This is a genomic window from Planococcus sp. 107-1, from assembly GCF_021513255.1.
Classification (GTDB): Bacteria; Bacillota; Bacilli; order Bacillales_A; family Planococcaceae; genus Planococcus.
On record NZ_CP090977.1, the window covers coordinates 3165765 to 3219436 of the forward strand.

Below are 53672 nucleotides of genomic sequence, written 5' to 3' on the forward strand. Positions count from 1 at the left end.
AATTTGAAATTGAAGGCGTTTGTAGTATGCACCAGAAATTCTTCTTGCCGCAGCCCTGTTTTGCCGTTTCAACTTGCTTGAAGAGTGGTATGGTTAAAAATGTAATACATATTTAAAAAATGTAAAAAAATATGATGACATAAGGGGTGCACGAATGAAAAAGTTCAAAGGGGCAATGGCCTTATTGGCAGCAGCAATGCTATTAGCAGCATGCGGAGGAGAAGAAGAATCAACCCGAACATTTGAATTGGAGAATGACGGCGTTGTCACGACGATGATCTACACGACTGAAGGAGACAAAGTAACGAAACAATCGACGGAAAATCTGATTCAGTATGATGTAGCCGGCCTCGAATCGAAAGAACAGGCACAGGAAGTATTCGATCCGTTGATCGAGCAATTCCAAGGCATCGAAGGCATCACGCATAATATGGAATACGACGAAGAAAAAGCAGTGGAAACACTGGAAATTGATTACGAAGCGGTCGATTTTGATGAAATCGAGAATTTGCCGGGCATGTCCTTCAGTGATGACCCTAAAGACAATGGCGTCAGCATGGAAAAGTCCCTTGAAATCCTTGAAAGCCAAGGCTTCAAAGAAGTGGAATAACAAACTGAAATCGGCAAACAAAATAGGAAGAGTAAAAGCAGTGTTTGGGCTTTTTCTCTTCCTATTTTTCAGTTCTGTTAAATCTGTCTCCCGATACAGCCTGATCTTACTTTTCCCAAATCAAGTCAGCGCGCTTTAGAACGGACTCCCATGAATCTTCGCCTTCTGTTATATCTTCTATGTCGTAATGAGCGTAATAAATTGCATCAACTTTTTCGCTTTCGACAATGTTAAAAGTGTATCCATTTTCGTTAGACGTTTTCTCGGTGTTGATCAAGTTGCGGCTTGGTCCGTCCACCATGGTTTTCGTATAGTAGATAAAGCTGACATTTTTGCTTTCCCCGTCCACTTCAAGGAGCATTGGGTGGGTTTCATAAACTGTCGCATAGCTCTTGCCGTAGTAACGGGCAACCAATTCGCCGCCTTCGCCTTCGATTTGAACGAGATCCACCGAATACGGAATGACGCTTTCATAATACAACGCGTATGAAAATACCCCTGCTAAGAGAATGGCGGTAGTTAACACGGAAGCCAGGGAAATCATCCATTTTTTATTGCGCCATTTTCTGCGGATGGTTTGGAGCGGTGCTGCATTGTTTTCCGCTGGCAGGATCAGATCGCGCTTCATCGACTCAACGTCCTTTTGGCAGCTTGGGCAATGCTGCAAATGCTCTTCCACCATTTCTTTTGTATCCGGGCTGATTACCTCATCGACATAGAGAGGCAGTATATCTTGGATGATTGTGCATTTAACTTCTTTCATGGTCCATCTCCTCCATGTATTTTCTAATTTGTTTTCGGGCTCTGTGAAAAGTTACGCGCGCCCAGCCTGCACTTTTCCCAAATAGAATTCCGATTTTCTCAAATGGCAGTTCGCCGAACGTCCGCAAGGAAAACACTTCTTTGTACGGCTCTTCCATCGTGTGAAGAAACTGATGGACGATAAACGCATCGTCCTTATCCATTAAGTGCTTCACTATGTGAATTCCTGTGCTTGGTTCTTCGACCCCTTCTAAGCCGGTTTGCCTTTTCTGGTTTTTGTAATGCGAAAAGTATGTATTTTTAGCAATAGCAAAAAGCCATGCCCGAATATCCTGGGATCCATCAAACCGTTCAATAGCCTTTAGGGCCTTAAAAAAAGTCTCTTGCGTCATTTCTTCCGCCACTTTTTCATTGCGGCTGAATGATCGGATGTACAAAAAAACTTCTTTAAAATAGCGGCGATAGATTTCCTCAAAGTCCATCCCATTTTCACCCCCTCGTTTATACAACTCCCGAATCCGAATTTCGTTACAACTTTTTTATCTTTTTTTGAATCGCTTCATTTCGGTGGAATAAAAGAATCCGCAAAAAAAGAGTCGGCCCTTATGAGCGACTCCTTTCTTCTTTGCGTTTTTTCCTATGTACATACCGCCAACCGTAATAGATCACCCAACCAAGCAAAACAATTACCGGACCGAAATATTGGTAGCGGTAGTCCGTATACCAGACGACCAAAAGAGCTGCAATGGTACAAGGCAGCATAATATAGCACCATGCCCGAAATTCGATGTTCCGGAAACTCATTTCAAATCGTTCACCCATTTTGTTCACCCCGCTTTGATGAAAAACGCCTAACCATCGAAACAGTTAGGCGTTTTGTTTATTTATCCTGATTTGCTTCTTCGGTATCCCGGACGTTCTTCTGAACCGTGACCACTGCAAACAAGCTCAAGACGAACGAAATGCCGTAAAAGCCTTTTTCGCTCAAAATGATGCTTCCGCGTTGAACAAGCCGATGGCCATAAGGGCAATTGCGGCAATCAGCGCGAACCAGCTGATGCCGTAATACAAGTTCGTAACCCGGATGCCTTCATCGCGGTCCCTAACAGCTTTCTGCAGCGAAACTGCCGAATAGAGCCCGAGAATCAATAACGCAATGTAATAACCTTTTTCATTCAGTTCCATAGAGGCGTTATATAATCCGATCAAATACGATGACGCACCGATCAGTAGCGCTCCCCACGCAGCCCCTTTGAATGCGCCTGTCGGTTCCCCGAGCCTGCGCGGCGTTCTTGGCTTTTCCGCAAACACTTCTTCGTCTTTATCCCCTAACATATACTTGACCCCTTTCCTTTAAAGCTTATGCACTTAGAAAAATCCACCAATTTATTTTCTCTTCTTCCATTTTCTCCCCTGTGAATGGTTCTATTTTATCACAGTTAGACAATTCAAATAACTACCCGGCCGAGAATATTTTCAGCAACGCCGGATCATTCTTTCTCGCGCGTTTCTGTTTTCAAATCTTGATACAGCAAACCCAGCAGATTGAGTGCAAACACCGGAATTAAGAAATCTCTATCGCTTGCGAAACTTGGGCTCAAATAATGGTCGAATACAATTGTCCCGGTCAACACCAAAAGGAAGAGCGCGCTTAGGATCATGAAAACAGACTTGCTTATCGATATGTAATTTTTTCGCAGCTGGACAATCAGGTATACGGCCGCGAAAGCCACTAACAGCAAGCGTGTCGCTACTAAAAATTCGTAGCCCCAGTAAAATGTAAGGAGCAAAAACCCTAGAAGCAAGATATCCAATATAATCGAAACTGCGTTTTGTATCATGGGAATCTCCTTTTCCTGCCTTTTCTTTCATTATAGAGCATTTTACAGAATTCTCCTTTTTTATTTTTTTGATTCCACATCAATAAAAAAAGGAAAGCCAGGCTTTCCTCCTCGAATCTGCATACATTGAACTTAAGTCGTCTTATCCAATTCTTTCGCTTTTTTGTGGTATTTCGAATACACCACCATAAAAGCGATTCCCCAGACCAGGAGCAGCCAAGGCATGCCGAATCTCATTAAGGCAAAAGGAGTTTCAAAAAGAAAGGCAAACAGAAAGTCGCTTCCTTCTTTCTCCCATAATCCCGGTGTGAGGTAGGCGCCTTTTAAACTTTTCGAATAAGAGCCGTTGCCCATGACCGAAAAAGCGATGATCAAGAAAACAAATCCAAACGAGCCGTAATACTCGAGCAGCCGGCGAAGATAAGCTTTTTGCGACGCCTGGTCTGAAAACAGTTCGTCTCTTCCATCAGCTGGTTTAAGCCAATAATGCAGCCAGTTTCCGCCGAGGTGCTGCCAGCCGTAATCCTCATACAATTCGATATAGCGCTTTTTTGCATCTCTAGTCCGAAAAGTCGGGTAGTCGATGCGGATGACCTGCTCCACAGAAGCTGTTTTTTCGAAATCGTAGATTCCCCAGGCGCTAACGTGTTTGCATAACCAGCCTTTTTTCGCCATACTGTTCAGCCAGTCTTCTTCTTTTTGGATATCCATAAATAATTTAAACTTTTTCATGATCCGGTCTCCCTTCATAAAGAGAAAGAATATGCTGCAGCCGTTCTTGTTCAATCGTCAAAATCCCTACGCCTTCATCCGTAATCCGGTAGACTTTCCGTCTGGAATCTTCTGCGGGCAAAAGTTCGATCAATTGGTATTTCAGCAGGTTTTCAATCGCTCCATATAACGTGCCTGCCGCGATCCGGACTTGTCCGTTGCTCATCTCTTCCACTTTTTGCATGATGGCATACCCGTGCAAGGGCTCTTTCAAAGCCAATAAAATATAATGCATCGTTTCCGTTAACGGAAGCAGTTTATGCCTTTTCATTTTCTCATCCCCTATACAGTTCAACTATATAGTTCTAGTATATACAGTCAAACTATATAGGTCAACTGTATAAAAGAAAGAAAATGATTCCATTAAAAAAGACTCTCAAAATGAGAGTCTCACGTAAGCAAAAAGCTTTTATTTTTCCCTTGGCAAACTGAAAAATCCATGCATTTCGCTGTATTGATGCGCGATACGGCCGAGCGGCTTCAATTTGTCGAGATCGACTTTGTAGTTGCCGAGGTAGTATTCGTCCTTGATGTGATAATGGACGACTCTTCCAAGAATGAGATGGTCACTGCCCAGTTCGATGATGCGGTCGAGTTCAAGCTCGAACGAAATCGGCGCTTCCCCGACGCGCGGAACGGATACCGAAGTGCTCGCAACCGGCGTCACGCCAGCCGCCGCAAATTCATCCACCTCCTTCGGAAAGTTTTTGGCGCTTTCATGCATTTCATTGGCAAGATCCGTATTGACGATATTGATGACATATTGCTTGTGCTGCCGGATATTCTCAAGCGTATCTTTGACCGTGCCAAGCCGTTCGCCGACTCCCGGTCCAATAGAGATGCACAACATTGGCGGATTTCTTGACGCCACTGTGAAGAAACTGAACGGCGCGAGGTTCAGCTCCCCTTCCGTATCCATACTTGAGACCCAGGCAATCGGCCGCGGAACGACCGAACCTGACATCAATTTATAAGCTTGCTGCGTATCAATTTTTCGTAAGTCGACATCCATTTCCATCACTCCAGACAAGTCATTTCTGTAACTAAAGGCTTGCCTTTAAGCTACCATTCCTTTAAGGGTGGTGGCAAGAAACACTGCCTGAAGCTTTCAATATTATTTATAAATATAAATCAAAAAATCTCTGGGTCCTGTAAAAGACACAGAGATTTTCATTATTGTCCATTAGATACTGCAGCAACTTCCGTGTCTTCAACCAAATGCTTTTTCAATTCTAAACGAATCGAATCTGGAATCGTTTCCGCTTTTTGCTTTTCAATATTAAAATTCACGTAAACAGCTTTAGCTTTTACACATAAAATTCCATCCTGATGGATTTCTTCATACAGTTCAAGACTGGAATTTCCGATACGATTCACCCATGTCAGTACTTCTGCATCTTTTCCAAAATAGATTTGGCTCACGTAATCGACATTCATGTTCAATATAATCATTCGCCAATTTTCAAATGAATGGTCCGGGGTGAATAAAGTGAAAATAGGATTTCGACCAGCTTCTAGCCAGACTGGAATTGTGGTGTTGTTAATATGCCCAACTCCATCCGTCTCTGAAACACGCGGCTCCACTTTTGTACGGTACATCTTTTCACTTCCTTGCTTCTTTTTCTTTTCTATATCGGTTCTACGGGTTCAATATCCTCTGGCAAGAATTCCCGTTGATGGGCAATCGTCATTCGACGCAATTCTTTTTCTGTAGGCTCTGGAGTTAATAATGTTACTCCCACAGCAAATACCAATGAAATTGGCAATGCGTAAACAATTTCTGACAGCGCTGGCAAATCAAATGCGAAGAATAAAATCATATAAGATATAGCTCCGGAAAGAGCAGCTGCTAGCGCGCCTTCTTTGTTCATCCGTTTCCACCATACTCCTAACAACAGTGGGAAGAAAAGCGTTGAAGCAAGCAGGCCCATCGCTGCGGAATACAAAAGCGACAACAAAGCAGGTGGATTAAACGCAAACAACATTGTGATGATACCGAAAACAACAATACTGATTGGCACTAATTTTCTTTTCTTTTCTTCTGGATAATCAGGTTTGACTGTTCCAATCAGATCGTATGCAAATGCCGCTCCAAGAGCCAGAAGCATTGCACTTACGGAAGACATAACTGCTGCGAAAATTGCAGCAAATGCGATTCCTTCGATCCAGCTTGGGGTCAATTCTTCTAAGAAAACTAAGAAAGCAGTATCTGCATCCGGTAAAGCGATTCCTCCTGTTACTACCATTGTAGATCCTACCACGAGGATTAACGTCACTACGCATGTTACGATATATAGCCCTAACCCAAGCGTAAGAGATGCTCGGCCAGTTTTTTCATCTTTCGCTGCGAAAATCCTCATAACTGTATGAGGTAAAACGGTCACTGCTGTAGCCCATACGATAAATGCCCCTAAATAGGCTATATAAGGATAGGTTTCAGATGTTGTCCAACTTGGTTTGATAGCCTGAGCTGCGGAATACAGATCAATCGGTCCACTTCCATACATCAACGCAATGATTCCTGTCACAATAACAACACCAATCATTAATAAACCTTGGAAAAAATCAGTCAAAGTAACCGCTTTCATGCCACCGTAAGCCGTATAGAAAATATAAACGATGCCGATAATTACAACTGACCATGTATAAGGAATGCCAAGAAGCCTTTCGCCGATTAAGCCGCCAATTTTCATCTGTGCCACTACATAGGCTCCAAGAGTTAAAATTAGGACAATCGGTATAACTATATTTAAAAGCTTGCTATTAAATCGAACTTTTATAAACTCTGGAACGGTCGAAACGCTCATATTGCGGAAGATTTTTGCTAAGTAGAATACCGTAATGACGTAGCCTACAGCCACCCCACCATTATAGGCCATAATGTATCCCCAGCCGCCAGCGTAGGATACTCCCATATTCCCCATCATCGTTCCGCCAGTTGCAAAAGCGGCGAAAATCGCAAATCCATTGACCCAAAATCCAACGCCGCCTCCTCCAGTTAAGTATTCGTGACTCGTTCCACTTTTCTCTAATCTCTTAGCATAAATACCGATTCCGATACACAGCAGCAAATATAAAACTGTTATGGATGTAGGTAAAATTTGAATGTTCATTTCATCTCCCCCTCTTTCTCAATCTGTGTAAAGGGAACTTCACGTTTGAATTCTTTTGTTTTACTTGTTTCGTTAACTGCAGCAGGATCTTTAACTTCTACTTTCAGCAAATCATAAAGGATAATTACAAAGCTCAATGCCATTATTCCAAGCAGCATCCAGTTAATTAACGCTGTTCCTTTGAATTCGAGTTGGTAAGAGTATGGATTCATTGTAACGAGTATGGCCACTATAATCACAATGCTCCAAACCAATCGATGACGTGCCAATGGATAAAACCCTGTTGCTTTTTTAGTTTTCATTTGAATTCACCCCTATTTCTTTTTTTGTTAGAGCACTTCAAAAAATTTATCGATTGTTGAATTCCGGTTTTCGCTTTTCAATGAAAGCAGTTATTCCTTCTCTTGCATCTTCTGAAAAGAAGACTCGCTCAAAGTAATCCACTTCTTTTCTTAAAGCTTCTTCCTGCGGGATTTCACTTCCTCGATTAACTAACTCTTTAATTAATGTAATAGCGATTGCAGGTTTAACGACTAATTTTCCGGCCAATTGATTGGCACATTCCATTAATTTATCAGGAGGGGCAATTTCATCAATCAACCCAATTTTTTCCGCTTCTTGTGCCGAAATGGTTTCTCCAAGGAACATCATTCTCTTTGCTTTTGCTGTGCCGATTAAACGCGGCAGCCTCTGAGTCCCGCCACCTCCTGGTAACAGCCCCAAATTAATTTCTGGCAATCCTAGCTTGCTTGTGTCAGCTGCAATTCGAAAATCACAAGCTAAAGCTAACTCGCATCCCCCTCCAAGAGCTAGACCATTAATAACAGCAATTATTGGTTTTGGAAAGTGATCGATTTTGTTTAAAACTTCATGGGTCTTCCCAGCAAATCCCGCTACTTCTCCAACTTTTTTATTTTTCAAAAACTGAGGAAACTCTTTGATATCTGCTCCTGCTACAAAAGCTTTCTCTCCCTTTCCTGTTATCAGCACCACTTTTAATTCATCATCTTTTTCAATCTCTTGCAAATGGCTAAGTAATTGGCTAACAATCGCACTGTTTAATGCATTCACAGGTTTATTATCGATAGTTAGGGTTGCTATTGGACCGGCGACTAACATTTCTACAATACTCACTAGCACACCCTCCTTTCCTTAAAATTCAGTCTTATTAAACTAAAATATTTTTTCTGCTTCTGCTCGAGAAAGTCAGGCTAATTATTAGGTATCGCCAAGAGTTCGGCTGCATTCTTATATAACCAACGTTCTTTTGTTTCATCGCTCAAATCGAGTGCTAAGATTTCCTGAATAATAGATTCTTGAGAGATAGCCATAAGTTGCCAAGCGGAACCGAATAAGACTTTGTTTCGAATCACAGTTTGACCATAATTCAAAAGAGGTTCCCACCCACTGCCTGACTTCTCCATATACTTAGGCCGATGTGCAGAAATATCAATATAGATATTTTCATAATTCCAAGCGAGCATTACCATTTCATGGAGCCATGGCCAACCTCCATGGCCTGCTACAATTTTTAATTTCGGATATTCCATTGCCACTTTTTCAATATTTTTTGGATGCCCCAAGTAGTTAGAGCTATTAGGCTTCCGATTTGCAGAACAATGAATCCATATAGGAAGCCCCGTGTTTCGCAAACCTCATATATTGCCGAATAGCGTCCATCATCTGGTGGGATTCCTGAAACGAAAGGTGTTAGACAAAGTCCTGCTACCTCATCATTCTCGATCGCATCTAAAGCTATTGCTACTCCTTCACTATTTAACGGATCTAGAGCTAAAAATGGAATGATGAATGAATCAAACTTACTTAGTAATCGAGCTTCTTCGGGCGTAGTGCAAAAAACCACACTATGCTGAACCCCTATTTCTTTTTGCTTTCGCACTGATTCTTCCGCTGACAGTCTGTATTTCAATTGATTTTTTAGCTGATCGAACCTTTCTAGTTTATCTTTGCTTGTTGATAAGTCGTCTAATAGAGCAGCATCCAGATGCAGGTTTTTCGCCAGACCCGAACCAAATGTTTCAGGATAGCCTTCCTGTTGAATAACAGATTCCATTATGAAGCTAGCCGCTGCTTCATGCGGCACATATCCAAAAAAATCAATAATGGGCAAAGGAAATACACTTCCCTTCCAAAACAAGTATTTTTATTATTTTGGAGCCATGCGAACTGCCCCATCTAAGCGAATGGTTTCACCATTTAGCATAGGATTTTCAATGATTGACTTGGCCAAATAAGCATATTCTTTTGGCTGCCCGAGTCGCGATGGGAAAGGAACTGATTTTCCAAGAGATGCACGCGCTTCTTCAGAAAGTTCGTTGAATAATGGTGTTTCGAAGAGCCCAGGCGCAATGGTCATTACCCGGATTCCCATCTTAGATAGATCTCTAGCAATAGGCAATGTCATACCAACGATGCCGCCTTTCGAAGCACTGTATGATGCTTGCCCTATTTGTCCGTCATAGGCAGCAACGGAAGCTGTATTGATCATTACACCTCTTTCGCCTTCCTCATTCGGCGTATTTTCTGCCATCTTTTCTGCAGTTAAACGGATTACATTAAAAGTGCCAATCAAGTTTACTTGAACGACTTTTGTAAAATCTGCCAAACTATGAGCTCCGGTTCTCCCAAGAGTTCTTTGTGGATTTCCGATGCCGGCACAATTAACTAGAATTCCAATATCTCCGAATGATTCCACCACTTCATTGAGTGCTTGTTTAACAGATACCTCATCCGTAACGTTTACTTTGTAGTAACTAACGTCACCATCAAATTCTTCCGCTAAAGAACGTCCTTTTTCTTCATTCAAATCAAAGATGGCTGCTTTTCCACCTTCTGAAACTATTCTTCTCACTGTAGCTTCCCCTAAGCCTGAAGCTCCACCTGTCACTACCGCTACTGAATCTTTAATCTCCATTTCATTTCCTCCTTAAATCTGATATTTATAAACCATTTGTTTTCCAATCATATTTTTTAATACTTCACGAGTCCCGCCCCCGATCGCCACACTCTTGCTGTCCCTGAAAATGCGTTCGACTTCGTTTTCCATCAAGTATCCATTTCCGCCCATTAGATCGACTGCTTTTGAAGCAATTTTCTCTGCCAGGCGTGTGGCTTCTAATTTTCCTACCGCAAGTGACGTGATGTTAACTCTGTCGGCGGCAAAGTCTTTAAGTTCTGTATCTGCCAAATGATTAATAATTTTTAAATCAGCAGCCATTTCGGCAATAATAAATTGTATACCTTGGAAGTCACCAATGTTTTGGCCAAATTGCTGGCGTTCTCTTATGTAAGCTAAAGCCTTTTCAAAGGCCGATTCTGCCATCCCAAGTGCCATGATAATAGCTCCAACACGGTCAAAGTTAATAGCGGACAAAACGTCCTTTAAACTAGTAGCCAATAGGTTTTGATGATTTGCTTTAGCCGTTTTGAAAGAAACCGTTGCAAGTCCAGAACCTTTTACACCTAGAGTCTCTAGCTTCTCTCCCATAATTCCATGTTCATTTTGCTCCTTTTCCAGCAGCAAAGTATAGACATCTTGATCTTGTCGAGCAGCAACAATAAAGAGATCTGCATTCACACCATTTACGATATATTTTTTGGTTCCAGTGACTGCGTAACCATTTCCATCCTCTTCTACTACGGTATCCATCGAAGAAAGGTCCGAACCATTTCTTGGCTCTGTAAGAGCAAAAGCACATAAGGCATTTCCACTTTTAATTTGCTTTATAAGCCGTTGCTTTATATCGCTCTCTTCCATTCGCATACTGATTACCAGTGCACATAGATGATTGATGTGATACGACAAGGCAAATGAAGCGGAGACTTTCGCAATTTCTTTTAGTACAGCTGCAAAAAAATGAATTTCTTGCTTGAAATCATCTCCGATTGAATTAAAATATCCTTCATCTCCAAGGGATTTCATCAACTCTTTTGGAATGTATCCGAGGACTTCCGTCTTTTCTACTTGTTCTCTAATTTGAGCATGATAAAATCCTCTAAAATCCTCAGTTAACTGAGGATTCCATTGTTTAGAAAGAAACATCATTTTCCCCCTTCTCTTTTCTACTTGAAAGCGATCAATTTTTGGAGCTGCTCAGCTGGTAATCCCGAAGTTCACGTTTTAAAATTTTTCCGGCAGCGGTACGCGGCAGGCTTTCGACAAAAGTCACATGTTTCGGTTTCTTGTAGCCAGATACTTTCCCTTCACAATATGACTTGATATCTTCAGAAGACAAAGATTCATTGCCGCTGACGATATAAGCGGATAAAACTTCTCCCCATTTTTCATCCGGCAATCCTACTACTGCGACTTCTATTACTTCAGGATGTGACAGAATTATCTCTTCGATTTCCGTGGTGAAAATATTTACGCCGCCACTAATAACCATGTCTTTTTTTCTATCTACAATATAGAGGAAACCTTCTTCATCAAAGTAGCCCATATCACCTGAAGAAACCCAATCGCCGCGGAAGCACTCTTCTGTTGCCTGTTTATTTTTATAGTATTCTGCTCCCAGCAATAGACCTTTTTTATAAACTTCTCCTACTCCTCCCTCTTCTACAGGATTTCCATCTTCATCTAAAATCTTGAGTTCCATGCCGAAAATCGGTATGCCACATGAACGGGTTTTTCTCATTTGATCTTGCGGTTTCATAATTGTATAAAGACCATGTTCAGTTGAGCCGTAATATTCGTATAGGCCAGCATTGACGAAGTAATTGATGACCCCTTCCTTTACTTTGGTTAGTAATGCTGAACCTGCACAAATTAAAACTTTCATGGAAGAAACATCGAATTTCTCTTTGCTCTTAAAAGTAATAAGATCGTTGTACATAGTTGGCACCATCGGAGTAGCCGTAATCTTTTCATTTTCAATCAAAGAAAGGACTGTTTCCGGATGAAATTTATCCAAGATGTAAATACTTCCCCCGACATTGAGCTGTTGGAGCCCATATAAGAAGCCAAGCCCGTGATAAAAAGCTCCCGCAATTAATTCATAATCGTCATCAAGCACTCTAAATTCTTTTGTAATCACTTCCCAATTTTGAATGATTGTCTTGTGCGTAGTTAAAGCCGCTTTCGGATAACCTGTGGTTCCTCCGGTAAAGCCCATCCAAAAGTAATCATCTTCATAAACCTCTGCACTAATCGTTGAGATATCTTTTGTCCGGATTCGCTCTTCGTAATTGGCTTTCTTGCCTGAACCAATAACCAGAATTCGATCATGAGAAATATTCACCTCTTCTTGTATCTCGTAAAAAGTTTCCAATAATTCTTCGGAAATGATAATGGCTTTTGCATCAGAATGATCGATTGCATATTTCAGTTCTCTTGAGACAAAACGATAACTGATCGGTGCTACCACAATCCCCATTTTTGCTAACCCATATATAATCTCCGGGTACTCTCCACAATTAACTAAAAAAGTTAAAACCTTATCATTTTTTTGCAGACTATAATCTTCACTCATGATGCGTGCTACTTGATTACTTCGTCGATTTAATTGCTGCCAGGTAATTTCAAAGCCATTATTGGATTTCACAGCTAATTTATTTTTCGTGTGAAAACTTTCTCCAAAAAACTCAGGAATTTGACCTACTACCCGGTGATTGTGCTTCTTATACATATTTCTCACTCCTAAAATTAATTTTTATAACCGGAAATTGAATACGTAACCATTTTGAAAATAAAAAAATATGGTTCTTTTGAAACTTAGTCTTGTTAATAATTTCAGAATTAAAGTAAAGCGCTTTCATTTAAGAAATTAATGAATAGTTAATTTGGTTACGATAAACATTTAAACTAACTAGTGAATTTTCTGTGAACTTTCTTATATTTAGAAATACTAGCTTAGGTAGATAGTTCCGTCAATAGTATTCAGAAAATTAATAAAACATAAAAAAATAAATTATATTTAAAAAACATCAAAAAAAAAATTAATGGTACTATTTGTTAAAGAAATAAGAAAGAAAAACAAAAAAACCGCGTCCCTCAAGGCGCGGATTTGTAAATAGTATTATTTGAAACTAAAATTGAAAATAAAACTATATAAATTATTATTCAAGTTTTTATCAAGAAATTTCCTTGGAATTAATTTAGCTACTTCACTTGTAAGTATCTTTTAATTCTTTCATCACATTCTCCGGAATTTCCCCCGTTACGCCCGCCACTAAATTCTCGGCAGCTTTCATGACCATCGCTTCACGGGTTTTAGCTGTCGCTGAGCCGATATGTGGAAGTGCAGTGACTTGTTTCATTTTCAATAAAGGGTTATCCAGATCGACCGGTTCTTTTTCAAAGACATCGAGCGCTGCTCCTGCAATATCACCGGATGTCAGCGCTTCGATCAACGCCTGTTCATCGACTACTGCCCCTCTTGCGGCGTTGATCAGGTAGGCGGAAGCTTTCATGCGTTTGAATTGTTCCATGCCCATCATGTGACGGGTCGAATCGGTGAGCGGAACGATCAAAACGACAAAATCGGATTTCTCTAAGAGCTCATCCAGCCCGCTGTACCGCATGCCATATTTTTCGTCGAGGTCGGGCTTAGGCGTTGTTGCGTAGTAACGGACGTTCATCTCAAAACCGAAGACTGCTCTTCGTGCAATCTTTTCACCAATGCGCCCCATTCCGACAATTCCTAGATTTGCATGGTGTACATCCGCGCCGAAAAGCTCTTCCGCTTTTGTGTCTTTGCTCCAAAGCCCTTGTTTTACGTAGTTGTTCAGCTCCGGAACTCTTCTCGCCGCTGATAAAATCAATGCAAATACAAGATCAGCAACCGTTTCATCCAGAACAAACGGCGTATGGGTGCCGATGACGCCAAACTCCCTCATGGCTTCCAGGTCAAACGAATCGTAGCCGACTGCAGTATTGCTAATGATTTTTAAATTCGGCAGCTGCGAGAGAAAGTCGCGCGTCACAGCTGCATTCTGCACAAGTAATCCGTCTACCTTCTTTGCTTCCTCGAGCAGAATATGGTTCGGAATCTTCTCTGGATTCTTCCAGATTTTATAGTCGCAATGCTTCGCTATGTAAGTTTCCACTTCAGGCGACACCGGCCTCGCAATAAAAACTTTTGGCTTCATCTGGATTCCTCCCTGCTTTCAAGTCATTTCTTGCTGGCTGAATGATTTTGCTGCTCTTTTAATAGCGCAATTAATTCTTGATTTTGCCGTACCTGTTCACTCAAGCTTCTCTTAATCGAAAGCATCCACCACATGATTGCCAGTAATCCGACTAAGCTGAAAAAAGATTGCAGCTCCATTCGTTTTCACTCCTATCTCAACCACTTCACCATTTCTCTTACCACAACGGTTCGTCTTTGCTTGTCAGCTCCATCTTGAATGGATAGAGCATTAACGAAATTCCAAAAAGAACAACAGCCAGCAAGATATAGACCGGGATGCTCAAATCAAACAATAAATCGCTGAAAATCAGAATGGCAAGCGGAAGAAAACTGAACACGCCTGCCTCGCCACGGCTCTTGGACGTCACGTATTGGATTTCGCCGCAATGAGGACATTCCATCCCGTGGTTGAATTTCATGTACTTCTTAAACGATTTCTTCCAACTCCATTGCTGTCCGCAGTTTTGGCATGTCGGCATGATTTTCCCCTCCTGTTTTCTCTAATTCTTCTTACTATTACTTACGATCCAAATTAAAAATAGTTTCAAATTTTTCCCTTTTTCTAGTTTTTAAAGCGGAATACCGTTTTCGCTTCAAATACTTCTCCTGCATCAAGCAATATAGCCGCCAGATTGCCAGGTGCCACCTGCGTCTCCAAACAGATGCCAAGATGACGTTCGGACTTGCGTTCTTTCAACTGGATATCGCCGTCCAGATTATTGCCGGAAAAGAAAATTACTGCCGGGCGGTCCGTTTCCACTTCCATAACCCGTCCGCTCTCCGGATCTTCGAGTTTCAATTCCGACATGCCTTCTCCGTTCAAAAGAAAGGGATGATCGTATCCGCTGCCGACCATTTCAATTTGTGGATGTTTCGATTCAATTCCTTCTCCAATGGTCCGGCCATTCCGAAAATCAAATACTGAATCCTCTACATTAAGAGCATTGCCTGTGGGGATAAGGGAAGAATCCAGTTCAACAAACTGTTCGCTTTCCATTGTCAGCGCATGTTCTAAAGCATTGCGTTTCAAATCACCGCTTAAATTGAAATACGAATGGTTCGTCAAATTGACGGCAGTCTTTTTATCAGACACTGCCCGGTAGCTGATTGCCAGTTCGTTTTGTTCATTCAAGGTGTAAACAACTTCGGTTTCAAGACGTCCAGGAAAGCCTTCTTCCCCGTCTTCGCTGATATAAGTTAAACGGACGCGAACTTCTTTGTCGTCCACTTCTGCCTGGCCATTCCACACTTTCCGGTGAAATCCTTCCGGCCCTCCGTGCAGCGTATTATTTCCGTCGTTTGCCGGCAATTTCAAAGATTCCCCGTCTATAGTAAGCACAGCTTGCTGAATGCGTCCGGCAACCCGGCCAACAACCACCCCTAAAAACGCTTGGTCGTTCACGTATTCATCCAAGGTTTCGTAGCCTAGAACCACATTTTCCACTTTACCTTCACGGTCCGGCACACGGATTTCCTGAATAGCACAGCCCCATTCAAGGAATGTCGCTTCCATGCCATTTGAATTGCTGACGGTAAATGCCTTCACCGCTTCGCCTTCCACTGTCCCAATCACTTTCTCTTCCACCTTCATCGTTCATTCCCCCTGAATTTCTATTTCCTCTATTCTTTCACTTTCCCCGCACACTGACAATGCTTTTGGCTGAAAGTTGAAATAATTGAACGGATTCGATACGATGTAAAGAAATGGGAGGTCCTTCCGATGAGTGTTGATCCACGTTCTGTCTTTATCGATGCCGATTTGGATACCGTCTGGAAAGCCCTGACGATTGAAGGGAGTTTTTCCACTTGGTACGCACCGGGTTCCTTATGGACAATTCCACTTCTGGAAGCCGGAGAAAAAGCCGTTTTCACCTTAATGCCGAATGAACACAACCAATTGGAGGAAGGCGAACATGTCGAAATGATTTTTACGATTGAAGAAGTCATTTTGAATCGCCGTTTTTCCTATTCTTCCGATATGGATGGCCTGAAGTTCGTCTTTGACCTCGTACCGGAAGAGTCCGGTACACGCGTGCATATTAATATGGACGGATTTGAGCTGAGCCTTGCCAATCTCAAAGCATTTGCGGAAGGCCGCGAATTGCCAAACCGTTAATGAAAAAAGACAGCCAGAGATGAATCTCCGGCTGTCTTTCCAGTTTCGTCTTATAAGCAAATTCTTTTCTGAAAATATTAATTATTGAAACTTTTTACAGATTTATCCGTATACTAACTATAAACCGAAATTATTGGACGTTAAATCAATGAAGGAGGAGTTGGATATGCATTGGATGATGTGGGTTTTTTGGGGATCTCTTGTAGCGATATTCTTAATTGCTTTTCTAGTCGATGTGGTGACGAAAGGAAAATATAAGCTAAGCAAACCGGCGAAGACGCAAAACCAGGATGCAGCTGAAGCAGATGCCCGGCGGCACGCGGACGAAGCGACAATCAAGGCATGTTTTAGCTGAGACACAAAATGAGCTTGGATCAATTGATCCAAGCTCATTTTGATGTCCATTTTTATTTAATCGCCATTACTTCCTTATAAAAGAACTCATTTCAGTTGGCAGGAATTCACGGTCCCACGGATACCACAACCATTGCTTGCCTTCTTTATAAATATGGAACTTTCTTGCGATATCCTCGCCATTATGTAAAACAGCTGCATAAATTTCAGGATCTGGCGGATTTCTGATCAGCTCCGGATCTTGCGGGGCGTGTTCACCTTTAAGTATCTTCAAAAACTCTTGTACATCTTGCTCATCTTCCAGCATGTTGAGCAGCTCCGGCGAACTGAAATTATCATAGAGAAACAGATCGTAAATCTCGATTTTTGCTATTTCCTCCAGTTTAAGGTCTTTGAAATGCTGCGGGTAGCCCCCGCTTTTTGCCTCATTCATGTACAGGCTATACCCGTTGATTTCTGCAGAGTCTTTCGCTGCTAAAAAATCCGGCAGCCCTTCCACGTAATAGAGTTCAGTGCCAGGCTCCCAGAAGGCCGCATCCCCGTTTTTCACTTTGTACTGGGTGGAATTGATATTGTCGCTTACCCTGAATGCTACTTCGCCTGCTTTTCCGCCAATCTTTTCCGGATCAGCCAGAACAGCAGAGTCTAACGCTATGTAATAGTTTCCATCCCATTGGATGAAATCAACCCAATCCAAGATCGCTTCCGGTCCTTCTTCCTGAATTTGCGGCTTGGCATTTACAGCATCCTCTTGCATCTCTTCTGGAGAAGCGGCTGGAGATTCGTTAGCGCCGCATGCCCCAAGACATAAGGCCAGTAAAATCAGTAAAATGATCTTTTTCATACTTCCCCTCACATTCCGCTTTACTTATTAGACGCATCAACAACAAGCCGGTTACAGTTAACTCGATTCTTTCTTCCTGGGTGACTGCACGAGCCAAATGACACCAACTCCGAATAAAGCAAACAAGACGCGCCAATACCCATTCGAAAAATCGATATCCAATAAGAACGTCAAGGCGAAATACAGGAAAAATATAATGAGGTACCGGTAAATCATCCCTTAGCTCTCCTCCTTACTGCCAAGCCATTTCAGTTACTTGAAAAACTGTCCGATAAGGCGCGGAATGAATAAGAAAAAATCAGCTAAGGAAAAAGCGGCTTCCGCCTTATCGAAAGCATCGAATTCCTGTTTGTTCTTTTCGAATGCGGCAGGATGGACCGTATCTCCTTGAATCGGTTCAATCCCACCTTTGAAGCGAATATTCAGCGAGCTGCTCTGTTCCATTTCTGGTGAATCCATCACTTGAAAGTGGATATGCGCTTCCGACGAATTCCCGGAATTGCCGCATAGCCCAAGCAGTTGGCCTTGTTCTACGGAATCCCCACTCTTCACTCGAATCGTTTCTTTCTTAAAATGCGCCAGCAAACTGTATTCGCCCTGTCCATGCTCCAGAACGATAAAATTGCCTGCAGGATCTGACTCATTCATTTCGCCAAGTGGATTGTCCCGAATTCCATCAACCACTTCGATGACTTTCCCACCCGCAGGGGCCACTACTTTTTTGCCGAAAGCGTAATAGTCTTCATTGCGCAACCCTTGGTTTCGGTAGGTCTGTCCAGCTTTCATAACGACCAAATCATAAGCGTAGCGCTGCTGCTCGTACGCGTAATGGTAATTGATGAACTCGTTTTTTCCGCCCCAAAACACAAACCAGTCATCCGCAATCGGCATGATGAATTCTGTCTTGGTAACTTGGTTGTCGCTTTTCGGATACGTTACGTAAGGCTTTGTGTACATTCCTTGAATCTCGTTGCCGTCAAAAGAAACATTGATCGCTTTTTCTTTTCGGTCATCCAGCCAGATATACTGCTTAAATCCGGGCATGGTGGTCTCAAAGGCCAAATGATAGCCTTTCACGCCTCTATTGAAGGACTTCGCCAATTCGATAAAATCCCGAAGGGCAATCGTCTCCCTAAACTCCTTGATGCACTGGCGGTAAATCGCAGTAAAATCTTCCGCTAAAAAACGTTCTCCAAATTCCTCGGGTTTGAATCCGTTCTTTCTGCCCCTGCCCATAAACACCATCCACTCCTTTCACCGAATAACTGAACTTAAACTGCCTGTTCTTTTATATACGGTTAAAGCTGCCAAAAAGTTTCCATCAATTGTAAATAAACACAAAAAAAACGATTTAATTTGAATGGAACTTCTTCTATCCAATAAAGTCTAAGGAGTAATCACCTTTTTACGAAAGGAGCATCCCGTTGAATCTTTTATTAATCGCCTTTTCTTTTATGAGTTCGATGTTTGTGTCCGGGTTGATGATTCGCAAGCAGCAGCGCAAAATAAGGATTATCGTCTCAGCACTTCTCATCAATACAGCCATTATCGGTGCCTCTGTTTCACTCATTTATAGCTTCGACCATAAAATGCAGTCGTTCGGCGTGGGCCTCGAAAAAGCCTTTATGCCATTGATGGCAATCCCTGTCCTGACATGGCTGAATGCTGTCTTACTTCCATTTGTCCCAATTAAAATTTCACCTGAAAATCGCTGAAATGATAAAACCCGCAAGCATTCCAAAAGCGAAGATGATGAGTAATTTTGTTTTTTTATTCATGTCCTTCTCCTTTCAACAATGCTTTTCTTTTATTTCGATTCGGCTTCTTCAATAACTGACGTATCGCTTTGCCGAGATTCTCCATGGCCAGGTCCAAATAAATTTAAAATCACCACTCCCGCGAGAATTAGCAGAATGCCGGCTATACTCGCCCCGTTAATCTTTTCTTTCCAGATCAATACGGAGATAATCGTGGTGGCGACCATGCCGAGACCCGACCAGATGGCGTAAGCCGCATTCAAGGGAATGACTTTCAATGCCAACGATAAAAAGAAAAATGAAGCGGCGAAAGCGAACAGCAAGCCGATGGTCGGAAAAATTTTGGTAAAGCCTTCCGACGCCTTCAACAAGGACGACCCAATCAACTCCCCGACAATCGCAAGCCCAAGAAACAGATAATGCATTTCTTCTCCTCCCTTCAGGTCGTCGTTTTCATTTTCGGTTTCCGGTTCTTTTTGCTATTGATAATGACTAATATCGAGCAAACAATGGCTGCAATTACCGTCAAGATATAGCCATTTTGGTACAAATCATATATAAAGCCTGCCATGAATAACGTCATAATTAAAAAATGATAAAAATAATATTTGCCCATTTTTTCAACTCCTTTTTGGTCCTTTTTAAACGCCTAAATGATAAAGGTACAGATTTTCTTCTTTCATTCTTTTAGTCATGTGAATCAATTTTTCCAACCACGAAAGAAGTTCCATCTTGTCGAAAACCATTCGTTCCAGTTCGGCTGACTCGCTTTTTTCAGAAGGTAAATGAAAAGAACCCGTCAACTCCACCGCTTCTGGAGCATTCGAAAACAGATGATGCCACGAAGATAAAATGTTCTCCATCTTCACAGTTGAATCACCAGTAAATAGCGTGATTCCATAATAATTCAAACCTGTCTGTTCTATAAGCTTCCTCTTCGCCGGGTTCCTGCTCGGAATCCATTGCAGCGAATCCAAAATGTACTGGATAAAATCGTCCGGCACTTCAAGCGATTCCAGTATAAGTTCCTTTTCTTTCCCTCTTCCCCATAACCGATCATGTGCAGTTTTTTTCGGCACTAAAAGAAAATCATGTGCTAAACCCATGTGGCCAACTCCTTTTGTTGATTAGTTCCGCATATAAGAACTGCCCCACCATAACCGCGGCATGCTTTTTAGCTTACGGATGCTCGGATCGCATTCGATTTTCTACAGATGGTCGATGGCATCATTGAACGGTTACTTTTCATCCACTTAGCATTCCTCTTCTAAAATAGCTTTTGCCATATAATAGGCACTGACTGTAAAAAGCTGCGTCTGAATGGATTGAGTTTGAATCATATGCCCGAATTCCTTAAAATCATAGAATTTTACATTAATGTCTTCGGTTTCATCCAACTCCTGGTCCCCTGATTTGTACGCTTCTTTCACAAGGAAGGTTTTGATTTTATTGGTTTGTGTTGCCGGATTGACCATGAATTCGCCTAAGAGAACCGGTTTTTCCAAGGAAGCATAGCCCGTTTCTTCCCGAATCTCACGGAGGATGCCTTCTTCATCGCTTTCACCCTTTTCGATTTTCCCTGCTGGAATTTCCAGATAAACACCTTGTCCTGCATATCTGTACTGTTCAACCAATAAAATCTGTTGTTCTTTCGTCACGACGACAGCGTTTACCCAGTCTGCAAATTCGTTGACGTAATAATCATCGATAATCAATCCGTTCGGCAATCGGCAACTGTCTTTCCGTAAGTTACCGAATGGTGTTTGATAAAGGTATTCCGACTTTAAAGTTTTCCACTTTTCCATGTCCGCCCTCCAACTCAGCATTTTCAGTAGAAAGCTGCTTTTGAACGAATCTCGCCTACTAAATCCTCAATCGTTCCAATGACTTTAAAAACTTCCGGCAAATGATAGAACGTGCTGGTGAGCGCCAAGTCATTCACCGTTTCATCGGGTGAATACAGAAAAACTTGCTTGCCCGTCCCTAAAGCGATGCCCATCTCCACATGGCTTCCTTTTCCGGCTGGCAGCATGATAATCACTACATCCGATTCCATCACTGCTTGTTTTTCACTTTTGCCGATCGTTTCAAGTTCCGCAATGGATATCGCAGCGCCATGGGTCCAATCATAGGTAAGGACGAATCCATTGCTTATCAGCCGCTCTGCTACCAATCTAACAGCTTCGATATTTCGAAAGCTCGACGCGATATAGAATTTCATACGGCGCTGCTCTTTTTTATTTCCCAGGAAATCATTTCACCTGTTTTCTTTGTTTGGCGCATGCCCGCTTTTTCCAGCACTCGGATGGAACCGATGTTATCCTTTTCTGTTTCGGCGAGCACTTTCTCTACTTTTCCGGTTTCAAAAGCCCACTCGATAAGACCTTTCACCGTTTCGGTCGCATAGCCTTTATTCCAATACCGTTCAAGCAGACCGTAGCCGATTTCAATTTCCTGATTGGCATTCGGCTTTCCTTTGAAGCCGGCATCGCCGATCACCTGCCCCGTCATTTTATCGATAACGAGCCAATGGCCCCAAGCCAAAAGCTCAGGATCTTCTTCCAATGCTTTCAAATACACCATAATTTCAGGACCGTTTTCATAGTATTGTTCTTCCAGCATTTGAAGGTGTTCCTTTTTGCATGGAATAATGTCAAGTCGCTGTGTTTCAATTTTCATTCTTTTAACCCCTTCTTGTTGAAAAATCAGCAGTAGCCTAAATTTCTCTTTCCTTTCTTTTATTCTAACTTGAATATGTGGAAATAAATAGAATGTTTAGATATAGTTATGGGAAAGCTTTGGTAATACGTCGGAAAGGAGGCATAAGACAGTGGAAAAATTGCGCCGAATCTCTTCAAATTAAAATTTGAGGAGGAGAAAAAATGGAAATTAGCTTCAGTGAAAAAAAACGGATGGATAAAAATGAATTAAAAGCTCTTTATGAGGATGCAGAATGGTTCGCCTATACGCAGGATTTAGTGTTATTGGAAACAGCCTTGGCCCATTCACTTTACGTATTATCCGCTTGGGACGGATCGAAACTCGCAGGCTTGGTACGAGTGGTCGGCGACGGTCTTACGATTATCTATATCCAAGACATCCTCATACTCAAAAGCCATCAGAATCGTGGAATTGCCACCGAATTGATAGCACAGGTTATGGATAGGTATAAAACGGTACGTCAAAAAGTGCTGCTAACCGAAGAAGCACCGGACGTCCGTAATTTTTATGAAAAGAACGGATTTCAGTCATGTGACAGCGGGGAGCTTGTCGCATTTGCGAAGATGAGTTGACCCCATAGAAAAAAGCTTATTCGAAAAATTCGAATAAGCTTTTTTTTGCAACAATTCTTGCTTTATTCCCTTTAAACCATACTGTCGCTTCCGAAGAAATTGCGGAACATTTGGATGGTTGTATCACGGTTCATCGATGCGATGGAAGTTGTTAAAGGGATGCCTTTAGGACAGACTTCCACACAGTTTTGTGCCATGCCGCATTCCTGTATACCGCCTGGCCCCATCAGTAAATTCAATCGCTCATCTTTATTCAAGGCACCCGTTGGATGCGCGTTCATCAAGCGTACTTGGGAGATCGGGGCTGCCCCAATATAGTCGGATTTATCGTTGACATTTGGGCACGCCTCCAAACAGACCCCGCATGTCATGCATTTGGATAATTCGTAAGCCCATTGGCGTTTGCGTTCCGGCATGCGCGGACCTTCACCAAGCTCATAGGTTCCATCAATGGGAATCCACGCCTTCAATTTTTTTAAGGTGTCGAACATCGTGTTCCGATTGACTATCAAATCACGAATGACCGGGAATTTTTTCATTGGCTGCAGCCGAATAGGTTGTTCCAGCTGATCGACTAACGCGGTACAGGATTGGCGTGCATAGCCATTGATGACCATCGAGCAGGCTCCACATACTTCCTCCAGGCAGCTCATTTCCCATGCGACTGGTGTGGTTTTTTCCCCTTCCATATTTATCGGGTTGCGCCGAATTTCCATTAAGGCAGAAATCACATTCATATTCAGGCGATACGGCAATTCGAATTTCTCCCAGTAGATTTTTCCTTTGGGTACATTTCGGCGTTCAATCTCGAATATGACTGTTTTCGCTCCTTCACCCACAACAAATCCACTCCTTCTTTGGTTTGAAGTACCTTAATCATACCATATTTATCAGAATATTTTGAAATTATGATATAATAAAGAAAGAGGTATCCGTCTGTAACTGAACGGATCTTATTACACCTTTTAGGCATAAATGACAAATCGAGGAGGAAATAAAATGAGAAAGCAACATCAAGCTGCTTTAGACCGCTTTAATGCAGTGGACCGGATGATTAATGAAGGCTTAGGCAGCGGTACAATCAATCCTGCCTATGCAAATGCTCATTTAAAGTTGAAAGAGAAACAGGAAGCGCAGCTACTTGCCGCTTTACAGCACGCTCCCTTGGAAAAGAAGGGAAAATAATAAATGAGCATGGTTCTTCGCAAGCGAAGAAGTCTGTGAAAAAGACGTCTATCCACTATCAGGCAAGGTTGGGGATAAACGTCTTTTGTTTGAGCGGTTTTAATTAACATCTTCTATTGTCAGTTCTTGTTCTGGTGAAATGCTCACGTATTCGTATATTTCTTCTCCGTCCACCACATTGCGATAACCTACTTCAGCTGTGTGGTAATTGATGGACTCGCCGTTTAGCTCTTGTTGGATTGTTTTGCTTTGCTGCAGCATTTGATCTTTCGTCAATTCGCCTTTATCAATTTCCAGCATGATAAGCATCGGCTTTGGCGTTTCGAGCTCCGGTGTCCATTTGTCGGCTCCGTCGTGATAAACTTCTACATCTGTAGATACACTTTCAACTTCTGGAACTTTTTTCTGGAGAAGCGTCAGAATGTGCTCCTCTGCCTGTGCATTTAACTTGCTTGATGCCTCTTTATCGATCTTGGAAAAATGGATGGTATCTCCCAGGATTTCGTACGGCTCCATAGCGGAAACATAGATTTTATAAGTGGTTTCAACCGCGGCGGAATCCTGCTCGACTACTGTAAAGCGGAACGTAGCATCGCTCCAGCCATAGTCTGCCGACTGCTTGATCTTATAGTCCATATCCGGATAGTTTTCTTCCAAATACGCTTCCAAGCTTTCCTTCGCCTTGTTTTTTTCGATGGGATTTCCGCTCATCTGAATGTAAGCAAAAATCACGGCGCCAATCAATAAAACCGCAATTCCGCCGTATAATAGTTTCTTTTTCATGATCAATGTTCCTCTCTTATTTTAAGGATGCAAAAGCCGATGGCGATTCCGATAAACGTAAACACGAGATGGACAGTTAAAGAAAACAGTGATAATTGCAGAGCTTCCGAAAAGCTCTCCGCATAAAATTCGCCGAACCAGTCCGTCATGTAAAGCAAGCAATTCCAAATGAAATTCGGGACGCCTGCAAGCAAAACGGCAACAAGCACCGAACGATAAAACAGGTAAGTCGCCGCTCCTAAAATGGCATAGGTCAGGATAAAAGTTTTGTTGTCATTTATGATGGTCGTGCTCATTGCAAGTATAAAGGCGATGGCCACGAAGAAAATTTGGATCGTTGTTAAACGCACGGTTATTTTCTGGATCATTTTCTTTGAAGAAGCCCCCGGTTTTACGTGTGCAGGCAGCGGAATTTGCGACTGCTCCGCAATTCGGCGGCATTCTTCACAGCTTTGCACATGCTCTTCCAGAAATTTTTTCGTTTCCTCTTGAAGCAATTCCTCTTCGTATAAAGGCAGCAAATCCTGTACGATTGCACAATCTTTGTTCATAAAGTCACCTCCATCATTTTTTGAATCCTCAATTTCAACCGGTGAAAAGTAACGCGTGCGTAGTTTTCGGATTTGCCGATCAGCACGCTAATTTCTGCAAAGCTCAATTCTCCGTATATCCGCAGAAGTAAAATTTCCCTCGCCGCATCATCGAGTTTCGAGATATGATGCAGCAGCATTTTTGCATCTTCATTGATTTCCGTTAACTCTTCGACCGAGTGGATGTCTGCTTCCGGAATCGCTGCTAGCTTTTCCATCAAATTTTGCTGATATTTGTTTTTGCGGTAAAACTTTTTCAAGAGGTTGTTCGCAATGGCGAACATCCATGTCGATAAAGTGGACTCGCCATTGAATGACGCAATATTTTTGCACGCCTCGTAAAACGTATCGTGGCAGAGATCCTGTGAGGTTGCCCGATTGCCTGTTTTGGCGTAAAAGAATGCATAGATTTTCGGTTGGATTTCTTCATACTCCTTTTCAAGCTGGTTCATGGCGGCCCTCACTTTCCCTGTTCTTAGTATTAATACCTTGGCCTTCTATTTCGTTACAATTATTTTAAAATTAATTTTCCTTCTATCATTTCAACGATTTCTCTAGAATAAAGTTTTAAAAATGTTTTGTATACCCTAGCCCAAAAAGAAAAGGAGTAATCCCAAATCACTCTTGGGATTACTCCTTTTCTCTAATTCCTTTGATGGTCCAGATCTTACATTTCTAAATCTAAGAAAGCATATGGCAATAATTCTTTTAGCTTTAATTCCAATATTTCTTTCTTCTCATTCGTTAAATAAACCGGCATTTCAGGCGAGAAAAACTCCGCCATAACCTGTCTGCAAATGCTGCAAGGCGGAAGGTAGTCTTCCGTGTTCCCCGCTACTGCAATCGCCTGGAAATCGCCTTTTTTGTATCCTTGCGCTACGGCTGTGAAAATAGCGGTTCTCTCAGCGCAATTTGTGGCGCCTAAAGACACGTTCTCCACGTTTACGCCGTTGATAACGGTTCCATCTTTCATCAATAAAGCGGCTCCTACCGGAAATTTCGAATAGGGAATGTATGCTTTTTCTTTCATCCGCGAGCGCTTTCCATCAATTGTTCTTTATTCATAATCTCCATCCTTTTCATAGAAGAATGAACTTTTCACAGTTCCCTGGACGCCAACACACAGTTGGCAGGACTATTGATTTTACAGTCTATTGGAAAAATAGTCAATTGTGTTAAAGCTTATTTGCTTTATTTTTTTGCAGCTTACTGAAGGTTAATTTCATTTAACTAAATAAAAAAGTGAAACTTCCAGATAATTCTATACGTAGTAGACAGTAGAAAGAACTTCTTCATGAGGCAGTGATTTTATATAAAAATCATACTTCTGAAAGTCTGAAAGCAATTGGATTTTTGGAAGGATCATACTGATTGATTAAAAAGATTCAAAATTCGATGCTATTACACCAATCGGTTACGTAGGAATTTTTAAAACAAGAGTAAACGCAGCGTCCAACCAAAGGAGGAATTTCAATGGCTTATGCAGTTGGTTTTATTGCGATAATAATTATCTTCGGTTTGCTGGCAGATCGGCGCTCTTCTGAACAAGCGAAATTCAGAAAAACCAAATCCTCGACTTCCAGTAGTTCGAGTGATTATCATGGAGACTACGAGGAAAAAGACAATAGATGGGGCAGTGAAGATTCGAGTCATTACGACGGCGGATCCGATGGAGGATCTGATGGTGGCGGCGGTGGCGGTGATTAATTCCACTCTTTTTGTCATAGGATAACTAAATTTTGTGAAGAGATCACTGGATCATAGCTGATTGAGGTCTGGAGAAAATCCATCCTATCATAGAAATATAAAGAACCTTTTACATTTGATCATAAAAAAGAACCGTTCGAGACAGTTCTCAAAGAAAAAGATATTCAATTATTCAAGAGATGCCACACTTTTCTCATCAAACCTTCTGCTCACTACCGATTTTTTATCCATATCTACAAATAGGACAAGATTTCCTTTGGATGGGGTTTCCGTATGGTTGTAAGTAACTTTGTAAAGAATTTTTTTCGAATAAGCGGGATCAATTACACTTTTGATGTAATCATCCACTGCCGCGATTTCCACTTCTGAATCTTTTGGGCTTATTGGAATCAACGATTCCTCCTCATCTGTTAAATCATTATAGGCAACAAGCTGAATCGGCTGTTCAGGCGGACCTAAGCCTGAGTCATACCAGCTCCAGGCACCTGCAACTAATGCAGTGAGAATGAGGATGTGGACAATCGGGTTGTTTTTCACTATGTAAGACCTCCTTTATTCCGATTAGACATTAAAACTCTGAAGAAAGTTTCAACTTAACTTTCCCACTGAAAAAAGGAAATGTTTGGTATAATGGATTTCTATCAAACTAGACGGAGGCAATCCATGGACTTTATCAACTCTTTAGACCCTTTCCTGTTTCAGCTCGTCATTCTTCCTGTTGTAGTCATTGGGTTAGGCATCGTCGTATCTCTCGTAACCGGAAAGATTTTTGTCGGTCCATTGGTCACGCTTCTATTAAATCTGGCGTTTGAAACTTGGTATTTCACTAGCTACGATTTTGACGTAGGGCTCTATTACTCTCCTTGGAACCTAATACTGCCCGCTATCTCACTGGTTTTTTGCTGGATTGTTGTATCTGTTAGAAAACAAATCATTAACGTAAGACAGGCGGACGTATAATAGCCGCCTGTCTTTATTTTTCTTCATGATTAATGAGCTTCAAGCAGTTTCGTCTGCAATCCGTCCTGATCTTCAAATTGAATCGAGCCGATCTTCCCTTCCTCTGGTACCATGGCATTCCCCGCGAAATTGAATTCTTCGGTTTCTGCTTTGTTTGTATAAGTCACCTGGAATGTGAAATCGTATAAAGTCGGCTCCTGTTCATTCTGCGTAACTTCGATAGCGGCCGGCATCAGTTGATAATCCCCTTCATAAACACTGTACATAAAAGCAGGAGCGGTATTGATGAAATTCACGTAGCCGTTATCCGTGAAATACCCCGCATAAATTTCTTCCATGTATGCCGTAAACTCTTGATATACCGGCTCTTCCATCAATGCATCAAAATTTGCAGGATCTTTGATCTGGCTTTGCGCGATCATCGTCGCCTGCCGCAGCTTCCGGTAATCATTATCCGGCGCCGTAAACTCCTTTTCAATCACCGCTTGAACCGCTTCTCTATTGCGATCTATCTCTTCTGTCGCATCCGGAACTTCCGTTTCTTTTTCTACCGCTTTCGGCGAACATCCCGCGATGAATAAACCTACCAGACTTAATAATAAGAATGTCCTGATCGTATTTTTAACAAACCCCTTTGTAAACATATCCATCCATATCCCCATCTCTCTTTTCACCTCTTTTTAATACGTAAAAATTTCTATAAAGATTCAGAAAATAAAAAAAGAAACGGTTTATCGCGGACCGTTTCTTCACTGAAATAAGTTCTAAGACCAGACAGAAATAATATATTTTAAAACCTTATGACGGAATAAAACAAAAGGCGTGATAATCGCTGCAAAACCGGCAACAAAAAAACCGATGGCGTAAAACTGAATATCACTCGTAAGGACTCGATCATTTATTTCAAAGAAAAGAAAATACACACCGATGCCTGCCCCGTCCACGTGCTTCATGCTATCGAGTAAATGGAACCCCTCTCTCATTAATAGAAATGCAAGGACAAAAAAGAAGAAAAATCCGCCTATCTTTACCAATTTGTGATGGACTATATGTGCATTCTGCATGCTAATTCCTCCAAATCTTGAGAGTGGTTTCATCTAATTGTATTTATAGGCATATTGGTATCCTTACAGGTAAATCTTTTGAGAAAAGAGCTGTGAAATCTTTACAGGCAACTTTCACATCCAATAAAAACTCTATTGTTTTAGATGAAAATGAAACTTTCTTAGATATAACCAGTATAGTAGGGTAAGGAATTATAAATTCCATTATTCAATGTATCCGGAATTTTAAAAGCTTCTGTTCTAAAATCATTAACGAATTTGGGAAGGATGAATAAAATGGATAGTCTAATGAAAAAGAGAGTAAAAGGCATTTTGATTGATACCGTATTTTCCACAGCTGTGTCTGCGGCAGTGGAGCAAGTTGTGAAGAAGAAAATAAAAAACAGCTTTGTCCAAACGGTTGCAGCACCGGCTCTTGCATTATACGGATTGGAATACGCACAGCTGCGCAGAAGCGGCCAGACCATCGGGCAAAAAGCTGCGGGCATCAAAGTTCAAAGTGAAAACGGAGGAGAACTGACGCCTGAACAGATTATAAAACGAATGGTTCACCGTGATACCATCAGTTCTCTCCTGTATTTTAAAGATCGAAAAACATACAATGCCTCAAGCGGCGCGAAATTCCCGCATGACGTGTATGCAGAAACCGTTGTAAAAGAAGTCTAAAATGGATGAATACATAGAGGTTGTCTCAAAAGTCTTGGAAATGACTTTTAGGACAGCCCTTTTTATTTTATATAAGTATTGGACACCTGATTAAAATTCCCTAGCACAAAACTGTTCCTCTACTATATAACCGCGCGCTCTCCACTTACCTCTTGGAGTCGAATTTCCTTTCGATTTCACGAAATTCACGGCTACCCGCTGCGAGAGGTTCCGGCTCATCTTTTCTCGCGATGAAATTGATCAGACCTGCACATAAAGCGAACAGGAAAGCTCCTTGCCAACTGATTGAGATCGTTTCCATGAAATGGTCAATAGCGGCAATTAACCCGAAAGTTGAAGCTGTTTGCAGCACAAACGCCAGCCACCCTCTACTCGAATGGATCATATTCAGCGACTTTAGCGCTTTTGGCACAGCATTTGCGATAAGCGAAATTGGCAACTCCAAGAACAGATAGATGACAAAGAAAAATATCAAAGCATGAATCGAATCATATTGGAAACCAAGAAGTTTTAACAAGATGTATTCAAAGAATGCAAATCCTGCTGCTATTACCAGAACAATTCCTAGGGTGATGCCAATTGGGATGAATTTTTTTATCGGTATCGCCTCCTTCTTATTCTTCAACTCGGTAGAAGTTTCCTTCTCCCATTAACAATGAGAAGTAATGGGAAACTTAAAGTGCCCCTCCTGCTGCTGATAACCGCTCATCAATTTAACATTTCCCATTCTCTTTCTCTCCGTTTCTCCTGAATTGCTTATCATTCAATCCTACATTGTTCTTCAAACGTACCAGTTTTCACTGAAAATTAATATACGAAAAAACTTCGCAGCTCTCACAAAGAGGGTGCGAAGTTTTTTCATGCCGTCAATTGCTGTTTCTCACGATATTTTTGACACCTAGGTAAGTGGCATAAAAATAGCCTCCATAAATGACTCCTACCAGCAAAGAACCGACGATGATATTTTGGTAACTAATATTTAATAATTCTCTGAATCCACTTATGCCGACGATGGTATGGATAACCGCTATGCTCAATGGCAGCATGAAATAGATAAAAGTTTGTTTCCAGATGACACTGTTGATCATGTTTTCCGTGACGCCGATTTTCTTCAGCGACTTATACCGCTCCAGGCTGTCACTCGCATCCGATAATTGCTGCAATGCCAGCACCGCTGCACAGGTGATGATGAAAATCAGTCCTAAGAACAGCCCGAGGAAAACAACGATTGCAGCAGGAGCATTCCGATTATCCAAGTATTGCTTCCATGTTTCGCCACTAGCTGAAACGGAGAAATAGCTTTTGTATTTCCCTGACTCTAAGTCTTTGAAAAAAGTCGAGAATTTCTCTTCTGATTTTCCAGAATCGGCTTTACCGTATACCACATTAAAACGCGTCGACTCTAACTGCATGTTTTCCGTAACTTCATCCGGAACAATCAGGTATAGAAAGTCGCCGACTAATGGGACTCGGAGATCCTCTTTTGCAGGGGACTCGTTTTTGATAGCAAAAGCTTTGTCTTCCAAGATAAAAGGTTTTTTATTTTCCTGGTATTCCGCCAATGCTATTTCCACCGGCTCAGAGTCCGACACTACAAAGAGCTCATTCTCCTTTAGCTCAATAGGCTGTTGCCCCATCAGCTCCCGGAGTGCATTATAATCCGAAACTTTAAGAACAGAACTCATCATGAACCCAGCTTCTAATTCCAGCTGCTCCTGTTCATTTAAATAAGCGGCCAACAATTCCTCTAGCGGCACTTCCAGTTCATAAGCGTCGTAGAAGACATGCTTCTCATCCGCTTCAAACTGGAACTCGATTGCGTTCAAGTATTCTTCCATATTACCCGCTTCACTCTCTGAAGATAGGTAGCCGGACGCATCAAAAGGCGATCTATCTGCCGACTTCTCGTCGATGCTTCCTTTTACATTAAAAGCAATAAACAGGAAAGTGACCGTCAAAAAAAGCAGCAGCGAAATAACGGTCATCGACAGGAAATTCGTATTTACTTTATTATTGATCTGCCTTAATACAAATAGGTTGATGTCTTTCAAATACACCCGTTTGCTTTTCCGCACAATCTGAATGAAAAAATTGGAAAGGCTGAAGAAATACAGCAGGGTTCCAATGCCACCCAGCACAACAATGATAAGCAGTTCAATTTTATCAGCAGCCATGCCTTTCGTCAGAAACAGATTGTAGGCGATCATTAACAGCGCCACCGATAAAAAGAAGATCAAAATAGAAGCAAACGCATTCTTTACCTTTACCTCTTCGTTTTTCTTCGCTGCATACAGCAAATCAATCAGTTTGTATTTCGAAATGGTAAATTGATTGAAAATCATGACCAAGGTATAAATGATGCCAAAATAGATCACGGTTTTGCCGATGGCCTCCATCGAGACGACGAATTTGTATCTCCCGAGATCTGCCGACAAAATATTAGCTGTAATGACTGCCATGCCTTGGGATACGATAATTCCAAGTACCAGTCCAACTAAAAGAGAGAGAACGCCGATCAATAGCGTTTCGAGAATCAAGATGCTCGAGATTTTCCCTTTTGACATGCCCAGCGTAATGTAAACGCCCATTTCTTTTTTCCGCTTTTTTATGAGAAAGTTATTCGCATAAATAATCAGCCAGCCAAGCACAAAAGACACAAACACCGACATGCCCGTCGTAAAATAATTCAAGTTCAGCATAAAATCTTTATCTTGATTCATTTCCAGCATGATATTTTGATCTTCAAGTGAATTGAAGCTGTAAAATACGCAAATGGCCAAGGTCAGCGTCAGAAAATAGATGGAATAATTCTTAAAGCTTTTTTTCACATTATTAACGGCTATTTTAGAGAACATTGCTCATATCGCCTCCAAGCAAAGTCACCACTTCAATGATTTTGTTGAAGAATTCCTTTCTTGTGTCAGTGCCGCGGACAAGTTCGTTGAACACCCGCCCGTCTTTGATAAAAAGAATCCGGTTTGCATAGCTTGCCGTAAACGAATCATGGGTAACCATGATGATTGTGGAGTGAAAATCCCGGTTCAGCTTTTCAAACGAATCCAACAGCAATTTCGAAGAATTGGAGTCCAAGGCACCCGTCGGCTCATCGGCTAAAATCAGGGAAGGCTCCGTCACCATCGCTCTTGCACAAGCTACGCGCTGCTTCTGCCCGCCAGACAATTGAAATGGATACTGGTTGAGCACTTTGGCAATATCCAGTTTTTCTGCCACGTCTTTGATCAGTTGATCGATTTCGTTTGCTTCCGCTTTTGGATTGTCAGGGCGAGCGCAATGTTTTCATACGCAGTCAATGTATCCAGGAGGTTGAAATCCTGGAAGATAAAGCCCAGTTCATCCCGTCTGAATTTTTCCAGAGCCTTTCCTTTCAGCTTCGTGATGTTTTTTTCATTGATTGTGATGTTCCCCGTAGTGATATTGTCTACAGTCGAAATGCAGTTCAGAAGCGTGGTCTTGCCGCTGCCGGAAGGGCCCATGATTCCTAAGAATTCCCCTTTTTTCACTTGGAAGCTGATATTATCAATCGCTTTCGTGACATTTCCTTTGTTGCCGTAATACTTTTCAATTTTTTCTACACTTAGTATGTTTTGCATCCTTTTTCCTCCATTAGCTTCACGTCTGGACTGGCTTTGGCCTCCTTTTATCTGTTTACAGAAGCCTTTCTTATTTGTATCTTATCAATTGCCAGTTGGAATGCGTATTTGTTTTGTTATTATTTAAGTTACATTCCTGCAAGATTCGACAGAAAAACGGATTTACAGCCGATGCTATGCATGAGCCATAAATCCGTTTTTATAAGACTTCTCTGTATTAAGTGGCGCTTCCTAAAGGAAAAACGATGCTGACGGTGGTGCCTTTTCCGAGCTCGGAACTCAAAGCGATTTCAAGGCCAAGCTGATCTGCTAACTTTTTGCATAAGTAAAGGCCGATGCCCGTAGATCCCCCGAACTTCCGTCCATTTTCTCCTGTAAATCCTTTTTCAAAAACCCGCTCTTGGTCCTTTTCAATAATCCCGATGCCGTTATCTTTTATGGAAAGGACCAGATTGGTTTTATTTCGAACCGTCTCAAACTCCACTTTTCCATTTTGTCCCTGTATGTATTTAACCGCATTTCCGATTAATTGGTTCAAGATGAATTCCAGCCATTTCGCGTCACTGTAAACGGCGCCTTCTACGGACTCGATATCAACCGCAATCCCTTTGCTGATAAAGTCCCGTGAATTCCGCTTGATCACTTTCCTGATCAAGTCAGGCAGCGCCACTTCTTTGATCAGGTAATCCTTGCTGACCTGGTTGCTCCGCGAATAATAAAGAACTTGTTCAATGTATTCTTCAATTTTTTTATTTCATCGCCAATGTTTCGTGTCGTGGGGTTTTGATTGTTTTCGATGATCAACCGTGTAGAGGCAATTGGCGTCTTGATCTCATGCACCCAGGTTTCGATATATTCCCGATACTCATTTTCCCGGTCGCGGTAACTTTTCACATGCTCGTGCATGTCTTTATTCACCTCGCCCAGCACCTCATATAAAAGCTTCCCTTCAATATGGCTGGGTTCCTCCATGATTTCAGAGAGCAGGTATTTTTTATCCGAATGGTCCAAAATGCTGGTTAACTCGTCATACAAAGTTTTCTGTTTGAAGAATTCAATGGTGATATAGGCAAGCAGGGGAAGAAACCAGATGCAGCACATCAGAAAAATGAAAGCACCTTCCATTTTAATCAAGAGCATAAGCCCGCTCACTAAAGTGAACAATATCACATTAAACAGCAGAAATGGCAGCTTATCGCTGATGTATTCTTTTAAACTCATGGCAGTATATATCCGAGGCCGCGTCTTGTTTCGATATTTTTCTGCATGCCCAGGCCTTCCAGTTTCTTTCTTAATCTGGTTACGTTTACGGATAAATTATTATCATCGACAAAAGCATCTGCGTTCCACATAAAGTCCATAAGGTCGTCCCTTGAGACAATCTTGCCTTTGCTTTTATATAAACACGAAAGAATTTTGAGTTCGTTTTTCGTCAGCTCGGCTGTTTCCCCTTTATATGAAACCGACCCGTTCGATAAATTGAGTTTCAAATCGTTGTAAACGTGGACATCCTGAATCGCTGCTCCCTGCATTCTTTTCAAGATGTTCTCAATTCTCGCTAAAAGGATTTGCGTATTATACGGTTTGGTGACAAAATCATCAGCGCCCAAATTCATGCTCATCAATTCATCCATTTCATTGTCCCGGCTCGTTACCACGATAATCGGCACATTGGATTCTTTGCGGATTTCCCGGCAAATATAATATCCGTCGAATACAGGCAAGTTAATGTCCAATAGGATGAGATCCGGTTCTTCTTTCAGCGTATCCGAAATGATCTGTTCAAAATTCGTTGGTGCTACTGCCTCGTAGCCGTATCTCAGCAAAAAAGTTTTCAGTTCTTCTCTGATTTTTTCTGTATCTTCGATAATTACTATTTTCGGCATGGGTTCACTTCCTTACGGATATTTAAATGAGTTGGTCATTGCCGAAGAGAAATTCAGCAAAATGGAATGCTCTTTTCTGGATTCTTTTACACTTATACCATGAGCCTTCATTTATAACAATATCTGCAAAATGGTCCATATTTCAATTGCATTGGATTTTACTCACAAAAAACCACCTTGCTAGTTGCAAGGTGGTTTCTCTCTTTTATAAATCCGATCCTTCATACACTTCTGCATGCGAGTAACTGTTTTTCCTATCCAAACGGTAGCTTGCGTAGGCTAGACCAGAAGCTGCCAAAGCACATAAACCGCCAACCCAAGCGAGATCGGCATAGCTGCCATTTGCCACTGTATACCCGCCCAATGTTGCCCCAAGTGCAATGCCAATATTAACCGCAACCGGGGTCAAAGAAGACGCGAAATCTTTCGCTGAAGGGAAATAGACGACAGCCAAGTTCATCAAATACAATTGAATGGTCGCATTCATCGCATAAATCATCACAGCCATCAACATCAGGCTGATCAATCCCATAAAAGTGGATTCCATCGTGAAATACAAAGAACCTAAAATTAGCGCCTGGACAAAAAAAACAAAGCGAAGTTTGCTGATGCCGTTCTGGCTGGCAATTTTTCCTGCCAATACGTTACTAAGGATGGAAAAGGCTCCGTAAGCCAGTAAGATCGCACTCACATAGCTTTTGGAAACACCCATGCCTTCTTCCAATATCGGTGTGATATACGTGTAAATCGTATATGTCCCTGCAATGGAAAATGTCGGGATAAAGAAAGCCAAAATCATCCGCGGATTAGACAGCAAAGCCAGTTGTTCTTTGGCCGATGCTTTCGCTACTTTTAGTTTTCTTGGGAGGATAAAAATACTCATCACCAAGCTGATGACTCCTAATGCTGTGGTGAACCAGAAAGTCAGCTGCCAATTTCCAAGCTGGCCGATCAAGGTCCCTAAAGGAACGCCGATGACATTTGAAATCGTAAACCCGGCAAAGATCAAAGCAATGATCGGCCCTTTTTTATTTTCCGGCATTATATCACTGGCAATGCTCATGGAAAGAGCCACTAATACGCCGCTGACCACAGCCGTAATGATTCTTGAAAAAATTAAAAGTTCATAAGATCCGGATAATGCACTGATAACATTCCCGATAATGAACAAAGAAATCAAGGTCAGCATCAATGGATACTTCGGAAACCGGCTGACAAAGGCCGTCAATAAAGGCGTCCCAATCGCATAAGCGATGGCGAATCCCGATACGAGGGTGCCTGCAGTTGCTAGGCTAATCTGCAAATCTGAAGAAACTTCTGTCAAAAGGCCGACAATCACAAATTCACTGGTGCCCATTACAAAAGTTAAAAGCGTCAGCGTGAAGGCCAATACTTTCTGTTTAGTGTTTAATCGTTCTTTTTTTACATCGGTGGTCATGAAAAATTCACTCCTAGTTGCTGATTTCCTTTATCATAAGAATGAATCTTTACATCCCCATTCAAAATAGATTACGAATATAGATATATCTAAAAATGTCGATATAAGAACTTAAAAAAAGACAAGGCGATGCGCTAAATTTCTTCTGTAATGAATTTCGCCACTTTCGCCAATGTCTCTTCATTTCGTCTGTAATAAGTCCATTGTCCGTAACGCACAGCTTCCAGCAAACCCGCTTTTTGCATAAGCGATAAGTAGTGGGAAACTGTTGATTGAGATAAATTCACTTTCTCTTGAATATCTCCTACACATACGCCGCCCTTAATACTTACCTCCTTCGGCAAATGCGCTTGCTGCACAGGAAAATTCTTCTCTGGTTCTCTTAGCCATTTCAAAATATTAAGCCGGGTTTCGTTCGACAATGCTTTAAATATATCTAACACATTTAAATTATCCATGTACCCATGGTATATCGATTTAATTCGATATGTCAATGCATTAGCTTTAAGAATTGTATTCTCCTAGTTTCTTTGACATACCTCACTTATAAAGGAACTTTACTGGTCAAAAGAGAATCTCTATTTATAAGCAAAAAAATTATGGCCAGAAAAGGATTTGAATGATGAGAAAGCCTGATTTAACAAAGAAGAGACTACATCCATTTCTAAAAGCGGCGTTGATTGCCTTCATCTTCATTTTTGCAGTCGTTGGATATGGAATCCATTGGGCCTTCTTCGATATGGGAAGGCTGCCCGACGGGGAATTTCTTACAGAGGAAACATCGCCGGATGGCCAGTATACCGTGAAAATGTATGTGGCCAATGGCGGAGCGACGACTTCTTATGCCGTTCGCGGGGAATTAGTATTCAACGAAAAGAACGGTAAATCAAAGAATATCTATTGGAACTACCGGGAAGAAACCGCCCATATCGTCTGGAAAGACAAAGATACTGTGGTGATCAATGGCAAAGAGCTCGATGTTCCAAAAGACACATTCGATTTTAGAAACCAGTAAATAAAACAGGAGGTTCAGCAAAGATGAAGGTTGTTCTCGTTTCATCCATCCTACTCATGATTTGCTTTTTGAGCGCTTGCCAAGAAGAATCTGCAAAACCCGCTTCAGAAAACAATTTGATTGAAGCAAAAACTCAAGAGATTCCGTCATCTCGTGACGGCCTGTCCCTCGAACTAGAGCAAAACGACTATCCGATTACGGAAAAAGAAATCACCGGCATCTATACGAACCATACAGAGCAAGAGCTTTCATACGGCAAGGGCTTCTCCGTTGAGAAGAATATTGAAGGCACCTGGTATTACCTTCAGTTCAATGAAGATTATGGAATTACGGATGAAGGCCACATCCTCCCGTCTGGTAAGGAGGTAAAAGAAACATACTCCCTCAACGAATTAGAGTCAGCCGTTGAACCGGGCAGGTACCGCGTCATCAAACGGTTCGGTGCTAGAGGCATCGCAGCGGAATTCAATTATTCGAGTCCGTAATGCTTTCTATGAATCCTTTTATTCTATTCATTTTTTTAGCTTCCGGTTTTCTATTCGGTATACTCAATTGGTTGTTCAAAAGGATTTGGATGCCTTCGGCTGACAGATTTAAAAAGATGCGATGAAAAGTGTGCATTTTTACAGATGTTCTTTTTCTATCACTTGGTATAGAACACTTGAGAAATGAAATGAAAACAGTAGGGTATCTATACATATTTGTAGCATTTATAGGTTTTCTAGTTGTGATTAGCGAATTGTTTTAGGAATAAGCTATTTGATTTTTTTCTTTAGTTCTGAATGTAACTTATTGTGAATTAAGTTACATTCGAAAATTGATTTTAAAACTTAGATTTAAAACATATTGAATAGAATTAATTATGTATGAGAAGAGAAAGAATACAAAAAATGGGCTTACTTCAATTGACTCAATTGCTTTATTTCAAGAGGCCAATAGCTAAAGTCTAATCCAACGTCTACTAAGGTCTTTAGATTTTCTTTTGTAATTTTAAAGGTTGTTTTACTTGGTGAAATGGGAACTGCCAATAGAACTTCACACCTGCAATTATATATTTCTTTTACATTAATAATTTGTCTTTCAGTTATGTTCATTTCAGTTAAGTACCATTTTAGTTTTTCAAATAATTTTTTAATTGCTGCATCGTGACTGTCGTTTAAGCCCTCAATTTCTTCTTTTTCCAAATAAAAAGAATGAGCCCAAAATGCATAAGAAGCTTTTCCGTATTGGCTGAAGAAGTTCGGTTCTCCTCTGTCGAAATGAAAAGTGGCTGAAGTATTCAGGAGCTCATTAATGTCTTGATGGTTGAAAACTTTGACATCTTTATCAGGTTCAGGATCTATAAAGGATTTTGGTTCAGAAAAAAAACAGAGACTTAAAATAAAATGCTGTAAATCCAAGAAATTCCTCCTATCTAACGAAGTAATGAGTAAATTCCACGATGGCTTTTGTTGTTATCCGTACGATAACAACTTGGCCCGTTTTTGTTACCTTATACAAATCAAATTTCGAGTCATATCCGTACTCGTCCTTTATACGATGCGCCGTACTTCCTGTTCGCGAAATATCAGAGGTAGTCATTCTTTTGATTCCTCCACAGGCTTGGATACTTACGTCTCCATCTTCAACTACAGTGAGTTCAATTCCTTCAACTGTTTTTTCTGAAATTGGTTCATAAATGGCTGAATCCCCTTCAGAGTGATTGTTAGATATAGAATATAAATCACAGGTAGGAAATGCTGCCGAAACTTGATTCATATTTGTGAACGAAAGAGTAACAAGCAACAAAGATAAGGTCAAAAAAACCGTTACAAATTTTTTCATAACGGACTCCTCCTAATCAGGGATTATTGAAAAAATACAAAAATATACAAAAATTCTTTTTACTACAACAACCTCCTACATTTTGTATTTTAAATATATTTTTAATAAAAGTAAAAAAGTTTTTTGAATATATAAAAAACTTAAAAATTATTATTAAAATTTAGATTTGAATGTAACATAATCCTAATTAAGTTACATTCAGAATCCTGATTCCATTGACTTCAGCAAAAAAACGAGCGAAACTGAAATTGCGAGAAAAAAGATACATTCAGATCGTTGATTCTCCTGCGTTCGCTTTTCCTTGGCGGCGCTCTTTATTTAAAAAAATCCCGATGGAAAATTTCCGTCGGTATTTTTTAAGACTTCCTATTTTTCATTTTTCTTTGCTAATTCGCGAATGGTATTTAAATTAAGCGTCCAAATCACGCTAATGATTATGTAATAAATTGCAATGACTGATAGATTATCTGTTAGGTTCATCCCAATCGGTTTTTCTGAAACGAAGTGTCCCCAAAGGATTCCAATTACCAGTAGCGATATAGGCGTGATAATATGTGCCATCGTATACATTAGTTTATCTAGTCTCAAAATTTCACCTCTTCCTGGAAGGAATTAGTATGGATCAACCGTGTTTCCATGTGCATTTACCGCCATAATAAATAAGTGTACCAGCTATTCCAACAGCATTTGTACCTACTGCGAACTTAACGAGTAGTTTTGCAGCCTCCTTATAGGCTTTCTTTTCTAAGTATGCCCATAACCCACCTTCAAGCGCAGCTGTGACAAGCGCTACACCAAAATGGTCCTTAATAGCACCTACCATACAGTCTTTCCAAGGTTGATTGGCAGCCAGTGTAATGGCTCCGGGTTGAACTTGCCAGACTTGGGCATCGACAGTTAACATTTTGATTTCATCTTTCACTTCTTTTCCAAATTCATTTTCGATCTTCTCGAAATCAAAGGTTCTTTCGCCATTTTCAATAATTAGAGCTTCTTCCATCAAAAATTCTAGTTGAGCTGCAAGTTCTTCAATTTGACGTTCTTCCTCAACAGTAAATTCTTCAGAAGAAGTGGCTACTTGGGCGTTGGCCTGAATTTGCAACGGTGAAATGGATGCTAGAAAAACAGAGAAAATTAGTGTGTACAATCCAACTGATTTTACTGTCTTGTTCTTTAAAAACATTTGAAAAATCCCTTTTTTTGGAAACTTTTACTTAAACAAAGTAACATTTTTATGAAAAATACAACCTTTAACTCTATTTTTAAGGAGTCTTCCTATATCAGTCTTTTTTAACTCTTTATCTTTAATATGAATTATGTCACTAGTGTTGCATTAATTGATTTTGAAGATTAGGAATTCATAAAACATTCAAAAACCGATGAAAACCAAAAGAAAAAGTCCTTTATAATGGAAAGGTCAGGTAGTTCCTGTCCAAATCCAATAAAAAGGACTCACGCATGGACAAGAATACACGAAAAACTTCATTTGGTAAATGGCTTCACGCCATTAATTTTGAGAAATTCAACGAAAACGTGAAAATTCACGGGCAAGACCGGTACACGAAAAAACTGACGACACAGGCGTATACGCTGCTGATGCTGCACGCGCAATTGACCGAGGCGGATAGTCTTCATGCGCTTGAAGCAGCGTTAACGAACGCCGATTTTCAGCGGGCGGTTGGCGTGAAGTCCATCAGTGTGTCGCAGCTTTCCCGTAAAAACAACAAGTTGGATCCAGCGATTCTGTCGAATCTTTTCCAGCAGCTGGTCAGCCAGATTGCCGCGCAAAAGCGAGCGCCGAAAAAGGGCATGTTGTTAAAAATCATTGATTCCACGACACTTCCTTTGAATGTGAACCATTTCAACTGGGCGGAATTCCGAAAAACCAAAGCGGGGATCAAACTGCATCTGCGACTGGTTTACGATGAATACGGAACGCATTATCCGGACAAAGAAGTCATGACCCATGCCAAGGAATCCGATCGCAATCAGCTGGAAGTGCTGGTGGACGACAAGGAAGCCATGTATGTTTTTGACCGCGGCTATATCGACTATGAACGCTTTGATACCTTCACAGATGACGGCATCTTTTTCGTTTCCCGATTGAAAAACAAAGCCGTCATCCATTCAGTCGAAACATTTGAACTTCCGGAAGAAAGCGATGCTGTTTCCGATTCGATGGCATTCGTGGGAAACGCCACCAATTGTACAGAAAATGTCTTCCGAATTATCGTTCTCCCAGATGGAAAAGGCGATGTGTTGCGTCTGATCACCAACCGCTTCGATATTTCCGTAGAGGAAATCAGTGATATTTACCGGAACCGTTGGGCCATCGAACTGTTCTTCAAATGGCTTAAGCAGCACGTGAAAATCAAGCATTTTTATGGTCAAAGCGAAAACGCCGTGAAAAACCAGGTGTACCTTGCTTTGATTGCCTACTGCTTGAACGTGCTTGTTCAAATGGACACGAACAGTAGAGTGTCGATCTTACGAATTTCGCGTGTACTGGTCGCCAACCTTTGGAAAAATCCCCAGTACTGGCTTCGGAAAATCGGAAGTGAAAAGGTTCCGTAACAAGCTGTTCTGTCATTGTCGCCTCTGCCGAAATGTATAAATTTACCAAATGGACAGTGCTACCTTTATTCGGGTGCTTCCCTTTTTGGCAAAAATAATTGAAACGTTGTGACTGAATATTTCGTCATTATTTATGCAACACTAGTGGAATTATGTGAAGAGAAACTAATGATTTTGTGTTTATTCGTAAATCAATTTAAAATGCGCCGAGTAGCCGGGGCTTTCCGAACCTATTATCTCTCTATTCAACTCCAAATCCTTCGTAAGGCTCGCTTAAAACCACTTTTCCATTCGCCGGGTTCACCAACAAATAAATTTGTTCGCGTTCTGGTGATTGCCCGGTGAAAAAGTAGGCACTGTCCGCTTCAAAAGGATTCCAGGAGTTGACGGGCAGCGTCGGAACCGTCGTCGCCTCCACTTGTTCCAGCTGATAGCGACCTGCCGCTTTATATTGAGCCTCCTGTTGTGTGAGTGCCGGGAGGGCCAAGTAAATGGCCAGTGCCAGTATTAGCAGGAAGCCAGCATAAGTTATATACCGCTTCTGCGGTATCAAATATTTGAAAATAAGCACATGCAGCACAATTAGGACAATCGGCAAACTTAAATTCATTACGTTACGGTAGAGTTGGTCATTGAGAATGATCAAAGCTATGAGCATTCCACCTGATAGGAGAACTCCTCCTTTGTAACTTCCTAACCCTTCCCTTACCTCATCCTTTTCCCTGTCCATCTTTTTCCTCCCGTTACATTGGCTCCTCTTGTTAAATAAGTGAAATGCCGAATTCGTCAATCAAATCTTTAAAAGCCGGCCGATGGTTTCCATCCCGTCCAATTACCGCTTCTGCTGTCACGATTGAATTCAACACAGCTTCTTCTGTCGCTTCGCCTACTGCCCGAAAAGCGATATCCATTTCTTCCTCATGGATTTGCTTAATTTCCAAAAGCTGCGAAGGTTTCTCATGCGGAATTTTCGTCGCTGTCGAAAAGCCGATGGCGATTTCGCCGCTGCCGTTCGTAATGATTGAACCGGTTCGCGACAAGCCGGCCACTGAACGTTTGAGAACCCGGTTCAGTTGCCGTTCCGATACCGGGAGATCGGTCGCCACGATAATCATAATGGAGCCTTTGTCTTCTTCCTTATGGGAATCAAGCATCGCTTTTTTCATTTCTTCGCCTACCGCTTTGCCTTTGACCAACAGATCGCTTAAAATACCGAAGTTCGATAGCACCAAAACACCGATTGTGTAATTTCCGTTCGCCAATTCCATGAGGCGCGAAGCGGAACCGATGCCGCCTTTCAGCGAATAGCAAAGCATCCCTCTTCCTGCCCCAACCGCCCCTTCTTCAAATTCAGCTGACGTCTTTTCCAGCGCTTCGCGTACATGTTCCGGCTTTACGTGTTTCGCCCGGATGTCATTTAAGAACATATCGTTGCATTCCCCGATTACCGGATTGACCGTTCCTGTGGTCCGTCCAATTTCCGGATTTTGCTCCATCATGTAATCGATTAACGTATCGGCTGCCACTCCGATGCCTAAGGTGTTCGTTAACAAAATCGGGGTCTCCAATGTACCGAGTTCGGCCATCTGGATTGCGCCCATCGTTTTTCCAAAACCGTTGATCACATGGCTCGAAGCAATCAGTTTTTCTTTAAAAAGATTTCCGGGATGCGGCACGATGGCTGTAACTCCCGTCTGCATATTTGCACCGCTGAGCGTCACATGCCCGACTGTAACACCTTCTACATCGGTGATCGCATTTCGCGCTCCTGTTTTGAGGCGGCCGATTTCTACACCGTAATCGCGGATTCTTTTTTGATTAAACATCTCATTCCCTCTTTTCTTGTTTCAGATTTCCCTCTCTATCTGTGCAATATTTATTGATAATTTTGTTCATCTGGAATCGTATAGAGCAGAACCTCATTTTTAGAGTGGCAGACTGAAAGGAACTGACCACTTTCTTGTGGCCCCAGCCCCCTAAGCTGGCCTTGCCCCTTGCCAATTGACTGGATTTGCGTGTTGCCGATTTCCCACCTGTATAATACTTCTTCTGAACCTGCTCCTTTAACGAAATAAGCTATATTTCCTCTGACAGAAATAGCAGTTGAGCTATGCAAACCTTCCGGCACCTCATAAGATGTGAAGTTTCCAGCATCAACTTGGACCAAAGGGAACTCGGTGTAAGGAAATAACCAAATGGCGGCTCCTTTCCCTTTCACTAATCCGTAGCAATCGCTAATAAATGGAGCTTCCGGCAAATCTGAATGGTAGCTGAAAACTGAGTTCCCCTCAAAATCAAATAGCACAAGCCCTTCAGTCGAAGGCCCTTCTTCTTTAAAAATACCTTCATCAAAATAACTGATCCATATCCCTTCTGCCCCAATAACTGCATCGGCAATGCCATCACCCACGTTAAAGGAAGAGTAAATACTGCCATCTTTTTTCAGGATAAAAGCATTTTGCCTATCTGCATCATTTCTGGTATCGATTAGCAAAATTCTTTCTTTATCCACCCACCGGACAGTAGGATAACTCATATTTACAGGAATTTCTGAAGAAGAGCCGTCCCAAAGTATAAATATTTTCTGCTTTCTTTTTACCAAAAGCACCAATCCATATTTGTCTTTCCAATCAGCGTCATATAGTCTATAAGAATTCAATACTGCTTCTTTTTCACTTAATAATACCTCTGTATGTAATATTGTATTCAAGCGGATCCCCCTATTATCTTAATTATAAATCTTCTCCCCTAAATATACGTAGTACGAGTGAAGATTGCCAGCACGTCTCAAAAACCATTGAATTTCTCCACCGATAAATTCAACTAAAAATGGAGAAAAAAGAAGCTAGGCCCATTGCTCAAAAGGAAAAGGACAGCATGAAAAAGAAGAAACCCCGGCCTTGCAGTTTCTTCTCTTTCCACCGAATTATTGGATTAACTTATAGTAAATTTCCACTTGCCGGCTGGTTTCAATGGTCCGGATTTTCTCTAAGTTGATTTCAAGCTCTTCCAACTGCTCAAAAAGCCGCAGCCCTTTTCCAAGAAGGATCGGCGCGATTGCGATTTGCAGTTCCTCGACAAGTCCGGCTTTCAGCGCTTGCCGGAAAACATCCGCACCGAGAATGAGCACATCTTTTTCTCCTGCTGCCGCTTTTGCCTGCTGGACTGCGCTTTCAATCCCATCGGAGACAAAGGTAAACTTTAATTGGCCGTTTTCTTTCGGGTGCGTTACCGGTGGATGATGGGTCATTACGAAGATTGGCACTTGAAACTCATAATTGTCTGCGTAGGCATCCGGTTCGCCTAAATCGAATGTCCGGCGACCAAGAATGACCGATCCCGTTCTTGCCATCATGTCATTGATTTCTTTGTTCGGTTCAAAGCTGGCATACAGTTTGTCCATTCCTCCGTTCCGGTCGTTCACAAAACCATCAAGCGACATGATCATTCCAAAACAGACTTTTGCCATCCTGCTTCCTCCTTAAATTTTATTAAATAAAAGATTATCGATCGCTGCTTTTAGAATTTTCTTTATTTTAATTCCTTTTCGTTTAAAATAATAGTTTAGTGGTTCTATTAGTTGGAATCATAGTTCAGAAAGGAGATCAACATGAAAATCATTAAAGGTGCTTATAGTGACGCCAAAGTTTTTACAGATAATATCGATGAAGTGACGGTGTCTCAAATAGAAGGTTTTTTGAACGAGGAACTAACGAAGGAAGCAAATGTACGTATTATGCCGGATTGCCATGCTGGAAAAGGTGCGGTTATTGGTACAACCATGAAAGTGACTGACCGTGTCGTTCCGAATTTAGTAGGCGTAGATATTGGGTGTGGAATGCTTTGTGTAGAAATTAAAAAGGCCGATGTGGATTTTGCGAAACTGGATGCAGCTGTCCAGACGCTCGTTCCTTCCGGCCAATCGATTCGACAAACCGCTCATGAATATATTAGCCACATCGACCTTGAGAAAGTGTTGGCCAACTTTTCAAAAGAAGCAGCCGCTCTTTCACTCGGCACGCTTGGCGGAGGCAATCATTTCATTGAAATGAACCAAACAGAAGATGGCCGCCTGTTTATGGTCATCCATAGCGGCAGCCGTCATTTAGGTGTACGCGTTGCGAATTACCACCAGAAAAAAGCCATTGAAAGCCTGACAAGCGATAAAGAAGGATTAAATGAAATGATTGCCCAGCTAAAAGCTGAAGGACGAGAGCGGGAAATTCAAGCCGCGATGAAATCTTATAAATCTGCGAAGCCGATCATTCCGAATGATCTTGCTTATCTACAGGGTTCCCTCATGGAAGATTATTTCAACGATTTAAAGATTGCCCAGAGTTACGCCAAATGGAACCGGGCAGCGATGATGCAGGTGTTGTTGGAAGCGATGAATTTTGAAGAAGCTGGGCGCATCGATACCGTCCATAATTATATTGACTTGGACCATATGATTTTGCGAAAAGGCGCCATTTCAGCAAGAAAAGATGAACTTGTGCTGATTCCCATCAATATGCGCGATGGCTCCCTTCTTGCTAAAGGCAAAGGCAACGACGACTGGAACCAGTCCGGACCGCATGGCGCTGGCCGCATTCTGTCCCGGACGAAAGCCAAAGCGCTGCTGCAATTGGATGATTTCACCGATACGATGAAAGGCGTCTACACGACAAGCGTGAATCAGGACACCCTTGACGAGTCGCCATTCGCATACAAACCGATGAATGAAATTATCCAAAACACGCAAGAAACCATCGAGATCCAGTCCATTCTAAAACCTGTCTATAATTTCAAGGCAGCGGAATTCCAAGGCTGGAGAAGAAAATGAAAAAAGAACGGCTTAAGGAATAATCCTTTTAGCCGTTCTTTTTTAGAGAATGCTTTTATTTCTGTAAATGCAGGACTTCATTGATAAGGATTCACTGTGACGCCTAAGGCCGATGCCCGCACCATCGGCATGTCTTCTAAAGTTTGCAGGTTCTCTTTCGTTCCCGTTACGACTGCACCGACGACTTGCACATCATCGGCCGTTAAGCGTTCGCCTTCACCTTTTAACAGGTCATGGATTCGTTTGTATTCGCTGTAATATTTACCGTTTTCAAGCGTCATCCCGTCTTGGATCCTATCCACAAACCCCTCTTCGCTTGTCGGCTGTTCTTCTTCGGTAAAGATGTCTTCGTCAAAAGAAAATTCTTCGATGCCATACACTTGATCTGAAAGTTCCGGGGAATTAACGAATTCCCCTTCGAATTTTTGATTCATCCGTTCCAGATCATCCGGGGAATACGTGTCAATCCAATACCATTTTAATGTGACGTCTTCCGGCAAACTTTCCCGGATTTCCTTGGGCGTATAGGCTTGGTCAAAAGACAAGGCGATTTCGGCGGACGTTTCTTCTGGGAAACTTTCCAATTCGCCTAGTCCATCTGCGAGTCCGGCATATTCCACTTCCGGATGATAAAAACCAAGCACACGCTGCTTCGTTTCCCGGTCATAATAGTTCATCAGCTCCGTTTCTTCGTCTTCCACTGTGATATAGGAATGGTCGCCGGTAAACCCGCTTGACCCCGCCAAAAAGGCTGTAGGTCATCGTCTCTTCGCTCCAATCAACCGGAATTCCTTCAATCACTTTATAGCGTTCGAACCTTAAAATGCTTTCAAACAAGCCATTGCTTTGCTGCTGAGGCCCCATCTCTTCAATATTCGGATCGGTGATCTGGCTGAATAATTCAATGTCCCGCAACGCATTGGATTCGTGCCATCTCATAATCGATAGCCAAGCAATTCCGGAAGCGATGGTCAATAAACCCAGAACTACAACAGAAATTAATACATTCCGAAAAACCGTTCTTCTTTTGGCTTTGTTGATGATCTTTCCAAATGAATCATTGGAAGGATCCTGCTTAAAAAGCTGTTCTAATTCTTTTTCTTTATGAGAACCTTTCATGTCTTGCCATCTCCTTTTCGTACTGTTCCTTAAACGCTTTTCTCGCTCGGAACAGATAGGTTTTGAGCGTCCCTAAATTCAAGTCCAGCATTTCGGAAATCTCTGCATAACTTAATTCCATTTCGTATTTCATGAGCAATAATTGCTTTTGGAGAGGAGGCAATTGATCGAGCACCTGCTCAATTTCACTTCTCATCTCTCCTTGCCGGACAAAATCTTCCGGCAAAAACGAGTCATCGACAAATTCAAGATTCTCGAAAGTCGTATGTATTTCTTTTTTCTGTTTCCGGCACAAATCGTAATAATGATTGACGGCTACCCGGAACAGCCAGCTATAGGCTTTTGCCCCGTCCACTGAATCGATGTACAGTATAAGCCGGTACACTGCTTCCTGCACGGTATCTTCCGCATCGCTTTTGCTCGCGCCGATCTTCATCAAATACTTAAAGATGATGTCTGTCTTTCCATGCAATGCTGCCATCAACTCTTCCCGAGGATTCAATTGCTCCCCTCCTTCCGCTTATAAGACATTTTCATTTGTAAAAAGTTAACATCGTTTCTGAAATTATTTTATGCCGTTCAGTTGAAGGCATAGAAAAAGGAGAAGCGAAGCTGCGAAGCTTCGGCTCTCCCTATCGGTTTTACTTTTGGAATAAAAGATAACAGGAAACTGTAGAGTCTTCTCTACTTTACCATTCGATTTACGATGGTTCATCTTCCTTTTTTTAGAAAAATGAAACTTTATTAGCAGTTAATATGTAGAGTAAAGAAAGAAGGAGATGAGCGATTATTAACAGCATTGCAGAAGCTAACATCAATTACGGAGATTGGGTTTTCACTTTCTTTATCTTATTCGGAATCATCGGGTTGATTCGGCTGATTTTGTTGGTAGTCAAATCTCGGAAAAAATCGACGCGATAGCTTTTGCGTCTACTTTTTCCGTGGCTTTTCTTCTATTCTTCCACAATCACTTCCAAAGCCAGGATATACGGGAATTCAGTAGTGGTGTCCACAGGCACGACCTTGACCTGGTCTCCTTCTTCCAGTTCTTCGTACGAACTGATTTTTCCGCTGAACTCAGTAATATCGGTAAGATGGATCTCCTCTTTTTCCGATTTCTCTTCATCTATCGTCACGATGAAACTCGTATCTCCTTTTTCCGCTACAGTTCCCTCGTAGTTTCCACAAGCTGCAAGTCCCAAAGCTAAAAAAGCCAAAACTGCGATACTGGCTACCTTCTTCGTCCTCTTCATGATCTCCCGCCTCTCTCTTTGGTTTTTCTTAAACACCTCTCTCACATTTTCCCTTCCTTTATCCAGCTCCAGATTTCACCACGGACTGTAGGAAGAATTCCATCCAATTTCGGAAAGGAAGTCATCAAACGGCGGGAGCTTTTTCTTTACTTGTCGGTACGGCAAAAGAATTTCTTCTCTGAACCTCTGAAATAAAGCCGAATCCATTTCAGGGAATTTCTGCTCCAATCCGAGTTTGCTTCTTTTGTCTATGGCGCTAAGTGCATCCACTGCATAAACCGTCATGACCGGGAATTCCTGCTCAAGAGCAGCGTAATTTGAATAAAAAGCAGTGATATAGCCATTGAGTTCAAAATAAGGTTCGTCCGGTTGAAATCCTCCCGTATATTTCCGCTCATGCTGCGGCATGAAAGAAGTGGCACTTTCGGTCTCCCAAATGCCGGCCATCATGGCGAATGCTGCAAATGCCGCTCGCCGGGTTTGGTCATCCGGGTCGGCAAAATGCAAATCATAGCGATGAAATTCGAATGTCCAGCCTCCATGGAAAGAAGCGGGTTCAAAAACCTTCAGAACATCTTCCACTTTTTCTGTAAGTGATTTCTCCTTTTCTGGCGCTTTGTTTTCGTCACTAAAAGATTCCGTAAGGATTCCCATAATGTCCAAGGTATCCAAGTTGCTGCCAAGATAACCGATCTGTCCATATGCGTTCACGGCTTGGGGTTCTGGCAGTCCGAGTTCAAGCGCTTGTTTATAGGAAGAAATCGCTTCCTCGTCTTTCGCCAGGATGTCGCAGCTCCAGGCATACTCATAGCGCAGCAATGCATCTTCCGGATCCGCGGATATCAGTTCTTCAAGAACATGGTGGGATTCGAACAACTTGCCTTCTCTTCGCAACTTTAAAGCGTGATTCAGAGAATTTTCCATTTCGCTCATTCCCTCTTTTGGTTTTCTTTCTTTTACGCATTGAAAAGGGCAAGCGTTTCATTATCCTGGAAATAAATCCAGAATAGTCAAACTTCTTATAGTATTTCCCTCTCGTTGCGATAGAATTAGCTTAGGAGGTGGCGGATGAAGAAATTTTTGCTTTCTATTTTAGGCGGGCTCTTAATAGGCGGCGTGCTGTCTTTCTTTTTGTGGGATTACAGCGCCCCAACGTTTGAAGTGATTAATGACAATGGAGAAAACTATTCCATCACAGAAATGGATTTTGATTTTGTGTTTAATGCGTCTTTACTGATTCTCGCTTTTTCAGTTCTTCTTTATGTGATCTGGACCCTTGTCGATAAAAAGAAAGACGAGAAATTTTTAGCGGAGTATGAGCGTGATAAAAAATCCGGCCGTTAGATGCATGAGGAGGGATTTTGATGGAGCTTTTGGTTTTAGCCGTCTATATCGCTTTGTTGAGCTTTGCGGTAAAACTGTTTGCCGGGAACAAATCGCACAGGTGGATTCATGCTGGCTATCTCACGGCATTTTTGCTGCCGATTCCTGTCTGGTTCCTTTTTATGAACATTGCCGGAAGAGTAACGGGCGGCGGCATTGGCGCGAGTGCAGGTGGCTTTGTCCATGCCATCGCAACTTCTATCGCAGGGTTTGTTTTTCTTTATATCGGTTTCAATTCGAAACGCTTTGAAAACAGCAGCCGTTAAAAAGTGGGGGCCGTTATTTTGATGGCTGCTGCATAGCACTCTTCCAGTTTTACTTCTTCGCCGAACCATTCCAGAAATACTTGTTTAATCATGCGTGCTGCTTCCTCGACTGAATGGATTTCTTTTAACTGTTTGGCAATATCCGCTATTTCCGGATGGTATTCGTCTTCAGGACATTCCATCGCAAGCAAGCCTATCGGATCCCATTCATTAATCACCCGTTTAATTTCATTGAAGTTTTCCATATTCTCTCTCCTTTTATTTTCATTTTATCAAACGATCAAAACGTTCAAGACAGCTGACCTGAACAGAGTGTACTCATTTTTGAAACTCTTCCATAAATAGCAGAAGGATAAAGCCTCCTATCAATAGAAATCCCAAAATCAACCAGATCAGCAGCAGCCCTGACACGGCCATAAATGCCTTTTCAAACCATTTACAGTTTAATAGCTTCATTTGTTCACCTCATTTTATCGGAATTCTCCTTGTTTAATGAAACGAAGAAAACCGGAAAAAGTTACAGCCCCGCAAACTGATGCCGCCATCAAATCCCCAAAATAAAAAGCTGCCATAGGCAGCTTTTATTTTTTGTTGAGTTTATTCAATTCTTTCTCCAGCCCGTTCAAGTCTGTGAATTCGATGACACTGATTTTCCCCTTTTGCGGCAAACTCGCTTTTCCTCGGTAATTGAACACGGAGGATTTCTTATTTGGATTCGTGTAAGTCACTTGGAAAGTGAAATTATACGATTTTGTTCTTTTCATATTCTGTTTGATTTTGATATTGGACACTTTTAAGCTGAAGTCCCCTGGATAGATGCTCGCCATGAACGCATCTCCTGTATAAGTGAACACATCATAGCCTTTTTCAGTGAAATAAGGTGCATAGGTTTTTTCCGTATAAGCCAATAAATTCAAGTTTGTCGGTGATTTCAAATACTCCTGGTACTGTTCTTCCGTCAAATCTTTCGATAGCTCTTTCATTGCTGCATTCCACAGCTCGCGGTACTTTTTATCCGGTCCGTTGAATTCTTTTTCAATGACGGTTTGAATGGCCTCCCGGTTGTCGAGCTTCACTTCCGCAGCTTGTACGTTTTCTGTGAGCCCTTTCGGTAAGCTGCTTAATACGAGTAGACAAGCCGCCACCAGTAACATTACATTTCTTACGTTCTTCAAAAGCCCCTTTTTATTTCTCTCCATCTTTCTTCCTCCTTGTTCACTCTTTTCTTTTAAAAGAGTTGTTACCCGAATAGACGGATGACTTTAAAAAAGGAGTCGCTTTTTAAAACTTTTTATTTTATTTCAAAAAACGATCGAGGAATGTGAAAACATCGTCGAGATTTTCTTTCGCGTTAAAAGGTTCGCCGCCATGAACCGCATCTTCGAACAGGTTGAACTCCACTTTGTCTTCGCCTAAAGTCTTCGTCAGCTCTTCTGCAAAATCAATGGATTGCTGAGCGGGTACATTCGGATCTGCTGAGCCATGCTGAATTAAGAAAGCCGGATCGTTTTTCGTGATATACGTTTCGGGATTCGCCTTTTCGACAGCATCCACTTTTTCGGCAATGCTGCCGCCTAAAAATTTGCTTTCAGGTGATTCGGCGTCTTTTCGCTCGCCTATTTTCGGCGCAATTCCCGATTCTTCAAACTGCTCATCCATCTTGAGGAAGTCGATCTGGCCGTACCAATCAACCACGGCCTGCACATCTGAAGAATAGCTGGCATTTGCCATGTTCTTGCTTTCCAATGCATCATCTTCCCCGCTAGTTCCTGCGAGCGCTGCTAAATGCCCGCCGGCACTGCTGCCCCATGCGGCAATTTTTTCAGGATCCAAATTATATTCTTCAGCATTCGCTTTTAAATAACGGATGGCTGCTTTTACGTCGCTGATGGCTGCGGGAAACAAGGACTCGCCTGACAGGCGGTAATTGACTGCTGCCACCGCATACCCGCGATTCACACCTTCTAACATGGGTTCAATGTCTTTTCCGGTTTTATCCCCTTGCATAAAGCCGCCGCCGTGAATGGCTACGATCACCGGGAACGGACCCTCTCCTTCATTTGGCAAATAGAGGTCGAGTTTCTGCGTTTCCCAAGGACCGCCATAGGCTACATCCAAATGGGTATTTTCAACGAACGAAGCATCAAGGGCTTCATTGGAAGTTTCACTGGCTTCCACGGCCACATCGTCCACCGAATCGGGTGAACATCCCGCAAGCAGCGCTGCCAGCGAGAAGGATAAGACAGCTACGGCAGATTTTTTCATACATACAACACTCCTTTTTGTTTTGTCGGTTTTTCTATAACCAAACCATAACAAAACAATGTGGCACAAAAATGGCAGAAAAACGATGCAAAACGCACGTTTTCCTGCCGATCGATTTCATGCTTTTTTTAAAGTGATCGTAAAAGTGGTACCGGAACCCGGCTTACTGTCGACCTTGATTTTTTCGCCGAGCTGTTCCATGATTTCATGCGCGATGGCAAGGCCAAGGCCGCTGCCGACGCTTGTATGGGATAAGTCTTCTTTATTGAACCGCCCGAATATTTGCGGAAGAATCTCTTTTGAAATTCCCGGGCCGTTGTCGGCTACCGTAATCTCCGCTTTTCTGCCGATTGTTTTCGCATCAATTGTCACTTGTCCCTGGATTGGCGTGAATTTGAACGCATTATCCAAAAGAATCGTCAGCACTTGGACAATCCGGTCTTTATTGGAATAGACAGCCGGAAGGTTTTTGGCTTCCTCGGTTATCCGGAACCGCAGTTCCATATCGTCTGCTAATATTGCAAAAGGCTCTGCGACTTCCTCAAGAACTTCGTTGGCATCCACTACCGATTTTGTGAAAGCCGTCTTTTTATGCTGAAGCCGCGACAGTTCCAGCAAATCCGCAATGAGCTTTTCGAGACGCGCACTT

The 53672-nt window shown here is 41.9% G+C and carries 73 protein-coding genes and 4 pseudogenes (1 of these 77 only partly in view); 15 read left to right on the plus strand and 62 right to left on the minus strand.

Annotated elements, in window-relative coordinates; translation table 11 throughout:
- Positions 1-154 precede the first annotated feature (154 nt).
- On the plus strand, positions 155-610 hold the full coding sequence (locus tag L0M13_RS16395) for a YehR family lipoprotein (protein ID WP_235197501.1): 456 nt from the start codon (positions 155-157) through the stop codon (positions 608-610).
- A 106-nt stretch (positions 611-716) separates the two neighbouring features.
- On the opposite strand, the gene L0M13_RS16400 is transcribed toward L0M13_RS16395, so the two are convergent.
- From L0M13_RS16400 to L0M13_RS16500, 21 genes and pseudogenes are all read right to left on the minus strand, one after another.
- Positions 717-1373 (minus strand): zf-HC2 domain-containing protein, encoded by a 657-nt coding sequence (locus L0M13_RS16400; RefSeq protein ID WP_235197502.1) that lies wholly within the window; start codon positions 1371-1373, stop codon positions 717-719.
- Entirely contained in the window at positions 1360-1854 is a 495-nt protein-coding gene (locus tag L0M13_RS16405; RefSeq protein WP_235197503.1) for an RNA polymerase sigma factor, read from the minus strand. Before L0M13_RS16405 ends, L0M13_RS16400 begins: the two co-directional genes overlap by 14 nt.
- A gap of 121 nt (positions 1855-1975) precedes the next feature.
- A complete protein-coding gene (locus L0M13_RS16410; protein ID WP_235197504.1) occupies positions 1976-2194 on the minus strand; it encodes a hypothetical protein in 219 nt (72 codons plus the stop codon).
- A gap of 58 nt (positions 2195-2252) precedes the next feature.
- Positions 2253-2707: pseudogene (gene yiaA, locus L0M13_RS16415) on the minus strand (inner membrane protein YiaA).
- A gap of 155 nt (positions 2708-2862) precedes the next feature.
- On the minus strand, positions 2863-3213 hold the full coding sequence (locus L0M13_RS16420) for a hypothetical protein (RefSeq protein WP_235197505.1): 351 nt from the start codon (positions 3211-3213) through the stop codon (positions 2863-2865).
- 132 nt (positions 3214-3345) lie between these two features.
- On the minus strand, positions 3346-3945 hold the full coding sequence (locus tag L0M13_RS16425; RefSeq protein WP_235197506.1) for a DUF2812 domain-containing protein: 600 nt from the start codon (positions 3943-3945) through the stop codon (positions 3346-3348).
- Positions 3932-4255 (minus strand): PadR family transcriptional regulator, encoded by a 324-nt coding sequence (locus tag L0M13_RS16430; RefSeq protein ID WP_235197507.1) that lies wholly within the window; start codon positions 4253-4255, stop codon positions 3932-3934. The genes L0M13_RS16425 and L0M13_RS16430 overlap by 14 nt, the downstream gene beginning before the upstream one ends.
- Before the next feature lie 138 nt (positions 4256-4393).
- Positions 4394-4996, minus strand: coding sequence for a flavin reductase family protein (locus L0M13_RS16435; protein WP_235197508.1), 603 nt, complete (start codon positions 4994-4996; stop codon positions 4394-4396).
- A gap of 161 nt (positions 4997-5157) precedes the next feature.
- The gene (locus tag L0M13_RS16440) at positions 5158-5583 is read right to left on the minus strand and encodes an acyl-CoA thioesterase (RefSeq protein ID WP_235197509.1); all 426 of its coding nucleotides are present in this window, start codon (positions 5581-5583) and stop codon (positions 5158-5160) included.
- A 29-nt stretch (positions 5584-5612) separates the two neighbouring features.
- Complete coding sequence (locus L0M13_RS16445) at positions 5613-7097, minus strand: sodium:solute symporter family protein (RefSeq protein WP_235197510.1); 1485 nt, start codon at positions 7095-7097, stop codon at positions 5613-5615.
- On the minus strand, positions 7094-7399 hold the full coding sequence (locus tag L0M13_RS16450; RefSeq protein WP_235197511.1) for a hypothetical protein: 306 nt from the start codon (positions 7397-7399) through the stop codon (positions 7094-7096). The genes L0M13_RS16445 and L0M13_RS16450 overlap by 4 nt, the downstream gene beginning before the upstream one ends.
- Positions 7400-7445: 46 nt before the next feature.
- Positions 7446-8216, minus strand: coding sequence for an enoyl-CoA hydratase/isomerase family protein (locus L0M13_RS16455; RefSeq protein WP_235199338.1), 771 nt, complete (start codon positions 8214-8216; stop codon positions 7446-7448).
- A gap of 92 nt (positions 8217-8308) precedes the next feature.
- Entirely contained in the window at positions 8309-8728 is a 420-nt protein-coding gene (locus L0M13_RS16460) for an amidohydrolase family protein (protein WP_397443549.1), read from the minus strand.
- Positions 8629-9228, minus strand: coding sequence for an amidohydrolase family protein (locus tag L0M13_RS16465; protein ID WP_235197513.1), 600 nt, complete (start codon positions 9226-9228; stop codon positions 8629-8631). The genes L0M13_RS16460 and L0M13_RS16465 overlap by 100 nt, the downstream gene beginning before the upstream one ends.
- Before the next feature lie 36 nt (positions 9229-9264).
- Positions 9265-10032, minus strand: a complete 768-nt coding sequence (locus L0M13_RS16470; protein WP_235197514.1) for a 3-hydroxyacyl-CoA dehydrogenase — start codon at positions 10030-10032, stop codon at positions 9265-9267.
- 12 nt (positions 10033-10044) lie between these two features.
- Entirely contained in the window at positions 10045-11160 is a 1116-nt protein-coding gene (locus L0M13_RS16475; RefSeq protein ID WP_235197515.1) for an acyl-CoA dehydrogenase family protein, read from the minus strand.
- Positions 11161-11194: 34 nt separating this feature from the next.
- Entirely contained in the window at positions 11195-12745 is a 1551-nt protein-coding gene (locus tag L0M13_RS16480) for a class I adenylate-forming enzyme family protein (RefSeq protein WP_235197516.1), read from the minus strand.
- A gap of 478 nt (positions 12746-13223) precedes the next feature.
- Positions 13224-14207, minus strand: a complete 984-nt coding sequence (locus tag L0M13_RS16485) for a 2-hydroxyacid dehydrogenase (RefSeq protein WP_235197517.1) — start codon at positions 14205-14207, stop codon at positions 13224-13226.
- Positions 14208-14230: 23 nt separating this feature from the next.
- Positions 14231-14386, minus strand: a complete 156-nt coding sequence (locus tag L0M13_RS16490) for a hypothetical protein (RefSeq protein ID WP_235197518.1) — start codon at positions 14384-14386, stop codon at positions 14231-14233.
- 38 nt (positions 14387-14424) lie between these two features.
- A complete protein-coding gene (locus L0M13_RS16495; protein ID WP_235197519.1) occupies positions 14425-14727 on the minus strand; it encodes a TIGR04104 family putative zinc finger protein in 303 nt (100 codons plus the stop codon).
- Positions 14728-14810: 83 nt separating this feature from the next.
- Positions 14811-15839 carry an aldose epimerase family protein gene (locus L0M13_RS16500; protein ID WP_235197520.1) on the minus strand — a complete coding sequence of 343 codons (1029 nt, stop codon included), beginning with the start codon at positions 15837-15839 and terminating at the stop codon, positions 14811-14813.
- Positions 15840-15968: 129 nt separating this feature from the next.
- On the opposite strand from L0M13_RS16500, the gene L0M13_RS16505 reads away from it, so the two are divergent.
- Positions 15969-16364 (plus strand): SRPBCC family protein, encoded by a 396-nt coding sequence (locus tag L0M13_RS16505; protein ID WP_235197521.1) that lies wholly within the window; start codon positions 15969-15971, stop codon positions 16362-16364.
- A gap of 166 nt (positions 16365-16530) precedes the next feature.
- Positions 16531-16719: a hypothetical protein gene (locus L0M13_RS16510; protein WP_235197522.1), complete on the plus strand. Its 189-nt coding sequence runs from the start codon at positions 16531-16533 to the stop codon at positions 16717-16719.
- Between the two features lie 66 nt (positions 16720-16785).
- Here the strand turns inward: L0M13_RS16510 and L0M13_RS16515 are convergent, their stop codons facing one another.
- From L0M13_RS16515 to L0M13_RS16525, 3 genes are read right to left on the minus strand one after another with little or no spacing between them, the layout of a single operon-like run.
- The gene (locus L0M13_RS16515; RefSeq protein WP_235197523.1) at positions 16786-17562 is read right to left on the minus strand and encodes a hypothetical protein; all 777 of its coding nucleotides are present in this window, start codon (positions 17560-17562) and stop codon (positions 16786-16788) included.
- Between the two features lie 57 nt (positions 17563-17619).
- Positions 17620-17778 carry a hypothetical protein gene (locus tag L0M13_RS16520; protein WP_235197524.1) on the minus strand — a complete coding sequence of 53 codons (159 nt, stop codon included), beginning with the start codon at positions 17776-17778 and terminating at the stop codon, positions 17620-17622.
- A gap of 36 nt (positions 17779-17814) precedes the next feature.
- A complete protein-coding gene (locus L0M13_RS16525) occupies positions 17815-18798 on the minus strand; it encodes a M23 family metallopeptidase (RefSeq protein WP_235197525.1) in 984 nt (327 codons plus the stop codon).
- 188 nt (positions 18799-18986) lie between these two features.
- On the opposite strand from L0M13_RS16525, the gene L0M13_RS16530 reads away from it, so the two are divergent.
- Entirely contained in the window at positions 18987-19277 is a 291-nt protein-coding gene (locus L0M13_RS16530) for a hypothetical protein (RefSeq protein WP_235197526.1), read from the plus strand.
- Positions 19278-19369: 92 nt separating this feature from the next.
- Here L0M13_RS16530 and L0M13_RS16535 read toward each other — a convergent pair whose 3' ends face one another.
- The 6 genes from L0M13_RS16535 to L0M13_RS16560 all read right to left on the minus strand — a co-directional run bounded on the left by L0M13_RS16535 (position 19370) and on the right by L0M13_RS16560 (position 21998).
- On the minus strand, positions 19370-19744 hold the full coding sequence (locus L0M13_RS16535; protein ID WP_052649928.1) for a DMT family transporter: 375 nt from the start codon (positions 19742-19744) through the stop codon (positions 19370-19372).
- Positions 19745-19758: 14 nt separating this feature from the next.
- Positions 19759-19935 (minus strand): hypothetical protein, encoded by a 177-nt coding sequence (locus tag L0M13_RS16540; RefSeq protein WP_235197527.1) that lies wholly within the window; start codon positions 19933-19935, stop codon positions 19759-19761.
- Positions 19936-19960: 25 nt separating this feature from the next.
- Positions 19961-20425, minus strand: coding sequence for a hypothetical protein (locus tag L0M13_RS16545; protein WP_235197528.1), 465 nt, complete (start codon positions 20423-20425; stop codon positions 19961-19963).
- 147 nt (positions 20426-20572) lie between these two features.
- The gene (locus L0M13_RS16550; RefSeq protein ID WP_235197529.1) at positions 20573-21124 is read right to left on the minus strand and encodes an NUDIX hydrolase; all 552 of its coding nucleotides are present in this window, start codon (positions 21122-21124) and stop codon (positions 20573-20575) included.
- Positions 21125-21147: 23 nt separating this feature from the next.
- The gene (locus L0M13_RS16555; RefSeq protein WP_235197530.1) at positions 21148-21540 is read right to left on the minus strand and encodes a nucleoside 2-deoxyribosyltransferase; all 393 of its coding nucleotides are present in this window, start codon (positions 21538-21540) and stop codon (positions 21148-21150) included.
- A complete protein-coding gene (locus L0M13_RS16560) occupies positions 21537-21998 on the minus strand; it encodes a GNAT family N-acetyltransferase (RefSeq protein WP_235197531.1) in 462 nt (153 codons plus the stop codon). The genes L0M13_RS16555 and L0M13_RS16560 overlap by 4 nt, the downstream gene beginning before the upstream one ends.
- Before the next feature lie 203 nt (positions 21999-22201).
- Here L0M13_RS16560 and L0M13_RS16565 point away from each other — a divergent pair, with 203 nt between their 5' ends.
- Positions 22202-22612 (plus strand): GNAT family N-acetyltransferase, encoded by a 411-nt coding sequence (locus L0M13_RS16565; protein ID WP_235197532.1) that lies wholly within the window; start codon positions 22202-22204, stop codon positions 22610-22612.
- 71 nt (positions 22613-22683) lie between these two features.
- Here the strand turns inward: L0M13_RS16565 and sdhB are convergent, their stop codons facing one another.
- Positions 22684-23451 (minus strand): succinate dehydrogenase iron-sulfur subunit, encoded by a 768-nt coding sequence (sdhB, locus tag L0M13_RS16570; protein WP_235197533.1) that lies wholly within the window; start codon positions 23449-23451, stop codon positions 22684-22686.
- Positions 23452-23611: 160 nt separating this feature from the next.
- On the opposite strand from sdhB, the gene L0M13_RS16575 reads away from it, so the two are divergent.
- Positions 23612-23797: a hypothetical protein gene (locus tag L0M13_RS16575; RefSeq protein WP_235197534.1), complete on the plus strand. Its 186-nt coding sequence runs from the start codon at positions 23612-23614 to the stop codon at positions 23795-23797.
- A 99-nt stretch (positions 23798-23896) separates the two neighbouring features.
- Here L0M13_RS16575 and L0M13_RS16580 read toward each other — a convergent pair whose 3' ends face one another.
- The 4 genes and pseudogenes from L0M13_RS16580 to L0M13_RS16595 form a co-directional block, all read right to left on the minus strand.
- Complete coding sequence (locus L0M13_RS16580; RefSeq protein WP_235197535.1) at positions 23897-24580, minus strand: YfjL-like protein; 684 nt, start codon at positions 24578-24580, stop codon at positions 23897-23899.
- A 2-nt stretch (positions 24581-24582) separates the two neighbouring features.
- Positions 24583-25131, minus strand: coding sequence for a zf-HC2 domain-containing protein (locus L0M13_RS16585; protein WP_235197536.1), 549 nt, complete (start codon positions 25129-25131; stop codon positions 24583-24585).
- Positions 25128-25622 (minus strand): RNA polymerase sigma factor, encoded by a 495-nt coding sequence (locus L0M13_RS16590; RefSeq protein WP_235197537.1) that lies wholly within the window; start codon positions 25620-25622, stop codon positions 25128-25130. The genes L0M13_RS16585 and L0M13_RS16590 overlap by 4 nt, the downstream gene beginning before the upstream one ends.
- A 215-nt stretch (positions 25623-25837) precedes the next feature.
- Positions 25838-26235, minus strand: a pseudogene (locus L0M13_RS16595) (cytidine deaminase).
- A gap of 408 nt (positions 26236-26643) precedes the next feature.
- Here L0M13_RS16595 and L0M13_RS16600 point away from each other — a divergent pair.
- Complete coding sequence (locus L0M13_RS16600; protein WP_235197538.1) at positions 26644-26877, plus strand: hypothetical protein; 234 nt, start codon at positions 26644-26646, stop codon at positions 26875-26877.
- A gap of 168 nt (positions 26878-27045) precedes the next feature.
- On the opposite strand, the gene L0M13_RS16605 is transcribed toward L0M13_RS16600, so the two are convergent.
- A complete protein-coding gene (locus L0M13_RS16605; protein WP_235197539.1) occupies positions 27046-27414 on the minus strand; it encodes a hypothetical protein in 369 nt (122 codons plus the stop codon).
- A 126-nt stretch (positions 27415-27540) separates the two neighbouring features.
- Between L0M13_RS16605 and L0M13_RS16610 the strand changes: the two genes are divergently transcribed.
- Positions 27541-27837, plus strand: coding sequence for a DUF2651 family protein (locus L0M13_RS16610; protein ID WP_235197540.1), 297 nt, complete (start codon positions 27541-27543; stop codon positions 27835-27837).
- A 29-nt stretch (positions 27838-27866) separates the two neighbouring features.
- On the opposite strand, the gene L0M13_RS16615 is transcribed toward L0M13_RS16610, so the two are convergent.
- On the minus strand, positions 27867-28487 hold the full coding sequence (locus L0M13_RS16615; RefSeq protein WP_235197541.1) for a hypothetical protein: 621 nt from the start codon (positions 28485-28487) through the stop codon (positions 27867-27869).
- 114 nt (positions 28488-28601) lie between these two features.
- The gene (locus L0M13_RS16620; protein WP_235197542.1) at positions 28602-28901 is read right to left on the minus strand and encodes a hypothetical protein; all 300 of its coding nucleotides are present in this window, start codon (positions 28899-28901) and stop codon (positions 28602-28604) included.
- A 276-nt stretch (positions 28902-29177) separates the two neighbouring features.
- On the opposite strand from L0M13_RS16620, the gene L0M13_RS16625 reads away from it, so the two are divergent.
- Entirely contained in the window at positions 29178-29567 is a 390-nt protein-coding gene (locus L0M13_RS16625) for an RDD family protein (RefSeq protein ID WP_235197543.1), read from the plus strand.
- Positions 29568-29712: 145 nt separating this feature from the next.
- On the opposite strand, the gene L0M13_RS16630 is transcribed toward L0M13_RS16625, so the two are convergent.
- From L0M13_RS16630 to L0M13_RS16660, 7 genes and pseudogenes are all read right to left on the minus strand, one after another.
- Complete coding sequence (locus L0M13_RS16630; protein ID WP_235197544.1) at positions 29713-30192, minus strand: YrvL family regulatory protein; 480 nt, start codon at positions 30190-30192, stop codon at positions 29713-29715.
- A gap of 241 nt (positions 30193-30433) precedes the next feature.
- A complete protein-coding gene (locus tag L0M13_RS16635; RefSeq protein ID WP_235197545.1) occupies positions 30434-32422 on the minus strand; it encodes an FtsX-like permease family protein in 1989 nt (662 codons plus the stop codon).
- Positions 32412-33178: pseudogene (locus L0M13_RS16640) on the minus strand (ABC transporter ATP-binding protein). The gene L0M13_RS16635 and the pseudogene L0M13_RS16640 overlap by 11 nt, the downstream one beginning before the upstream one ends.
- A 217-nt stretch (positions 33179-33395) precedes the next feature.
- Positions 33396-34399, minus strand: a pseudogene (locus L0M13_RS16645) (sensor histidine kinase).
- Positions 34396-35064 (minus strand): response regulator transcription factor, encoded by a 669-nt coding sequence (locus L0M13_RS16650; protein WP_235197546.1) that lies wholly within the window; start codon positions 35062-35064, stop codon positions 34396-34398. Before L0M13_RS16650 ends, L0M13_RS16645 begins: the two are co-directional and overlap by 4 nt.
- A gap of 205 nt (positions 35065-35269) precedes the next feature.
- Positions 35270-36502 (minus strand): MFS transporter, encoded by a 1233-nt coding sequence (locus L0M13_RS16655; protein ID WP_235197547.1) that lies wholly within the window; start codon positions 36500-36502, stop codon positions 35270-35272.
- Between the two features lie 134 nt (positions 36503-36636).
- On the minus strand, positions 36637-36960 hold the full coding sequence (locus tag L0M13_RS16660; protein WP_235197548.1) for an ArsR/SmtB family transcription factor: 324 nt from the start codon (positions 36958-36960) through the stop codon (positions 36637-36639).
- 164 nt (positions 36961-37124) lie between these two features.
- On the opposite strand from L0M13_RS16660, the gene L0M13_RS16665 reads away from it, so the two are divergent.
- Together L0M13_RS16665 and L0M13_RS16670 are read left to right on the plus strand one after the other, a co-directional pair.
- The gene (locus L0M13_RS16665; RefSeq protein ID WP_235197549.1) at positions 37125-37517 is read left to right on the plus strand and encodes a DUF5412 domain-containing protein; all 393 of its coding nucleotides are present in this window, start codon (positions 37125-37127) and stop codon (positions 37515-37517) included.
- Between the two features lie 23 nt (positions 37518-37540).
- Entirely contained in the window at positions 37541-38002 is a 462-nt protein-coding gene (locus tag L0M13_RS16670) for an immunoglobulin-like domain-containing protein (RefSeq protein WP_235197550.1), read from the plus strand.
- 411 nt (positions 38003-38413) lie between these two features.
- Here the strand turns inward: L0M13_RS16670 and L0M13_RS16675 are convergent, their stop codons facing one another.
- The 3 genes from L0M13_RS16675 to L0M13_RS16685 form a co-directional block, all read right to left on the minus strand.
- Positions 38414-38917 carry a hypothetical protein gene (locus tag L0M13_RS16675; protein WP_235197551.1) on the minus strand — a complete coding sequence of 168 codons (504 nt, stop codon included), beginning with the start codon at positions 38915-38917 and terminating at the stop codon, positions 38414-38416.
- 10 nt (positions 38918-38927) lie between these two features.
- Positions 38928-39341, minus strand: coding sequence for a hypothetical protein (locus L0M13_RS16680; RefSeq protein ID WP_235197552.1), 414 nt, complete (start codon positions 39339-39341; stop codon positions 38928-38930).
- Positions 39342-39963: 622 nt separating this feature from the next.
- Positions 39964-40524, minus strand: a complete 561-nt coding sequence (locus L0M13_RS16685) for a hypothetical protein (RefSeq protein ID WP_235197553.1) — start codon at positions 40522-40524, stop codon at positions 39964-39966.
- 275 nt (positions 40525-40799) lie between these two features.
- Here L0M13_RS16685 and L0M13_RS16690 point away from each other — a divergent pair, with 275 nt between their 5' ends.
- Positions 40800-41915, plus strand: coding sequence for an IS4 family transposase (locus tag L0M13_RS16690; RefSeq protein ID WP_235196374.1), 1116 nt, complete (start codon positions 40800-40802; stop codon positions 41913-41915).
- A gap of 241 nt (positions 41916-42156) precedes the next feature.
- On the opposite strand, the gene L0M13_RS16695 is transcribed toward L0M13_RS16690, so the two are convergent.
- The 4 genes from L0M13_RS16695 to L0M13_RS16710 form a co-directional block, all read right to left on the minus strand.
- Complete coding sequence (locus L0M13_RS16695; RefSeq protein WP_235197554.1) at positions 42157-42645, minus strand: hypothetical protein; 489 nt, start codon at positions 42643-42645, stop codon at positions 42157-42159.
- A gap of 31 nt (positions 42646-42676) precedes the next feature.
- Positions 42677-43741, minus strand: a complete 1065-nt coding sequence (locus tag L0M13_RS16700; RefSeq protein WP_235197555.1) for a DmpA family aminopeptidase — start codon at positions 43739-43741, stop codon at positions 42677-42679.
- A gap of 50 nt (positions 43742-43791) precedes the next feature.
- Positions 43792-44625, minus strand: coding sequence for a TetR family transcriptional regulator (locus L0M13_RS16705; RefSeq protein ID WP_235197556.1), 834 nt, complete (start codon positions 44623-44625; stop codon positions 43792-43794).
- Between the two features lie 216 nt (positions 44626-44841).
- Positions 44842-45384 (minus strand): dihydrofolate reductase family protein, encoded by a 543-nt coding sequence (locus L0M13_RS16710; protein WP_235197557.1) that lies wholly within the window; start codon positions 45382-45384, stop codon positions 44842-44844.
- 141 nt (positions 45385-45525) lie between these two features.
- On the opposite strand from L0M13_RS16710, the gene L0M13_RS16715 reads away from it, so the two are divergent.
- Complete coding sequence (locus L0M13_RS16715; RefSeq protein ID WP_235197558.1) at positions 45526-46737, plus strand: RtcB family protein; 1212 nt, start codon at positions 45526-45528, stop codon at positions 46735-46737.
- Positions 46738-46814: 77 nt separating this feature from the next.
- On the opposite strand, the gene L0M13_RS16720 is transcribed toward L0M13_RS16715, so the two are convergent.
- From L0M13_RS16720 to L0M13_RS16740, 5 genes are all read right to left on the minus strand, one after another.
- Positions 46815-47483, minus strand: coding sequence for an anti sigma factor C-terminal domain-containing protein (locus tag L0M13_RS16720; RefSeq protein ID WP_235197559.1), 669 nt, complete (start codon positions 47481-47483; stop codon positions 46815-46817).
- The gene (locus L0M13_RS16725) at positions 47401-47856 is read right to left on the minus strand and encodes a sigma factor regulator N-terminal domain-containing protein (protein ID WP_235197560.1); all 456 of its coding nucleotides are present in this window, start codon (positions 47854-47856) and stop codon (positions 47401-47403) included. The genes L0M13_RS16720 and L0M13_RS16725 overlap by 83 nt, the downstream gene beginning before the upstream one ends.
- Positions 47840-48358: an RNA polymerase sigma factor gene (locus L0M13_RS16730; protein WP_235197561.1), complete on the minus strand. Its 519-nt coding sequence runs from the start codon at positions 48356-48358 to the stop codon at positions 47840-47842. Before L0M13_RS16730 ends, L0M13_RS16725 begins: the two co-directional genes overlap by 17 nt.
- Before the next feature lie 451 nt (positions 48359-48809).
- On the minus strand, positions 48810-49109 hold the full coding sequence (locus tag L0M13_RS16735; RefSeq protein WP_235197562.1) for a hypothetical protein: 300 nt from the start codon (positions 49107-49109) through the stop codon (positions 48810-48812).
- Between the two features lie 75 nt (positions 49110-49184).
- A complete protein-coding gene (locus tag L0M13_RS16740; RefSeq protein ID WP_235197563.1) occupies positions 49185-50033 on the minus strand; it encodes a hypothetical protein in 849 nt (282 codons plus the stop codon).
- A 144-nt stretch (positions 50034-50177) separates the two neighbouring features.
- Between L0M13_RS16740 and L0M13_RS16745 the strand changes: the two genes are divergently transcribed.
- Positions 50178-50453: a hypothetical protein gene (locus L0M13_RS16745; protein ID WP_235197564.1), complete on the plus strand. Its 276-nt coding sequence runs from the start codon at positions 50178-50180 to the stop codon at positions 50451-50453.
- 20 nt (positions 50454-50473) lie between these two features.
- Positions 50474-50758, plus strand: a complete 285-nt coding sequence (locus L0M13_RS16750) for a hypothetical protein (RefSeq protein WP_235197565.1) — start codon at positions 50474-50476, stop codon at positions 50756-50758.
- On the opposite strand, the gene L0M13_RS16755 is transcribed toward L0M13_RS16750, so the two are convergent.
- The 5 genes from L0M13_RS16755 to L0M13_RS16775 form a co-directional block, all read right to left on the minus strand.
- A complete protein-coding gene (locus L0M13_RS16755; protein ID WP_235197566.1) occupies positions 50755-51003 on the minus strand; it encodes a DUF1871 family protein in 249 nt (82 codons plus the stop codon). The genes L0M13_RS16750 and L0M13_RS16755 overlap by 4 nt on opposite strands.
- 73 nt (positions 51004-51076) lie before the next feature.
- Entirely contained in the window at positions 51077-51214 is a 138-nt protein-coding gene (locus tag L0M13_RS16760) for a hypothetical protein (protein WP_235197567.1), read from the minus strand.
- Positions 51215-51339: 125 nt separating this feature from the next.
- Positions 51340-51957, minus strand: coding sequence for a hypothetical protein (locus L0M13_RS16765; RefSeq protein WP_235197568.1), 618 nt, complete (start codon positions 51955-51957; stop codon positions 51340-51342).
- A gap of 97 nt (positions 51958-52054) precedes the next feature.
- A complete protein-coding gene (locus L0M13_RS16770; RefSeq protein WP_235197569.1) occupies positions 52055-53023 on the minus strand; it encodes an alpha/beta hydrolase in 969 nt (322 codons plus the stop codon).
- A gap of 117 nt (positions 53024-53140) precedes the next feature.
- Positions 53141-53672, minus strand: partial view of a sensor histidine kinase gene (locus tag L0M13_RS16775; RefSeq protein ID WP_235197570.1) — the final stretch only. It continues 707 nt past the right edge of the window; only the last 532 of its 1239 coding nucleotides appear in the window; its start codon lies beyond the right edge, outside the window — the gene reads right to left on this strand; the stop codon is at positions 53141-53143.

What these genes read in the sequence shown, in the direction of transcription:
- L0M13_RS16395 (WP_235197501.1), top strand. Translation starts at nt 155, where the DNA reads ATGAAAAAGTTCAAAGGGGCAATGGCCTTATTGGCAGCAGCAATGCTA.
- L0M13_RS16400 (WP_235197502.1), bottom strand. Translation starts at nt 1,373, where the DNA reads ATGAAAGAAGTTAAATGCACAATCATCCAAGATATACTGCCTCTCTAT.
- L0M13_RS16405 (WP_235197503.1), bottom strand. Translation starts at nt 1,854, where the DNA reads ATGGACTTTGAGGAAATCTATCGCCGCTATTTTAAAGAAGTTTTTTTG.
- L0M13_RS16410 (WP_235197504.1), bottom strand. Translation starts at nt 2,194, where the DNA reads ATGGGTGAACGATTTGAAATGAGTTTCCGGAACATCGAATTTCGGGCA.
- L0M13_RS16420 (WP_235197505.1), bottom strand. Translation starts at nt 3,213, where the DNA reads ATGATACAAAACGCAGTTTCGATTATATTGGATATCTTGCTTCTAGGG.
- L0M13_RS16425 (WP_235197506.1), bottom strand. Translation starts at nt 3,945, where the DNA reads ATGAAAAAGTTTAAATTATTTATGGATATCCAAAAAGAAGAAGACTGG.
- L0M13_RS16430 (WP_235197507.1), bottom strand. Translation starts at nt 4,255, where the DNA reads ATGAAAAGGCATAAACTGCTTCCGTTAACGGAAACGATGCATTATATT.
- L0M13_RS16435 (WP_235197508.1), bottom strand. Translation starts at nt 4,996, where the DNA reads ATGGATGTCGACTTACGAAAAATTGATACGCAGCAAGCTTATAAATTG.
- L0M13_RS16440 (WP_235197509.1), bottom strand. Translation starts at nt 5,583, where the DNA reads ATGTACCGTACAAAAGTGGAGCCGCGTGTTTCAGAGACGGATGGAGTT.
- L0M13_RS16445 (WP_235197510.1), bottom strand. Translation starts at nt 7,097, where the DNA reads ATGAACATTCAAATTTTACCTACATCCATAACAGTTTTATATTTGCTG.
- L0M13_RS16450 (WP_235197511.1), bottom strand. Translation starts at nt 7,399, where the DNA reads ATGAAAACTAAAAAAGCAACAGGGTTTTATCCATTGGCACGTCATCGA.
- L0M13_RS16455 (WP_235199338.1), bottom strand. Translation starts at nt 8,216, where the DNA reads ATGTTAGTCGCCGGTCCAATAGCAACCCTAACTATCGATAATAAACCT.
- L0M13_RS16470 (WP_235197514.1), bottom strand. Translation starts at nt 10,032, where the DNA reads ATGGAGATTAAAGATTCAGTAGCGGTAGTGACAGGTGGAGCTTCAGGC.
- L0M13_RS16475 (WP_235197515.1), bottom strand. Translation starts at nt 11,160, where the DNA reads ATGTTTCTTTCTAAACAATGGAATCCTCAGTTAACTGAGGATTTTAGA.
- L0M13_RS16480 (WP_235197516.1), bottom strand. Translation starts at nt 12,745, where the DNA reads ATGTATAAGAAGCACAATCACCGGGTAGTAGGTCAAATTCCTGAGTTT.
- L0M13_RS16485 (WP_235197517.1), bottom strand. Translation starts at nt 14,207, where the DNA reads ATGAAGCCAAAAGTTTTTATTGCGAGGCCGGTGTCGCCTGAAGTGGAA.
- L0M13_RS16490 (WP_235197518.1), bottom strand. Translation starts at nt 14,386, where the DNA reads ATGGAGCTGCAATCTTTTTTCAGCTTAGTCGGATTACTGGCAATCATG.
- L0M13_RS16495 (WP_235197519.1), bottom strand. Translation starts at nt 14,727, where the DNA reads ATGCCGACATGCCAAAACTGCGGACAGCAATGGAGTTGGAAGAAATCG.
- L0M13_RS16500 (WP_235197520.1), bottom strand. Translation starts at nt 15,839, where the DNA reads ATGAAGGTGGAAGAGAAAGTGATTGGGACAGTGGAAGGCGAAGCGGTG.
- L0M13_RS16505 (WP_235197521.1), top strand. Translation starts at nt 15,969, where the DNA reads ATGAGTGTTGATCCACGTTCTGTCTTTATCGATGCCGATTTGGATACC.
- L0M13_RS16510 (WP_235197522.1), top strand. Translation starts at nt 16,531, where the DNA reads ATGCATTGGATGATGTGGGTTTTTTGGGGATCTCTTGTAGCGATATTC.
- L0M13_RS16515 (WP_235197523.1), bottom strand. Translation starts at nt 17,562, where the DNA reads ATGAAAAAGATCATTTTACTGATTTTACTGGCCTTATGTCTTGGGGCA.
- L0M13_RS16520 (WP_235197524.1), bottom strand. Translation starts at nt 17,778, where the DNA reads ATGATTTACCGGTACCTCATTATATTTTTCCTGTATTTCGCCTTGACG.
- L0M13_RS16525 (WP_235197525.1), bottom strand. Translation starts at nt 18,798, where the DNA reads ATGGGCAGGGGCAGAAAGAACGGATTCAAACCCGAGGAATTTGGAGAA.
- L0M13_RS16535 (WP_052649928.1), bottom strand. Translation starts at nt 19,744, where the DNA reads ATGCATTATCTGTTTCTTGGGCTTGCGATTGTCGGGGAGTTGATTGGG.
- L0M13_RS16540 (WP_235197527.1), bottom strand. Translation starts at nt 19,935, where the DNA reads ATGGGCAAATATTATTTTTATCATTTTTTAATTATGACGTTATTCATG.
- L0M13_RS16545 (WP_235197528.1), bottom strand. Translation starts at nt 20,425, where the DNA reads ATGGGTTTAGCACATGATTTTCTTTTAGTGCCGAAAAAAACTGCACAT.
- L0M13_RS16550 (WP_235197529.1), bottom strand. Translation starts at nt 21,124, where the DNA reads ATGGAAAAGTGGAAAACTTTAAAGTCGGAATACCTTTATCAAACACCA.
- L0M13_RS16555 (WP_235197530.1), bottom strand. Translation starts at nt 21,540, where the DNA reads ATGAAATTCTATATCGCGTCGAGCTTTCGAAATATCGAAGCTGTTAGA.
- L0M13_RS16560 (WP_235197531.1), bottom strand. Translation starts at nt 21,998, where the DNA reads ATGAAAATTGAAACACAGCGACTTGACATTATTCCATGCAAAAAGGAA.
- L0M13_RS16565 (WP_235197532.1), top strand. Translation starts at nt 22,202, where the DNA reads ATGGAAATTAGCTTCAGTGAAAAAAAACGGATGGATAAAAATGAATTA.
- L0M13_RS16575 (WP_235197534.1), top strand. Translation starts at nt 23,612, where the DNA reads ATGAGAAAGCAACATCAAGCTGCTTTAGACCGCTTTAATGCAGTGGAC.
- L0M13_RS16580 (WP_235197535.1), bottom strand. Translation starts at nt 24,580, where the DNA reads ATGAAAAAGAAACTATTATACGGCGGAATTGCGGTTTTATTGATTGGC.
- L0M13_RS16585 (WP_235197536.1), bottom strand. Translation starts at nt 25,131, where the DNA reads ATGAACAAAGATTGTGCAATCGTACAGGATTTGCTGCCTTTATACGAA.
- L0M13_RS16590 (WP_235197537.1), bottom strand. Translation starts at nt 25,622, where the DNA reads ATGAACCAGCTTGAAAAGGAGTATGAAGAAATCCAACCGAAAATCTAT.
- L0M13_RS16600 (WP_235197538.1), top strand. Translation starts at nt 26,644, where the DNA reads ATGGCTTATGCAGTTGGTTTTATTGCGATAATAATTATCTTCGGTTTG.
- L0M13_RS16610 (WP_235197540.1), top strand. Translation starts at nt 27,541, where the DNA reads ATGGACTTTATCAACTCTTTAGACCCTTTCCTGTTTCAGCTCGTCATT.
- L0M13_RS16615 (WP_235197541.1), bottom strand. Translation starts at nt 28,487, where the DNA reads ATGGATATGTTTACAAAGGGGTTTGTTAAAAATACGATCAGGACATTC.
- L0M13_RS16620 (WP_235197542.1), bottom strand. Translation starts at nt 28,901, where the DNA reads ATGCAGAATGCACATATAGTCCATCACAAATTGGTAAAGATAGGCGGA.
- L0M13_RS16625 (WP_235197543.1), top strand. Translation starts at nt 29,178, where the DNA reads ATGGATAGTCTAATGAAAAAGAGAGTAAAAGGCATTTTGATTGATACC.
- L0M13_RS16635 (WP_235197545.1), bottom strand. Translation starts at nt 32,422, where the DNA reads ATGTTCTCTAAAATAGCCGTTAATAATGTGAAAAAAAGCTTTAAGAAT.
- L0M13_RS16650 (WP_235197546.1), bottom strand. Translation starts at nt 35,064, where the DNA reads ATGCCGAAAATAGTAATTATCGAAGATACAGAAAAAATCAGAGAAGAA.
- L0M13_RS16655 (WP_235197547.1), bottom strand. Translation starts at nt 36,502, where the DNA reads ATGACCACCGATGTAAAAAAAGAACGATTAAACACTAAACAGAAAGTA.
- L0M13_RS16660 (WP_235197548.1), bottom strand. Translation starts at nt 36,960, where the DNA reads ATGGATAATTTAAATGTGTTAGATATATTTAAAGCATTGTCGAACGAA.
- L0M13_RS16665 (WP_235197549.1), top strand. Translation starts at nt 37,125, where the DNA reads ATGAGAAAGCCTGATTTAACAAAGAAGAGACTACATCCATTTCTAAAA.
- L0M13_RS16670 (WP_235197550.1), top strand. Translation starts at nt 37,541, where the DNA reads ATGAAGGTTGTTCTCGTTTCATCCATCCTACTCATGATTTGCTTTTTG.
- L0M13_RS16680 (WP_235197552.1), bottom strand. Translation starts at nt 39,341, where the DNA reads ATGAAAAAATTTGTAACGGTTTTTTTGACCTTATCTTTGTTGCTTGTT.
- L0M13_RS16685 (WP_235197553.1), bottom strand. Translation starts at nt 40,524, where the DNA reads ATGTTTTTAAAGAACAAGACAGTAAAATCAGTTGGATTGTACACACTA.
- L0M13_RS16690 (WP_235196374.1), top strand. Translation starts at nt 40,800, where the DNA reads ATGGACAAGAATACACGAAAAACTTCATTTGGTAAATGGCTTCACGCC.
- L0M13_RS16695 (WP_235197554.1), bottom strand. Translation starts at nt 42,645, where the DNA reads ATGGACAGGGAAAAGGATGAGGTAAGGGAAGGGTTAGGAAGTTACAAA.
- L0M13_RS16700 (WP_235197555.1), bottom strand. Translation starts at nt 43,741, where the DNA reads ATGTTTAATCAAAAAAGAATCCGCGATTACGGTGTAGAAATCGGCCGC.
- L0M13_RS16710 (WP_235197557.1), bottom strand. Translation starts at nt 45,384, where the DNA reads ATGGCAAAAGTCTGTTTTGGAATGATCATGTCGCTTGATGGTTTTGTG.
- L0M13_RS16715 (WP_235197558.1), top strand. Translation starts at nt 45,526, where the DNA reads ATGAAAATCATTAAAGGTGCTTATAGTGACGCCAAAGTTTTTACAGAT.
- L0M13_RS16725 (WP_235197560.1), bottom strand. Translation starts at nt 47,856, where the DNA reads ATGAAAGGTTCTCATAAAGAAAAAGAATTAGAACAGCTTTTTAAGCAG.
- L0M13_RS16735 (WP_235197562.1), bottom strand. Translation starts at nt 49,109, where the DNA reads ATGAAGAGGACGAAGAAGGTAGCCAGTATCGCAGTTTTGGCTTTTTTA.
- L0M13_RS16740 (WP_235197563.1), bottom strand. Translation starts at nt 50,033, where the DNA reads ATGGAAAATTCTCTGAATCACGCTTTAAAGTTGCGAAGAGAAGGCAAG.
- L0M13_RS16745 (WP_235197564.1), top strand. Translation starts at nt 50,178, where the DNA reads ATGAAGAAATTTTTGCTTTCTATTTTAGGCGGGCTCTTAATAGGCGGC.
- L0M13_RS16750 (WP_235197565.1), top strand. Translation starts at nt 50,474, where the DNA reads ATGGAGCTTTTGGTTTTAGCCGTCTATATCGCTTTGTTGAGCTTTGCG.
- L0M13_RS16755 (WP_235197566.1), bottom strand. Translation starts at nt 51,003, where the DNA reads ATGGAAAACTTCAATGAAATTAAACGGGTGATTAATGAATGGGATCCG.
- L0M13_RS16760 (WP_235197567.1), bottom strand. Translation starts at nt 51,214, where the DNA reads ATGAAGCTATTAAACTGTAAATGGTTTGAAAAGGCATTTATGGCCGTG.
- L0M13_RS16765 (WP_235197568.1), bottom strand. Translation starts at nt 51,957, where the DNA reads ATGGAGAGAAATAAAAAGGGGCTTTTGAAGAACGTAAGAAATGTAATG.
- L0M13_RS16770 (WP_235197569.1), bottom strand. Translation starts at nt 53,023, where the DNA reads ATGAAAAAATCTGCCGTAGCTGTCTTATCCTTCTCGCTGGCAGCGCTG.